Raw genomic sequence first — 57,671 nt, 5'->3', positions numbered from 1 at the left:
ACAACAAGCTATGATGGTGTTGAATAACTCAAGAATTAGCGTATTGTAGATTTAGAACATATAAAAAAAGCGATATAACAACTTATGTTATATCGCTTTTTTTATGTACGTTCTTATATCATAGATAAATAAATTTCTAACTTTCAATTAATAAATATCTATCTTCCCATCCATCCGCCATCTACTAGTAAAGTTGTACCATTTACATAGCTAGAGGCTTCAGAAGCTAAGAACACAGCCGGACCTTTAAAATCTTCAGGATCTCCCCAACGTCCTTGAGGAATACGACCTAAAATAGCAGCTGAACGTTCAGGATCATTTCGTAGCCCTTCTGTATTGTCAGTATTTATATACCCTGGAGCAATGCCATTAACATTCACACCTTTTCCAGCCCATTCATTTGAAAGTGCCATAACTAATTGTCCGATAGCACCTTTACTTGCTGCATATCCAGGAACGGTAATTCCACCTTGAAAGGTCAACAAAGACGCTGTAAAAATAATTTTACCTGCACCACGAGAAACCATTTCTTTACCAATTTCACGACTTAAAATAAATTGTGAGTTTAAGTTAACATCAATCACTTTATCCCATAGTTCATCAGTATGCTCGACCGCTGGTGCACGTAATATGGTGCCTGCGTTATTGACTAAAATATCAATTTGAGGAAAGTCGGCTTTAACTTCTGCGATAAATGAATATAATGCCGTTCGATCTGAAAAGTCGCATTGATAACCTTTAAAATTCTTGCCTAGAGCATTCACTTCTTTCTCTATATCAGAACCTTCTAGTTCTAAACTAGCTGAAACACCAATAATATCAGCTCCTGCAGAAGCAAGCCCTAACGCAATAGCTTTGCCAATACCACGTTTACAACCCGTTACTAAAGCAACTTTCCCTTCTAAGCTAAACTTTTCTAACATGCTAATTATTTCCCTAATTCTCTATGTGTCATCATGCGTACTCAAATGTCATGCTACGATTGTAGCTTCAACATACTATCATTTATGTTTAAAGCGCTACACCTTGCTTCGGGTTTATTCACCTAAATATCTTGTATATTAACCTGATGCTAGCCCGTATAAAAAAGAGGTTAGCCCATTTCATGATTTAACTTTATTTATCTATGCTATAGATATTATCACTAGTGAAATTCCTATAAAATAGTCCTTATATAATATTACATTTCTGAGATGATATTTATCTCTAATTTTGTTGCTTTGCTCTTTAAGTATGAATAAGAATTTGGCATTTTTGATAAAGGTTTTTTCTTGATTATTACCAATATGTATATCCGAAAGAATTTAGCTCTTTCTTGGCCTTTAGCCTTTAACGCTTTACTCGTTCAATCAATGTTAATGATTGATACTTTACTTATCGCACCCTTAGGTGAATTACCTGTTGCTGCTATGGGTATAGCAACAACGATAGTAGCTTTTGCTTTAGGGATTGAAGTAGCTATAGGTAATGGCGTTCAGCTTCTAGTAGGCAGAGCTTATGGTGCAAAAAGTCAGGCTGAACTTGCTGTTGCTTATTGGTCTGGGTTGTTGATTAATATATCTACTTCTTTAATTTTTCTCTTTATTCTTACCTTTTTTAGTCATGAATTGGTTGCCAGCATTACCGATAATATTGAAATAGCGCGTCTGGCTGAAACCTATATATCAATTATTAAATACATTGTTTTAATAACAGCATACACCCAAGTGTGTACCGCTTTTTGCAATGGTCGTGGTAATACGAAAGTCCCCTTAAAAGGCTTTATGATTGAGTTACCCGTTAACGCTTTACTCAGCTACTTCTTAATTAATGGGGTTGCAGGTTATGAAGGGCTAGGTTTAGAAGGAGCTGCATGGGGAAGCCTTATCGCTGTGACATTGAGAGGTGTATTTCTTTATATTGCTTTGAAAACTAATAATAAGGTTGATTTATCCTACCCTCAAAATAGAAAGTTTTGGTTTGAAATTAAACCTCAGTTTGCAGAGATATACCCCATTGCGGCTAATTTCTTTGTTCTGTCGATCGGAGCTACTGTCTATCAACTATTATTTGCACAACTCGACTTATTCTCGTTCGTTGCTATTACGTTAATATTTCCTTGGATCAGGGCAGCGACACAGTTTCCAAATGCATGGGCACAAGCGTCAGCTATCAGTATCAGTCAAGCGCTAGGTCAAAAGGATAAAGGTGAACTCAAGTTATTTATATCTAGTTGTACACAGGTTGGTATGCTGCTTTCAGCAATGGTTGCAGCTCTGCTGTTTATACTCAGTTTATGTATCCAATTTGTTTATCCAGATATTGAACCTGAGACTCAAATAGCCTTAATGATAATTACGCCACTTTATATCATTCTTCCTATTATTCGAGCTTACAACACAGTAGCAGGCAATATACTGCGAGCGCTTGGTAATAGTAACCTTGTGTTAAAGATTCACTTCATTACCCAATGGGCGATATCATTACCAGTTTGTGCTCTTTTGATATTACATTTTGATGTTTCAATTTTTTGGGCATTTGCCATGATCCCAATAGAAGAATTACTTAAAACAGTGCCATTTTATCGATATAAGAAGTTTCATATCAACCGTATGGATATGTGATAAAACATGGCGAGTATTGAAAGTATTTGAAAACATAATGGTTGAATAACAAAAGGCTTCTCAGCACAAATACTCTTTGTGTTCAGAAGCCTTTATTCCATACCCTCTAATCAGTCAGTAATCACTGACTAATTGAGTTTATGTTTATTAACTTTTAGGTTTTTGCGCAACGTCTGTCGTCAATCGCATAAACGTTACTTGCGTATAATCACCATTAGCTTTATCTACTTCCCAATCACCTGTACCTGGGCATGCTGGGTAGCGGAAGCTAGTAGCATCTGCTGTACTACATTGATTATATGCGCCAGCTTTAAAGTGATTACCCTCACCTGTATAGCCTTTAGGATTATCTAGCTCATCAACCTTGCCATAAGCGTCAACATTGTTGGTTAGATCAATTTCAAACTTAGTTGTTCCATGACGAGCACTCGTAAAGCTCAAGTACATAGTATTTTCATACACATTCACTTCATAACTAAAGGCTTCATCTAACGCGATACCATCTTCACCAGGTTCGTTCATATCTAACCAAGCTTTACCCCAAACTGGGTAACTGATATCAATTCTGTTTGGATCGTCCTTTTCTAGATTACGTTCGTAATTCCAAAATACTGAACCATATTTGTGATCAGGCAGCTTTTTATAATAAATCTTTAAAGGTTCGTTACCCCAGCCGTAACCTTCACTTTCTTCTCTACGCTTTTTATCTTGAACAGCATGCACTTGACCAATTACAACTGAAAAAGCTGTAGGTTTTTCTGCATATTTAGCACGAGTAGAAACATGGTCTACCTTTAGTGTCGCCTGTAAGTTACCACCAATTTGTGAAAATTGGTCAGCACGTCTATTAGCCTTAAGAGCAAAGTTGTTTTTAAAGTCTCTTTTCTTGCCTTTTACGCCACCTAACATGTGATGTAACTCACTACGCGTATTTGTAGAGTTAACAGAAGTCATGGCTTTATTAGGCGCAGCAAACACCATATTGCCATCAGCATCTAAATAGAAAAAATCTGGGTGCTGATAGGTTTGAAGATCTTTAATACCAATAACATCAACAATACCGTCTTTATCCGTATCGGTAGGTGCATCAATTTGCCATTGCGTCAGGTCAAACTTTTCAGCAGGGAACATAACACGCTGCTCACTTGTGGCAGAGCCTGCTTTATTACTTGTATTAGCACTCTCGCTATCTGTTGTTACACAGCCTTGCAGAGTTAAAGTACCTAATGCTATTGCACTGAAAGGAAATAGTAATTTTCTTATATTCATCATTTACACTCAGTTTATTATCGCAAGATATCGCGAATATTTATTGCAGGGAATAAAACAGCTGAAGCCTCCAAAAGAAAGCGTCGAACTGCTTATGTTATTTTTTGTAAAATCTCAGTAATCATGTCATCTAAAGAGCTAGAAATTGACACCGTTAACGCTTCTTGAGGAACTTCTAAAGTTGCTAGTTGGCTCTGCAATAAGGTTTCAGGCATATAGTGCGATTCTCGATTGCGTAAACGTGACGATAAGAGCTCTTGGCTACCTTCGAGATAAATAAATTGCACAACCTTGTTTGTCGTTGAGCTTAAAAGTTCTCGATAACTTTGCTTTAGAGCAGAACACGCTAAAACGGCACCGCCATCACTCTCCCATTGCACAATATTATTAGCCAGTAAGGTTAACCATGGCTTACGATCTTCATCAGTTAGCGGTGTACCTTGTGACATTTTTTCAATACTTTCAGGAAAATGGAAATCGTCAGCATCGTAAAAAGGTACTGACAATTTTTCAGATAAAAGGCTACCAACGGTCGATTTACCACAACCACTCACGCCCATTACTATATAAATCATAAAAACACTCTAATTAAGTTAAAACTGATACAAGGCTAATACAAGCCAAATAGTTTAGGCAGAAACTCACTAATCGCTGGAACATAAGTGACTAACATCAAAATACAAAACATTGCGATGTAAAGAGGCATTAATGGACGAATGATTTTACCTATCGTGGTTTTTGCTACCGCACAACTTACAAATAATACAGCGCCAACTGGAGGTGAACAAAGCCCTATAGATAAGTTAAGAACAATCATAATACCGAAGTGTAATGGCGACATCCCCAATTCAAGCGCTACAGGTAGGAAGATTGGCGTAAAAATAAGTACCGCTGGAGTCATATCCATAAAGGCACCAACAGCAAGTAAAGTCAGGTTGATGATCAATAGAATAAGTAATGGGTTATCGCTGAGCATCAACAAGAAATCAGTAATGGCTTGCGGGATATTTTCATAAGATAAAATCCACGACATTGCTGATGATGCGCCAATTAATAGCATAACAATCGCCGTAGTTTCACCCGACTTTAATAAAATAGCAGGCAGTTGCGACACTTTAACTTCTTTATAAAAAACAACCGATAACAATAATGAATAAATAACGGCGATAGCGCCTGCTTCTGTCGGTGTAAATATGCCACCGATAATGCCACCAATAATAATAAAAATAAGAAATAAGCTAGGCACTGCGGCAAGTACTTTTTTCGCCATTACTCTAACGGGTACGCGTGCTTCAGTAGGGTAACCATTTATTTTTGCATAACCAGAACAAACCAGCATTAATGCTAAAGACACTAAAATACCGGGTAAGTAACCCGCCACAAAAAGTGCAGCAATAGAAACACCGCCACTAGCAATAGCGTAAATAATTAAAATACTACTTGGAGGAATTAACATACCCGTTGTTGCTGCAGCGCCCGTTACCGCGGCACTAAATTCTCGGCTATAACCCTTTTTTTCCATTTCAGGGATCATAAAGCTACCAATAGCGCTGGTTGCTGCAACCGCTGAACCTGAGATAGCACCAAAAAGAGTACACGACAATACATTTACCAAGGCAAGTCCACCTGGCAACATACCAATAAGTGCCATAGCACATTCAATCAAACGCCGAGCAATACCGCCCTGTCCCATGATCAGTCCTGACAACACAAAGAATGGAATAGCTAATAGAGCAAAACTGTCTATACCACCCGCTAATCGTTGCGCGATAGTAGTCGCTGCAGGAATAAAATCTATGCTGTAAAGCATAGTAACAAAGGTCGCTATACCAATACTGAATGAAATAGGGATATTCATAATTAACAGTACGAGGAACACTGACAATAAAATAAGTCCTGAGAATTCCATGATTATGCTCCCTTCTTAATGTTTAATATTTGTGAAAGTAATCCTGAAATTTTCATTAAAGCGATGTATACGATGATCGCGCCAGAAATTGGCACTACGCTATAGATGTAACCCATTTTTATTTCTAATGCGGCTGAAATCTGAGGTGGATCAAAAGTTAATAAAACAAGAGAAACACCGCCAACCACCATAACCGCTATAGCAAAAGTCATAATGATTAAGTGAGATACAATACCCACCCAATAACGTGATAATTGATTCAACTTATTTGTGGCTATGTCTAAACCTAGATGTGCATTTGAATGGTAGCCATAAGCACCACCTAATAAGCCAATCCAAATTAATAAGAAACGCGATAACTCTTCTGTAATTGAGCTAGGCGACTGTAATACAAAACGTGAAAACACTTGAATAGTAACAACAATAACAATGGCGGATGATAGAAAAATCACTAAGAATTTTAATACGCTAATAATCCATAAATATAGCTTATTCATTTGACTCTCCTTGCACTGCCATATCATTTACTCTTTCTAAATAGTCAGAAATAATGGTTCCTTCAAGGCTTTTATATAATGGTGCTAATGCATCGATGAAAGGCTGCTTGTCTGGGTAAATTATTTCAACACCCGCTTTTTCAACTTCTGTTAATGATTTCTTTTCTAAAGCTAGCCATAACTCTCTTTGCACTTTAACTGAGTCTTTAACTGCCATATTCAGCCAAGTTCTTTGTTGTTCGCTTAATTTAGACATAATGTACTTACTGGCGATAATCACTTCTGGAATAGAGGTATGCTCATCAAGTACATAATATTTAGAAATTTCATAATGATGTGATAAATAAAACATTGGAGGATTGTTTTCAGCGCCATCTACAACGCCTTGCTGTAGTGCAGCATAAAGCTCTCCCATCGAAATAGGAGCTGCGGCACCACCTAAAGATTGCACCATTTTCACCGAACTCTGGCTTTGCATTACTCGTATTTTTCGACCCACTAAGTCTGCAGGTGACTCAACACGATCTTCTGTCATGTAAAAGCTGCGACTGCCCGAGTCGTAATAACCTAACCCAACAAAATGTGCCTTTTCGGTTAGATCTAATAATTCTTGCCCTATATCACTTTCGAGTACTTTCCATTTATGCTCTCGATTTCTAAACAGATAAGGTACTGCATATAACTTCATTTCGGGAACGAAGCCTTCAATCGTTGCAGCAGACACTTGGGTCATAGCTAAACTTCCCATTTGTAGCTGCTCAAGTACTTCACGTTCACCACCTAACTGACTATAAGGATAAATTTTTATCTCCATAGTGTTACCTGAATAAAACGCTAATCTTTCGGCCATATGCTGAATAGCTTTATGGGTGCTGTGCTCAACATCTACAGTATGAGCAATTCGCAATACGGTAACATCGTCATTCTTACTACAGCCCACTAAGGCTAAGCAAAGTATGATGCTCGCATATATTGATGGTAAATTTTTCACTGGTAACTCCCCATAAAACGTATTGCGCTAATTACATTATTTTAATTGTTCTTCATACGGTCCAATATCTATTCTTTGTATTGCTTGCGTATAAGGATTTTTTGTAATTTAACGTACTGTTTTTCTATATTCATGAATTATATTAATAATCATGAATATAATATTAAAAACGATCTTGTTCTAAAAACCGTTTTCTTCTGCCATTTTAACTACCCCAACAGTAAGGATAATATTGGCGAACCGACGTTGTTCACCCGTTTGAATAATTAAAGTTGTTTCGCGTGCTCTAATTTTGTCATAAAAAGCCCATCGTTCCATCGTATCCCAGCTTACATCACCTAATAACGTTTTGTAGCTGTCGTGGATTTCAGCATTAGCTTCTGCTGGTTTTTCCATCACAATGGCCCCTTGAATAGGACAAACTTCAAGTATGCCTTCAAGTACAGTTAACGCATCTAACATACCTGGACGAAAGTTAAGATGAACCGTTGTAGAGTTTGGACCTGTCATAGCGCCTACAGGTAAATTACCATCGGCTATCACCACTTGTGCAAAGTGACCCGATCTACCTAGAGCTTCCATAATCGTTGGATGTATTACCGCTGTTTTAAGCATAAATTTATCTTTATTGAAGTGACAAAATAAAGAAAGCCAGCGCTAAATCTATCTGACTTTCTGACCAAATTGAACAAACGATTACATATTGTAAACGCCGCCATTGATATCTAACGTAGCTCCAGTAATAAAACCATCATACTCAGACGCTAAATAAGCAACAGCACGTGCTACATCATCAGCATTACCTGCACGCTGAATAGGGATACCCGCAACAGTTTCATCTGCTGACTCTTTTGTTGTATGAGTATTATGGAACGATGTACCTAAGATAAGCCCTGGAGCAACAGCATTAACACGTGTACCTTGTGGACCTAACTCAGAAGCTAACGCTCTTGTTAATGTAAGGATAGCGCCTTTACTTGTAGAATAAACAAGTGAACCAGGATGACCGCCTTTACGACCCGCAAGAGAAGCCAAGTTAACAATACTACTATTCTCGTTTTTAGCTAAATGAGGTGCCGCAGCTCTTGTAACAAACATCATTGAAGTAAGGTTAATATCCATTACTTTATGCCAAAACTCTGCATCCATATCGTTCAATAATCTTCGAGCAACTAAAGAGCCCGCGTTATTGATCAAAATGCTCAAACCACCAAGAGACTCAACCGTTTTTTCAACCATCGCATTAGCATCTGCTTCGCTGGTTAAATCACCACTGATTGCGATAGCTTTTTGTCCTTTGCTCGTTGCATATTCAACTAAAGCATTAGCCGTATCTGCACTTGAGAAATAGTGAATAGCAACGTTTGCGCCGCTATCAATGAAATGCTTAGTAATCGCTTCACCAATGCCTTGAGCACCAGCAGTGATAAGGATGTTTTGTCCTGTTAATTTGTTATTCATGTTATTCCTAAATCAATAAAGTAGATAATCGTAATAGATTGTTAATGGTAAGAATCCTGATAATAGAAACCTTGATGTTGTGTCTGTACACGTAAACCAAATACTTCTAAATTAATGTTTCTCAGTAACTTACCTGCCCATGTGACCGAGAAACATTGGAAAATCAATTCAATACATTTTTAATAACAATCAATCAATTACTTATAAGTAACGTTTTTAGTTTTATATCCGTCATTGTTAGCGCGGATTTTTCCTGTATCTTTCATCACAACATCTTTGATCATTGTGACTGGCTCACCATTCGTTAAGTACAGTGAAACTGGAGCACTGTTATCCCAAGTCGTATCAGAAATATTTAATTTTTGAACACCATGGAAATACATAGAAGCACCTGAGCGATGTGTTGAACCTTTACCAACATTAGATAGTTTGTTGTCGGTAATCGTAACAATCGGTCCGAAAGTACTTTCATCAAAACCACCACGGTAAAGTGTTACCACTTCTTCTTTAACATCTTTAAAGGTATTACCTGAAATAGTTAAGTTTTCAACACTGTAAACACCCAGGTCATCCACTTCTCTATTCATTTGTAAAATAGCACCTGTGATATTGATAAATTCTGAATCAAGAATTTCAATTGAGTCAGCAAACGTACCTGCATTCGCTTTAAAGAAGTAGAAATAACCGTTCACATCAAGGTCTGTAACTTTAATGTTACGCACTGACAATGAATAATTGATGTTCATTGAAGTACTGCTCGTATTAATAATATTGTTACCTTTATAATCAGGTGATTCAGCACCATCAAACCAAAGGTTTTCAACTTCTAACGCACCACCATTCTCAATATTAATAAAGTTAGGTTTAAGTGAACGAATAACTGGCTTATCGCCTTTTTTCGCCATAATAGTAATTGGATGATGTACTTCTGCGAATTTAGTCAGTAAATACTTTCCGCCATTTTCAAGTACTAATACATCGCCAGCGCTACTATTATCTAGAGCTGTTAAAATAGTATCGGTACCTGATTTAACATTGATAGTTTTACCGCTCTGAAAGGCAACAATAGCTTCTTTTTTAGAGTAAAAACTTGCACCCGTTTCAGCTTTAGTCACAGGTAATTTAACTTCACCAAAACCTATTTTATCGAGCAATGCTTTTGATGGTGATTTTAAGCCATACTTGTTAACTGTTACGTCATAAGGCGTGCTAGCAAAACCAGATTTAATTGGCGTGCTTGCTTCTTCATTTAATAAGTTACCTTTGAAATCAATACCTGACATATCATCATATAAATTGAATACCGTGTTACCTAAAATGATGTTGTTTTTAAATTCAGAGGTTGTAGGCGGAGCAGAACGTTCTTCATCAGAACCCGCACCCAATTCAATAAAGCTACTATCGATAACAATATTATTGTTCATTGCAGAGTCAATTACTGGGTCATAACGATTTGGTGGTGAATTAGGTACACCATTCATAATAACTAACGCACCACGTAATCTTGTGCCCGTTAAACCATACATATAGTTGTTACTAACAGATTGGCTTTCATTGATGATACGAATACCACCCGTGTTTGGCTTGCCGTTACCTAAAAAGTAATTGCCTTCTACTTTAGTAAAGTGGCCATGGCGCATAGTTAATGTACCTTGAGTTTCGAAGAACACATTCTTGATCAGTGAATTACCACTTGATTTGTTTGAAATTATTTCATGCTCACCATTAGTACGATCAAAGTAGTTATATTGGGCAGTAGTATTTGAATATTCTCTTGAGAAGTGACTTGTACCTATACGTAATGTTTCACCACCATTAGAACCTAAGATTTGACGAGGACCAAAATAGTTGTATTCAATAAGGTGATTGTTTTTGCGACTAGCTTCAGTGTTCATACGAACCGCTAAAGTTACACCACGATTACGCTTATTAACTAAAGAGTTATGATCAAAATGGTTATTCTTACCATACATAGCAACCCATAAATCAGACATTGGGCGATCAACGGTACTAAAGTTATCAATAACAATATTAGTTACGCGAGTATGATTAGCCACATCATCTTTTGATGTTCTAAAAGAAACGACTTCACCTGTTGGTGTTGAACCATCTTTAAAGACTAAACCTGAAATTACAAGATACTCACCTGAAAAACTCAAGTTAGATTGTCCTGTAATAATCACTTTACCTGGTGTTTGCGCTTTTAATTCAATCAGTTTTTTTGGTGTACCTTTAGCTTTAAAAACTAACTCAACATCGCTCCAAGTACCGTCAGCTAAAACAATCTCGCCACCTGGCTTAACTTTAGCAACCGCTTTATTAAATTGTTCAAGGTTCTTTACCAGTTCAGCATTACTTGTTTGCGAATATGAGAAAAGCGCAAAAAACAATACGACTGGATAAAAATGTAATTTAGAATTTTTCAACATATTTTATTCCCCGATCTTTATTTTTTATGTACTAAAAAGAAATACTTCAAATGAACTAAAACGGTTTATATATTTATTAACACAATAAGCATTTTTACAAAAAACATAGCCCTGAGATCAATTTAAAAACTTGGTCTTACACTATACTTACAGACCTTGTTACTTTCAGTAGACTTAATACAACGTTAGATTTGCTGTTATAAATATTTCCATTCTTAACTTTAGCTTACAAGAAAACTTTCAACACTGCACGTACTAAAACGATTTAGTTTTGGTAAATCAAGGAGTATTTATAGCCTAAAATTAACAAATATCAAAGTGGATTAATAAAATAATAAATATATAACAGTAACTTAACTACCTAAGAACAATCAATGAACGTGTTTTTAAATTGATTTTTACTTTTTAAAATAAACTTCATTTATTTATGCTTTTATCTTTAAGTAATTCAAGGAATATTCTGTAACGCTTTCATCATTAAAATAAAGAAGTAGAGAACTTAGAATTAAAACGTTTGATAGATATTGATTTGATGATGCAGGTCATTAAGAAGCTAAATGAACCGACACTTATGGACGGCAATAAAAAAGGCCCTTATAAATAAGGGCCTGATTAAGTATTTTTATCTTTTAGTTTTTTTAAAAACTGTTTTCTCAGAATCTAAAACGGGATGTCATCATCAAAATCAATAGTAGGCTCTTGAGGATTTACCTTAGGAGCAGCAGGCTGTTGCTTTTGTTGTTGGAAGCCACCAGGATGAGCTGGAGCTTCTCGCTGCTGATAACCACCTGGTTGAGCTGGTGCTTCTCTTTGCTGATAACCACCTGGCTGCGCTGGAGCTTGGTGTGCTGGAGATCGCTGTTGCTGAAAACCACCTGACTGGGCGGGTGCTTCTCGTTGCTGATAACCACCTTGCTGAGCTGGAGCTTGATTATATTGAGATTGTGCAGGTGCTTGTTGTTGGAAACCACCTTGAGATGCTCCGCCGCCTTGGCCACGAGAATCTAACATTTGCATAATACCGTTATAACCTTGTACTACAACTTCAGTTTTGTACTGGTCTTGGCCTTGCTGGTTTTGCCATTTACGTGTTTGTAATTGGCCTTCAATATAAACTTTAGAACCTTTTTTCAGATATTCGCCAGCTACTTCAGCTAACTTTCCGAATAAAGAAACACTATGCCATTCAGTTTTTTCTTTTGGCTCACCTGTTTGCTTATCTTTCCAGCTTTCAGATGTTGCTACAGTAATGTTAGCAACTGCGCTTCCATTAGGTAAAAAACGAACTTCAGGATCTTGGCCTAAATTTCCAAGAATAATAACTTTGTTAACTCCGCGACTGGCCATGTGTAAATCCTATCTCTGCAGTAATAATGGTCACTGATAATTATTCCTTTAATTAAAATGTATTAAAGAATCACCAATGCTTAAAAATGGGAAATGATTTTACCACGAATATAAATTATTGCTGATATTTTACAAGATATTTTTTACAGCTCATGGTACGAATAATTAATTTAAAATGTAACCAACTGATTTTGTTATCAATAGGTGTTCATTATGTAATTACGAGTGAAAATAGTCTATGTATATCTACTCGTAAATAATGCTTATCTGGCTATCAAGGTATTCTAAAACATGATACCTGCCTATTAAGTATAAAAAATAATACTGATAGCACTTAAATTCTATTATTTATAAATCACGATATATTCCAATAAGAAACTTAGTTCTCAAATTCCGCTCACCAAGATCTGTTAACCGTGACCATTTTGAACTGAAAAGTTACCCTTCATCATTTTCAATAAAATGAGATTGCAGTAAGGCTTTAATATCTTCTGGGATAACTTTAGATTTTTGCTTTTCAAAAGAGAAGTGAACCAAAACCGAAGTGCCTGAAGCGCATTTTATATTGTTTTGCCAAAGCTCTTGGTGAACATCGAATGATGAACTTCCTATTCGACTCACGTAGGTTTTTACTTCCATTTCTTTGCCGTAATGCATTTGCGCATGAAAGGTGACGTCGATTTTGGCTAGAATTAAGCACCATTTTTTAGGATCTAGATTAGGAATGAAAAATCTAAAGATAGGATCACGTCCGCCTTCAAACCAAACAGGTACGTTGGTATTGTTAATATGCCCTAAAGCATCTGTATCGGTGAACTTTGGAGAAAAGATATCGCTAAACATAATCAGCCCTTAAATAAAAAATTAGGTTAACGCTAACGCCATAATTCTTTATTTACAAGGGCTTTGAATTACAAAAATCGTTTAAGTAATCGATCTATTTGAGTAAGACGAATTTTTTTGATGAGTTTTTTAGGTTTCACGGCATAGTCTGCAACAGTATCTAGCTGATCATAATGAGTCAGTACTTCAGTGTTAGCAAAAATAATGTCGGTTTCTTTTTTAAGATCAGGTAGTAATGTTTTATCTACATCATCTAATATCAGACCATTCTCTAAATCTAAAGACCAAGCTCTTGGATTTAAGTTACTGCCTGTTAATAAATGATAACGTTCGTCTGAAACTATACCTTTTAAATGAAAGCTGTTGCATTCATGCTTCCATAATCTAACGGTCAATAAGCCCGAATCTACAAACTTTTGCCAGCGCTTAACAAAACGTTGTAATAACATTTCATATAAATACGGCACAATACCTATAGTGGTAAAGTCTTTTTCTTCGGGAATATAAAAGTCATTCGCGGTTTTATCACCTATCACTATGGTTATTTTAACACCACGTTTTAACGCTTTGATGATGTCTTTTTTTAGTGGTTTAGGTAAATTGAAGTAAGGCGTAAAAATCAGTAAAGATGTTTCACTTTTTTGGATCAGTCGTCTAATGCTTCGATTCAAATCATTACGTAATGCACCACAAGCAACAACAGGTTTGATGATGACATTCTGTTGTGTTTTACATTGAGCCAAACGATAAGAAGAACGTTTGATCAACGCTTTAAGCTGAGCAACAGTAGCTTTACTATAATGAGTAATTTCACCACGGTTGAGTAATGGACATAATTCAGATTCAACAAAAGTAAAATCTAAATAATCACAAAAACTGTTTGAAAGTGGTCTTGAATTGATAAGGTAATAACGGTCAAGTCTGTATTTATCTTCTTGGTGTAGGTAAATATTATTTATACTTGCGCCTGTATAGAACACCGAATGATCAAACACCATGCCTTTTAAATGTAATACACCTAAAAGCTCTTTACTTTTAACGGGTACACCATAAATATCGATAACTTCAGCATACTCTTCTGCAAGCTTCAAATATAAACTACGGTTACCTAAATGCGCTTTTTCACCAATTAAACCACGTCGGGCACGATGAAAATCGACAAATACTTTTATCTCTAAATGAGGATTAGCAATTTTAGCTTTATATAAGGCATGAAGCACTTCTCTACCCGCTTCATCGTCTTGCAGATAAAGTGCGGTTATGTAGATACGACGCTTAGCTTGGGTAATTAAATCAAGTAGAGCTTGTTTATACTGCTTTGCGGAGAAAAATGCTTGAATATCTACATCTGACTTGCCAACTGATGACAACAATTCCATTAACTGCCTTATAATTATTATTTTGAATGTAATGTTTAGCACGACCATAATTCGCGCTTTCAAACAAATATTATAACGTAATTTAACGCCAAATAACCTAAAAGTCAGACTTTTAAGTTATTCGCGTTATTATTTCAGTTGAAATTGAAGGGGATGTTAGTTGAAATTAAATAGTTGAAGCCAGTTCAGCAGCTTGTCTAATCGCTCTTTTTGCATCCAGTTCAGCAGCTACACTAGCGCCACCAATTAAATGCACACTCGCTTGAGCATCAACTAGATCTTGATATAAAGCACGTTGAGGTTGTTGTCCTGCACAGATAATGACGTGGTCAACTTCAAGTAATTTATCTTCTCCGTCAACACTGATAAGTAAGCCATCATCGTTAACTTCTTTGTAAGTAACTCCAGGAACCATCTTAACGTTATGTTTATTTAAAGTCGCTCTATGTATCCAACCTGTTGTTTTACCTAAGCCTGCGCCAACTTTAGTTGTTTTACGCTGAAGTAAATATATCTCACGTTCATTCTTATGTGATTCTTCAAGCTCATCGTTATTAGCTTTAGCTGCAGCGCTTTCTTTTGTAAATAACGCGCCAGCACCTTGATAACTTTTATCTACACCCCAGTTTTTCATCCAAGCGTCAGCATCCATCGTTAACGACTTGTCTTCAGCTAAGTAACACGCAATATCAAAACCTATACCGCCAGCACCAATAATCGCAACTTTATTACCTATCTCTTCTTTGTCTCTTAATACATTTAAATAGCTTTTAACTTTAGGATGTTCAAAGCCTTTTATATCAAGTGTTCGGGGTACAATACCTGTCGCTAATACCACTTCATCAAAACCATCACTGATTAGCTTTTCCGTGTTTACTTCGGTAGATAAGTTAACCGTAACTTTATGATTTTTAAGCTGTTCATTAAAATAGCGTAAAGTTTCGTAAAACTCTTCTTTCCCAGGCACTTGTTTAGCAAAGTTGAATTGTCCACCGATTTCAGATGCTTTATCAAATAAGCTAACCTCATGTCCACGCTGTGCTGCATAAACACTAAAAGCAAGCCCTGCTGGCCCTGCTCCTACAACGGCAATCTTTTTAGACTTAGCTGCTTTTTCAAAGGTAAGCTCGGTTTCATAACAAGCGACTGGATTAACTAAACACGACGCTCTTTTTTGTTTAAATACATGGTCTAAACATGCTTGGTTACAGCCAATGCAGGTATTAATTTGATCACTTTGATCAGCAGCAGCTTTTTGTACAAAATCAGGATCGGCTAAGAATGGTCTCGCCATCGATACCATGTCTGCATGACCATTGGCTAATACACTTTCAGCTACTTCAGGAGTATTGATACGGTTAGTGGTAATAAGTGGAATAGAGACTTCTTTTTTCATACGCTCAGTAATCCAAGTAAAAGCCGCTCTTGGTACTGATGTTGATATGGTAGGAACTCTGGCTTCGTGCCAACCAATACCCGTATTAATTAATGTAGCGCCTGCGGCTTCAATGGCTTTTGCCATAGTAACAACATCTTCCCAGCTGTTACCGCCTTCAACTAAATCGAGCATAGATAAGCGGAAAATAATGATAAATTCTTTGCCGACTTTTTCACGTACTGCTTTCACTGTTTCTACAGCAAAGCGCATACGATTTTCGATACTTCCGCCCCACTCATCGATACGTTTATTGACTCGCACACATGAAAACTGATTTAACAAGTAGCCTTCAGAACCCATAACTTCAACGCCATCGTAACCTGCTTTTTTAGCTAACTTGGTTGAATAGGCAAAATCTTTAATTGTACTTTTAATTTGTCGAACCGACATTTCAGCAGGCGTAAATGGGTTAATAGCTGATTTAACTTTGCTCGATGAAACACTAAATGGATGATAAGCGTAACGACCTGCATGTAATAGCTGAACACATATTTTTGTATCATATTTATGAACGGCTGATGTGATTTTTTTATGTTTGTTAACATGCCAAAACTTACTGAGTTCACTTCCTAAAGGCGCTAAGCGACCTCTTAAATTAGGACTGATCCCTCCAGTAACAATCATACCGACTCCGCCTTTTGCTCTGGCTTCATAGAATGCGGCTAGTTTGTCGAAACCGTTTTTTTCTTCTTCTAAGCCAGTATGCATAGAGCCCATAAGTACTCTATTCGCTAATGTAGTAAAGCCTAGGTCTAAAGGAGCTAGTAAGTTGCTATAAGGAGACGTTTGATTCATGTTCACTCACTATTTTAATGTTTACAAAAGGGCTCAAAAGAATGAATAATAAAATTCATTAAACAGCCAATGGTCGTACCAGTTGATATAAATTAACTCTTGTTAGAGAAAAACTCAACATTATTCGAAAATCATGATCTTTTCATAAGTCTTAAATTCAACTAATCTACACTATCTTATTTACCTTCAGTTCACTATTTTAAATTAACTTAGCTTAGCTCTAACTATAATAAACTACGGCGACAAATCAACTGACGCTAAATAGATATAACAAACTCAATTCATGACTTAGTTATAAAGAGTGTGAAATAACAAAACATTGAATCAATAACACTGTGATAAAATAAAGATGAAAGACACCTCCCCTTTTATTTGATAACCAGAACTCGAGATAAAAAGCAGTAATGAATAAAAAAGATATTATCCAAAAAGTCCTACAACACTTATCTAATGAATTAGAAGCGACTAAATTAGCCGCACATAATGCGCATTTAGCTGCGACTGATGATCAATCGATTGCTGAAACACAATACGATACGGTAGCGATAGAAGCAGGTTATCTCGCTGAAGGACAATCAAAGCGTGTCGAAGAAATTAAACACTCAATTAAGCTATTCGAGCAATTTAATACTCAAGAGTTAGAGGCATCTTCTACCGTTGCTTTAGGTTCTTTAGTTCAGCTAGAAAAAGGTATTGAGAATAATGAATGGCTTTTTATCGCACCTTCTTCGGGTGGTTTTAAATGTGATATAACAAGTGAGAAAGACAATAATCTAACTAACAAGATTACTGTGATAACACCTCATTCCCCTATGGGGCAAGCGTTAATCAATAGAGAAGTGGATGATGAAGTAACGTTATTAATTCAAGGTATTAATAACGTTAAAGATCCAGATTATATCAATGCTATAAGTTAAGGTTTATAACATTGATTTAAGAGGCTAGTTGCTATGTTGTGGATTCAATAAAGCTTTAATACTCAAAATATCCGCTAGCTTTTCATCTATTTTTAAATAAGCCACTGATTCTTGATAAACCAAAGTCGCTTCTAAAACCCCAGGCATGCTAATCAAATGTTCGGCAACTTCATCCGCTTGTTCTTCACTTTGGAGTGAAATAGCAAAACTAAAGTTTTTCGACTTTTTAAGAGGTTTCATACCTAAGGTAAGTACAGCCCACACGATACATAAAATCGCCATAACTAAGAAGATTGATTGCTCACCAAATTTACTCGCAATAGCCCCGCCTACTACACCGCCAGTAAACGCACCTAAGAATTGGCTACTCGAATAAATCCCCATCGCACTACCTTTAACGCCAGCAGGCGCAATACGGGAAAGTATTGATGGCATAGTTGCTTCTAAATAGTTAAAAGCGGTAAAGAACATGATCACTAAAACGACTAAAGACCAAAAACCAAGAGGTAAATACCATAACAGTGATAAAGCTAAAGCCAATAGCAATACTGCGGCAGTAAACATTTGTTTTTCTTTCTGCTTTTTCATCGCAAAAATCATAAAAGGTACCATCAAGAAAAATGATCCTAATAAAGCAGGTAAATAGAGTTGCCAGTGTTGCTCTAAAGCTAAGCCACTCGCTACAAATTGTTTAGGTAAGGTAATAAAACAGGCAGTTAATGCCATGTGCAGAACAAATACACCCGAATTTAATCGGCTAAGTTGTGAGTCTTTTATTAACTTTCGTAATTGCTCAGGTAAGGCAACACTATCACCTTTGGGTGCTTTATTTACGGTGTGAGGCACCATAAATTGAATCATGATCATGGCAAATATACTTAATATAGCAGTGAGCCAAAATAAACCACTTAAACCAAATGACTGCGCCACGATAGGCCCAATCACCATTGCTGCAGCAAAAGATAAACCAATAAACATACCGATAGTTGCCATCACTTTAGGTCGTTGATCTTCACGAGTAATATCAGCAGCTAATGCTAATATGGCACTCGCAATGGCTCCCATACCTTGTAAGGCTCTACCAAAAACAACACCATAAATAGTGTCAGACATGGCAGCGACAACACTACCAAGAAGAAACACCACTAAACCACCTAAAATTATAGGCTTTCGACCATATTTATCAGACAACATGCCCATAGGTATTTGTAGCATTGCTTGCGTCAGACCATAAGCACCAATCGCTAATCCTAGCCATATAGGGCTATAACCCGTAAGTTGCTCACCATATATGGCGAACACAGGTAAGATCATAAACAAGCCAAGCATACGTAAGCCAAATACGGTGGCTAAAGAAAACGCTGCTTTTTTTTCAATTTTATTTAAACCTGTGGTGCTCATCGCTCTATTCTTATGTCTGTTTTGCTACATTAATTAAGAGCGTTATAGTATCACGACTCCACTATGAACAAAATGACATTTAATGTGAACTTAGGATAGTTTTTGTGCGATAATTGTTGGTTAGAAATCCACACGGAACCGTTATGAGAAATATAGAAGTTAGAGGGGCTCGCACCCATAATTTAAAAAATATTAGTTTAGATATTCCTCGCGAAAAACTCGTTGTTATTACCGGCCTCTCAGGCTCAGGAAAATCATCATTAGCTTTTGATACTTTATATGCTGAAGGTCAACGTCGTTATGTTGAATCTTTATCTGCTTATGCGCGTCAATTCTTATCATTAATGGAAAAACCCGATGTAGATCACATTGAAGGTTTATCGCCTGCAATTTCTATAGAACAAAAATCAACATCTCATAACCCACGTTCAACAGTGGGCACAATTACTGAAATATACGATTATTTACGTTTGTTATATGCTCGAGTGGGCGAACCTCGCTGTCCTACACATAACGAACCTCTTGCCGCACAAACCGTTTCTCAAATGGTAGACAATGTACTTGCTTTAGAAGAAGGTACAAAAGTCATGGTGCTAGCACCTGTGATGCAAAACCGTAAAGGTGAACATCTTAAGTTACTCGATAATTTAGCCGCTCAAGGCTACATTCGTGCTCGAATTGATGGTGAGGTGTACGATTTATCCGATCCTCCAACGTTAGAACTACATAAAAAGCACACCATTGAAGTAGTTGTTGATCGCTTAAAAGTAAGAGACGGCATTCAGCTACGTTTATCTGAATCTTTTGAAACCGCTTTGGCATTAACAGCAGGCACCGCAAAAGTTGCCTTTATGGATGAGCCAGACAGAGAAGAACTGCTGTTTTCAGCTAACTTTGCTTGTCCTCATTGTGGTTATAGCATGCAGGAACTTGAGCCTCGATTATTCTCATTCAATAATCCAGCGGGTGCTTGTCAAACCTGTGATGGTTTAGGTAATCAGCAATTTTTCGATCAAAAACGTGTTATTGCCAATCCTGAACTTAGTTTAGCGGGCGGAGCTATTAGAGGTTGGGATAAGCGTAACTTCTATTACTTCCAAATGTTACAAGCACTAGCCGACCATTTCGATTTTGCTTTAGATAAACCTTTTAATGAACTGTCTGATGAACATCAAGATCTGATTTTACGTGGCAGTGGTAAGCAAGAAGTAGAATTTAAATACATGAATGACCGTGGTGATATCGTTATTCGGAATCACCCATTCGAAGGTATTTTAAATAATATGGATCGCCGCTATCGTGAAACAGAATCGAATGCTGTACGCGATGAGCTATCAAAATATTTGAATAGCCAACATTGTCCAGATTGTAATGGTAGTCGACTACGTTTAGAAGCACGTAACGTATTTGTAAATGAAACACCGTTACCTGAAGTTGCTGAATACGCTATTGCCGACGCATTGAAATTTTTCCAAGAATTGAATTTACCTGGCCAAAAAGGTCAAATTGCTGAAAAAATTCTTAAAGAAATTATCGATCGCCTTGGTTTCTTAGTAAACGTTGGTCTGAATTATTTAAACCTTTCACGTGCAGCAGGCACATTGTCTGGTGGTGAAGCTCAACGTATACGTTTAGCGAGTCAAATTGGTGCTGGTTTAGTGGGCGTTATGTATGTACTTGATGAACCTTCCATTGGTTTGCATCAACGTGATAACGAACGGCTCCTTAAAACCTTAGTTCACCTACGTGATTTAGGTAATACCGTGATCGTAGTTGAGCATGATGAAGATGCTATTCGAGAAGCCGATCATGTGATTGATATTGGTCCTGGCGCAGGTGTTCATGGTGGTCAAATAATTGCTGAAGGTACCGTTGAAGATATCTTAGCGTGTGAAGACTCACTAACGGGTAAATACCTATCAGGTCGAGAGTGTATCGAAATACCGAAGAAGCGAGTACCTTTTGATAAAGACAATGTTGTTAAACTTATTGGCGCTACAGGTAATAACTTAAAGAATGTAGATTTAACTATTCCAAACGGCTTAATGACTTGTGTAACAGGTGTTTCTGGCTCAGGTAAATCAACACTCATTAATGATACGTTATACAAACTTGCTCACATAGAACTTAATGGCGCGACGACTCAGGAACCTTCTCCGTATAAAGAAATCATTGGATTAGACCTACTTGATAAAGTTATTGATATAGATCAAAGCCCAATAGGTAGAACACCTCGTTCAAACCCTGCTACTTATACGGGGATATTTACGGCGGTAAGAGATATTTTTGCAGCAACACAAGAATCACGTTCTCGTGGTTATAAGCCAGGGCGATTCAGCTTTAATGTTAAAGGCGGTCGTTGTGAAGCTTGTCAGGGTGACGGACTGATCAAAGTAGAAATGCACTTCTTACCTGATGTATATGTACCTTGTGATGATTGTAAAAGTCAGCGTTATAATCGCGAAACTTTAGAAGTTAAATACAAAGGTAAAAATATTCATGAAGTACTGGATATGACTATCGAAGATGCTTTTGAGTTTTTTAATGCAATACCTGCAGTTAAACGCAAATTAAAAACCTTGCTTGATGTGGGTTTAAGCTACATAAAACTTGGGCAATCAGCCACTACATTATCGGGTGGTGAAGCGCAGCGCGTTAAGCTTGCTAAAGAACTATCTAAACGTGATACAGGTAAAACCCTTTATATATTAGATGAACCAACAACAGGACTACATTTCCACGACATTAAACAATTATTACAGGTTATTCACCGTTTACGTGATCAAGGTAATACCATTGTCGTTATTGAACATAATTTAGATGTTGTGAAAACAGCTGATTGGGTAATAGACCTTGGTCCTGAGGGTGGTTCAGGCGGTGGTGAAATACTTGTGTGCGGTACACCTGAAGAAGTGGCTGAGCATAAAACATCTCATACGGCTGGGTTTCTTAAGACATTACTTCAACAATAATTAAACGCTAATCGCTAGCTATATAAACCTATAAAAACTGAATTTGGGATGAATAATAGTCCCAGGTTCAGGTTCAAAAAATATGGTTATCGAATCTTCATTTGCGTCATTCATACCATTTACACAAATGCTGAATACACGCGAAAAACAAAATTAAACCTCGTTTACATACCAAATAAGTTACTGGAAAAACAATATCAATAGAACAACAAACCCTAATCGTTTTCACCTTATTTACATCTAAAAACTAATCCGCCTTAAACTTCATTATTAATAAAATTTACCGGTTACTTTAGGTAAAAGTACGAATTAATACATCAGTTAAATTATAATTTCGTCTAAATATTCCGCTAAAATTAATTTTATATCCACAGGATAAACTCACTTATTTCATTCTGAAATAGTGTTTTTCTAATTTAAATAAAAAATATTTTAATTTTTATTTAAATATTTCACCTCTTTATTATTGGAAATAACAAAAAGCATATTTCATATATAAAAACATTTATCCCCAGTAAAAAACCCTATAGATTGGTCATATGTATATATTAAAAAACAATAAAAAAATGAAAATAAAATGAGCAGACAACCTCTTACTTTACAAAGCTTTTATTTATAAATATTAATTTACACTTTGTTTAACCTATTGTTTATAAAAGTGATAATTACTTAGTGTTTTTTTGTGTGAAATTTTTCAAGATAATTCACTCATTACCTTTTTGTATACAATAAACACAGTAAGAGGTATGACCAATAGAACGTAATATCCATCCAATTTGGTATAACCAAAAGTTGACATCTTGTTTAAACTCAACTTAACTCTTGAAGTCGCAGTACCATATAAAAAAACATTAAATGTAAATTTTGGCTGTATGACGTAATAAAAAAACAAATAAAAATTATAACTTACAAAGTAAAAAATTGGGGAACATCACATGGAAGCACAACTCAACCGAGTTAGTTCAATTCTAAGAAGTCGTAAAACACAATCCACCTTATTAAGTACCGCTTTAGTTGCTCTATTAGCTGCACCAGTTATGGCTGAAGAAGCATCTGAAAGTGAAGCTGATAAAACAGAAGTTATTACTGTTCGTGGTATTTTAGGGAGTATGAAAGCCGCAGCATTACTCAAACGTACTGATGGGCGTATCATCGATGCTATCGTTGCAGAAGACATAGGTAAATTACCAGATAATAACATTGCTGAAGCACTTCAACGTATTTCAGGCGTATCAATTAATACTGATTTTGGTGTTGGTAGCAGTGTTTCTATCCGTGGTTTATCGCAAAACCGTGTTGAATTAAATGGCCGTTCTACCGTTGGTGATTCACGTGACGGTGTAAGTATGGAAGATTTTCCTTCAAGCTTTTTGAAATCTGTATCTGTAGTTAAATCTCCTACAGCAGACATGATTGAAGGTGCGCTTGGTGGAACTGTAAGTATGGAAACCGTTAGCCCTTTAGAATTTGAAGAATTAAAAGGTGCTGTTTCTCTAGATTTTGAATATGCTGATAAAACTGAAAACTGGGCACCTATCTTTAACGCTTCAGTAGGTAATAGCTGGGAGTTAGGTGATGCTGGTAGCTTTGGCGCAATGTTCCTTGTTTCATACCAAGACCGTAAAATTCGTCAAGATGAATATTCAAACCGTTTAAGAGTCGTACAAGAAGCAGCAGGTCCGACAGATCCAGTTACAGGAGCTTATTTAGGAGGTGGTGCTGGCGACATTGGTGAAGGTAATACGGCTAGTGGCGGATATGTTTTTAGAGATCAAAACAGAGTTGAACAATACGTTGAAGATCGTGAGCGTACAGCCTATAACCTTCAATTAGAATGGGCTCCAGCCTCTGGTAACGGTAACATTTATTTAGACTTGGCTTTTACAGAACGTGATGGACAGCAAGCAGGTAACTCTATTCTTGAGGTTGGTGGTTCGAGAGATTATACCGCCGCGACTACACAAGATGCTAACGGTCAATTAAATAATACTATCCTAAGAGGGGCTTTTGTTATCCCTAAAACATGGAGTGACTTCCGTCAAACAGATACTTTCACTCATGCATTAGGTGGTGAATGGAATTTATCAGATAATGTTAAAATATCAGGTGAAATATCAGTTGCTTCATCTGAAAGCTATAATCCAGACTCTGAATTTAACTTACGTCCTGTAAATAAAACAAATTGGAACATCTGGGCTGATCAGTATGATCCTGCAACAAGTGGAACCTACGACGATGATTGCAGAATTAACTTTGATTGCCGCCATACTTCAGATGTTACTTTAAGTCAAAACGGCGAAGACGTTCCTTCTATTATTTATGCTGATCAAAATGTTTATACAAATCCAGAAAATTTAGCTGTTCGTGCTTTTTGGTTTGAAGGTAAAACAACTAAAAATGACGAAACTGCAGCACGTTTTGATATTGAGTTCATTGAACCAATGGGGCTAGAGTGGCTTTCATCGTTGGAGGCAGGAGTACGAGTTACAAAACGTGACTTTGAATTGAACGAAGAAACATTCCGATTCAATGATATATACAGTAATGCATTTACCGATCAAGGTACAGCTAGCGAAAAACCAGCAACTTTCTGGGCCGATGATTTTGAAGCAGCATTCCCAGGTTCTTTCGAAGTAGTTTCCCATCCTAACTCTTTTGACCAATCAGGTTTATCGGGTCAAAATGATTTACTAACTTACCTTACATACCGTGGTAATTTGTTAGCTAACCCTGAAGCAACCTTTGATAAAGTGAATCAATTACTTGCTGGTACTAATTTAGCTCTAACGGGTGGCTTACATGACAACACACAACGTATAGATAACTCTTTTAGTGATATTGAAGAAGAAACAGCGGCGATTTATGTATCTTCTCATTTAGATTTTGATGAACTAACAGGTATTATAGGCGCTCGTTACGTTACAACAGACATTGATTCTGGCTACATTGCAGATGGTAAGTTTGCTGTAGATTCTAACGACTATAGTGATTTCTTACCTAGCATAAACCTTAACTACTCACTTGATGATAATACTCAGTTACGTTTTGCTGCAGCTAAAGTTATGCGCAGAGCTGACTTTGGCGATCTAAGTCCTTCAATATCAGCTGATGGTTTTGCTGTAACGGCAACATCAGGATCAGCAACATTAAAACCACATCGTGCAACTCAGTATGATTTATCTGTAGAACATTACTATGGTGAAGCTAATATTGTATCGTTTGCCATATTTTATAAAGACGTTAAATCATTTTTGTCTCAAACAGCTACCTGTGTTGCTAGTGAAGGGACTACAGAGCAAAACGTTACCGAATGGCAAAACGTTTGTATACTTGATCAAGCAGGTGTCACTAACGACAACCTGGTATTAAGAACAACATCTGACTTTGCTGGTGCAGCTGACCCAGAAGAGGCTGGTTTCATAGCAGTTGGAAACCTACGAGATCAAGGTCTAACAGGTATCAATACCGCTAGAACCACTAATGGTGAAAATGGCTCAATCAGAGGTTTTGAAGCTTCGATTCAACATGGCTTAGATTTTCTACCCGGTTTAGGTGTGAGTGCTAACTGGACATACGCAGACAGTGAACAGCCTAATGGTAGTACCTTACTTGATGTATCTAAAAATACGTTCAATGGTCAAATTTACTGGGAAAACGACGAGTTTCAAGTTCGCCTAGCCTATAACTACCGTTCACGTTATTTAGCGACTGAAGATGAAAGACTAATAGAAACAATAGGTGCTTTAGCGCTGGATAGTTCAACAGATGAAGCAGATAACCCTCTTTTCGACCCTACTTCAGGAAATAACTACCGCGAAGACAGAGGACAGTTTGATTTCTCAGCAAGTTGGGATGTTAACGAAAATCTGACTTTAGTTACTAACGTCACTAACCTTACTGGTGAGCCATCATTATTCTCGACTGAACTTGGTAGTGTTTGGAAATGGACTGAAGCCGACCGTCGTTTCACTGTAGGTGTACGCGCTAAGTTTTAATGAATAAAAAGACCAATATGATTAATTCACTATTCTAATTGGTATTATAAATCCCCGCTCAAAGAGTCTACGTTGTTTGTAGACTCTTTTTTTGTTTCTTTTAATCAAGCAGGAACTCCTCACTTTTACTACTAGCTAACTATGAATCATCAAGTTAAGATAATAACCATCTGATAACTCCTTAAAATACTGACAATTACATGATTTCAAAAACGAATGCCTTGATCTATTTTTTAGCTTTTTCCAGTGGTTTTAGCATCATGGGAATTGAATTATTGGGCGGACGAATACTCGCGCCATTCTTTGGTAGCAGCGTTCATATTTGGGGCAGTATTATTACTGTATTCATGCTCAGCTTATCATTCGGCTATTTAATTGGCGGTAAGCTGTCTACAAAAAATGCATCCTTAACGCGCTATGGATTAATATTCATCTTCGCTAGTATTACCGTTTTGCCTATTGTTTTCTTTTCTCAAGAATTAATGGAGCTGATTTTTACTCATGTTGAAGATAGCCGATACGGTTCATTACTCGCCTCGATGGTATTATTTTTTATTCCAACCATTATTCTCGGTATGATATCCCCTTACTCTGTTCGCTTACTGGTAACAGACAGTGAGAAAAGCGGACAAGTAGCAGGCATACTTTATTTTGTAAGTACGTTAGGCAGCGCACTCGGTACAATAATTACTTCTTTCTACATGGTGCTCGCCTTTAACGTAAACGACATTATTTTAGGCTTTAGCCTGACATTAGGTTTATTAGGTTTACTGGCTATAGCTTTACATAAAACTGTATTTAAAATGCATATGAAAACCACAGCTAATACAGCAACATCTAATTAATACAACCTAAGCACAAAGTAAATAAGAGGTTCACATGTTCAAATATCTAAGTCTTATCGTTTTAATATTATTACCTACTATGAGTTTCTCAAAGGTAATACACAGTGAACGCTCTTTATATCGGAATATAATTGTTGATGAAAAAGGTAATCAGCGCTGCTTAAAGTTTAATACTAAAAGCAGTAAAACCAATCAAAGTTGTATATTTAAAGATAACCCAAACAAGCTTGTGTTTAATTATACTAAGCTAGTTTTTTCAAGTTTATTAATGATAGATAACCCGAAAAAAGTTCTCATTATTGGTTTAGGTGGTGGAACCTTATCAAACACCATTCATCAAATTTATCCTGATGCATATATCGACAATGTAGAAATAGATCCTGCAGTTACAAGTGTTGCCCGCGAATATTTTGGATTTTTTGAAAATGACAAAATAACATCTGCGACTCAAGATGGTCGTATCTTCATTAAACGTGCACAGCTGAAAAAACAAAAATACGACTGGATAATTTTAGATGCTTTTAATGGTGACTATATTCCTGAGCATTTATTAACGAAAGAGTTCTTTGAAGAAACTCAAAGCATTTTATCTGATAAAGGTGTAATTTCCGCGAATACCTTTTCTATCAGCAAATTGTACAATCATGAATCAGCAACATATTTTGATGTTTTTGGCGACTTCATTAACGTAAGTAATAAACGCAATAGCAATAGAATAATATTGGCCGGCTACGCTGAAGAACCTAGTAAAGAACTTATTCAAGCACGAGTTGAAAAGCTAACGCCATTATTAAAACCTTTTGGTGTTGATATAAAAGCATTAAGTCGAAATATGGTTTCTACAAAAGATAATATGGATTGGCCTAAAGATACTAAAGTACTTACCGATCAATACTCTCCTGCTAATTTACTCAATTTATAAAAGTAATTCCTCACTTAAAACACTTCCAATGAATAGACATAAGCCTATAAATTGGGAGTTCAAGTCATTAGCCAAAGGTCTAATGGTGTGTTCCGCTAGCAATCTCTAAACTGGTTATTATCTATCCACCAAGGTAAGAACCATGAGTTATCAAGAAGAATATAATCAATCAAGTAATGATCCTATAGCTTTCTGGAGAAAACAGGCTGACGATATACAGTGGATAAAAAAACCAAAAATTGTATTGTCTAAAAATAGCGAAAACAATTATCAATGGTTTGAAGATGGTCAGCTCAATACCTCATACCTTGCTTTGGATTATCATATAGAACAAGGTAATGGCGATACCATAGCGTTAATCTACGACTCCCCAGTGACTAACACTAAACAGCAATTTACTTATCACGAATTAAAGCATGAAGTTGCCAAGTTTGCCTGTGTACTAAAGAATAAAAATATTGAAAAAGGTGATCGCGTTCTTATTTATATGCCGATGATCCCCCAAGCTGCAATCGCTATGTTGGCATGTGCTCGCATAGGTGCAATTCACTCTGTCGTTTTTGGTGGATTTTCTGCTCACGAATTAGCAATCCGAATAGACGATGCTCAACCAAAAGTAATTGTTTCTGCAAGCTGCGGAGTAGAAATACAGAAAGTCATACCGTACAAACCTATGATTGATCAAGCCATTGAATTGGCTCAATACAAACCTTCTTCGTGTATTATTTACCAAAGAGACTTAATAGAAGCTAGCTTGGTAGATGGCAGAGATCATAGCTGGGCATCATTAATAGAAAACTCAGCTGAAGTTGAACCTGTTGCTGTGAATGCAACAGATCCCCTATATATACTCTACACATCAGGCACAACAGGTAAGCCTAAAGGTGTCGTTCGTGATAACGGTTCACATGCTGTAGCAATGAAATATAGTATGAAAGCTATTTACGATATTAATGAAGGTGAAGTATTTTGGGCAGCCTCAGATGTGGGTTGGGTGGTTGGTCATTCATATATCGTTTATGCACCACTTATTGCGGGTTGCACAACAGTGCTATTTGAAGGTAAGCCTGTTTTCACCCCTGATGCAGGAACCTTCTGGCGAGTTTGTGAAGAGTATAATGTAAAAGCATTATTCAGTGCGCCAACAGCCTTTAGAGCAATATGTAAAGAAGACCCTAATGCTGATCTAATTCAAAAATATGATTTATCAAATCTAAAACGTTTATACCTAGCAGGTGAACGATTAGATCCGGCAACATATCAATGGCTAAAAGATAAAACTCATCTACCTGTAATCGATCACTGGTGGCAAACAGAAACAGGTTGGGCAATCGCTTCAATTCCTTATGGTATTGAAACTAAAAAAACAAAAGCAGGCTCAGCAGGTCTGGCAACTCCTGGCTACGATATTAAAGTCCTTGATGGATTAGGTAATGAGTTGGCCAAAGGAGAAGAAGGAAATATAGCAATTAAGCTACCACTACCTCCAGGTTGTTTAAGTACTATTTGGCAGAATGCAGAACGATTTAAAGAGGGTTATCTAAATACCTTCCCTGGTTATTATGTAACGGGCGACGGCGGATACATTGATAAAGACGACTACCTTTTTATCATGGGAAGAACTGACGATATTATTAACGTTGCTGGACATCGAATGTCTACAGGGGAAATAGAAGAAGTTATATCTAATCATCCATCTATTGCCGAGTGTGCGGTAATTGGTGGTCACTGCCCTATTAAAGGACAAATACCTTCAGCACTCGTCGTAATGAAAAACAATGTAGACTTGTCTAATGATGAACTCACATCACAGTTAAAGAGTTCAATACGAGAAAAAATAGGACCGATTGCAAGCTTGAAAGATGTTCACGTAGTTCAGCGATTACCTAAAACAAGGTCAGGAAAGATATTAAGAAAAACCATAAGACAAATTGTCGATGGTGAAGAATATCAAATACCTTCAACCATCGATGATCCTAATGTACTAGAAGAATTACAGTTATCATTAGGCGCAGTGTAAACATCAACTTGTTGAGCTGCGTTTAAATATAATCATGACAATGGAAGTCAGATTATTTTTTTAAAGATAACTTATTACGACTTTCAGCTTTGTTTGAAGCTGTTACTTTTTTAGAAGTAAACTTCAATTCTTTTGTATCAACTTTAGTGATTGTTTCGACTTCATTTTCATCTTCAACGACCATTTTAGGCGTTGCTGTTTCTAAAGCAGTTTTAGATGATCCAGCAACGGCAGAATTTATTTCATCCATTTCAGATGTTGAAAGATAACGCCATTCACCACTTTTAAGATCACCGAGTTCCACGCTCATAATACGTGAGCGTTTCAACGTTAATACTTCGTAATCTAAATATTCACACATACGACGGATTTGACGGTTTAATCCCTGAGTAAGAATAATCTTAAAGGTATATTTACTTTGTACATTAACGAGACAAGGTTTAGTGATAGTTCCTAATATAGGAACACCTTTAGACATACGCTGAATAAAACGTTCACTTATCGGCTTATCCACACTAACAATATATTCTTTATCGTGAGCATTCTCAGCTCTTAAAATCTTATTAACAATATCTCCATCACTGGTTAAAAAGATTAAGCCTTCAGAAGGTTTATCTAAACGACCAATAGGGAATATTCTTTTTTTATGCCCAATAGCCTCAATAATATTGCCGCGAACATGAGATTCAGTAGTACAAGTAATACCAACAGGTTTGTTATAGGCAATGTATATACGATCTGATTTATTTTTAGCAACTTGTTCAACGATAAAACCATCAACACGTACTTCATCACTAGAAGCGACCTTAGTACCTAACTCGGGGATTTTACCATTAATAGTTACTCTAGCTTTCTCGATAAGCTTATCCGCCTCACGTCTTGAGCAGAAACCAGAATCACTAATGTATTTATTGAGGCGCTTTAGATCTTCAGACACAAACAAACCTTTAAAAAATTATCAAAAACATATTATACATCAGTTCCTACATAAGTAGAGAAAGTTATAAATCATCATTAAAAGAATATTAGGAATGAAATACATGAATGTAAAGAATGAGAAAAAAGCTGGAGCCGTTGTCGAGATGAGCAAGAGTGCCGGTCTGCTAGCACACACGAATATGCTTATGTATACATGAAGAACAATAATCACTTATGACCAACCAAGTCATTAGGTCCACTTTATTTTACCCACAAAAAAAGGCTATCCGTTAGGATAGCCTTTTCTTTGAAATAGAAGCCTAGCAATGTCCTACTCTCACATGGGAACTCCCACACTACCATCGGCGCTAACACGTTTCACTTCTGAGTTCGGAATGGGATCAGGTGGGGCCATGTCGCTATTGTCGCTAGACAAAAACTGTACTTGTTAAATTAATAACAAGATTTAAAATCTTAGAAAGCTGACGTACAGGATGTACTAATATCGCAATGCCATGGATGGCAGGAGCGATGGACGTCCTATACAATGTTCAATATAAATACATTTTAATCTCTTATTCGCACATTTTATATACGCGATGGTGTATTCCTACACCTACCTCTCGGTAATTTTGTCAAACTTCATACAATTCACTTCATAGCCAAAACTATTTAGGTGTTGTATGGTTAAGCCTCACGGGCAATTAGTATCAGTTAGCTCAAGACCTCGCAGTCCTTACACACCTGACCTATCAACGTTGTAGTCTCCAACGACCCTTTAGGGAGCTTAAAGCTCCAGTGAGAACTCATCTCAAAGCCTGTTTCCCGCTTAGATGCTTTCAGCGGTTATCAGTTCCGAACGTAGCTACCGGGCAATGCTATTGGCATAACAACCCGAACACCAGCGGTTCGTCCACTCCGGTCCTCTCGTACTAGGAGCAGCCCTCTTCAATTCTCAAACGCCCACGGCAGATAGGGACCGAACTGTCTCACGACGTTCTAAACCCAGCTCGCGTACCACTTTAAATGGCGAACAGCCATACCCTTGGGACCGACTTCAGCCCCAGGATGTGATGAGCCGACATCGAGGTGCCAAACACCGCCGTCGATATGAACTCTTGGGCGGTATCAGCCTGTTATCCCCGGAGTACCTTTTATCCGTTGAGCGATGGCCCTTCCATACAGAACCACCGGATCACTATGACCTACTTTCGTACCTGCTCGACGTGTCTGTCTCGCAGTTAAGCTGGCTTATGCCATTGCACTAACCGTATGATGTCCGACCATACTTAGCCAACCTTCGTGCTCCTCCGTTACTCTTTGGGAGGAGACCGCCCCAGTCAAACTACCCACCAGACAGTGTCCCCAAGCCCGATTAGGGCCCTAGGTTAGAACATCACGCATACAAGGGTGGTATTTCAAGGTTGGCTCCAATGTATCTGGCGACACATCTTCAAAGCCTCCCACCTATCCTACACATGTAGGAGCAATGTTCACTGTCAAGCTATAGTAAAGGTTCACGGGGTCTTTCCGTCTAGCCGCGGGTATACGGCATCTTAACCGCAATTTCAATTTCACTGAGTCTCGGGTGGAGACAGTGTGGCCATGATTACGCCATTCGTGCAGGTCGGAACTTACCCGACAAGGAATTTCGCTACCTTAGGACCGTTATAGTTACGGCCGCCGTTTACCGGGGCTTCGATCATCAGCTTCGTCCGAGGACTAACCGAATCAATTAACCTTCCGGCACCGGGCAGGCGTCACACCGTATACGTCATCTTTCGATTTTGCACAGTGCTGTGTTTTTAATAAACAGTTCCAGCCACCTGGTTACTTCGACTCTCCTGTGCTTACACCGCAAGGGTTTCACACGAGAGAGCGTACCTTCTCCCGAAGTTACGGTACTATTTTGCCTAGTTCCTTCACCCGAGTTCTCTCAAGCGCCTTAGTATTCTCTACCTAACCACCTGTGTCGGTTTGGGGTACGGTTCCTATATATCTGAAGCTTAGAAGCTTTTCCTGGAAGCATGGCATCAACAACTTCAACTCCGTAGAGTCTCGTCTCGTATCTCAGTGTTTAAATGAAGTCCCGGATTTACCTAAGACAACCACCTACTTACTTTCACACGGACTACCAACGCCGTGCTTGTTTAGCCTACTCCGTCCCTCCTTCGCAATATATAGAAGTACAGAAATATTAATCTGTTTCCCATCGACTACGCGTTTCCGCCTCGCCTTAGGGGCCGACTTACCCTGCCCTGATTAACATGGGACAGGAAACCTTGGTCTTTCGGCGGGGGAGTTTTTCACTCCCCTTATCGTTACTCATGTCAGCATTCGCACTTCTGATACCTCCAGCATGCTTTACAACACACCTTCAACGGCTTACAGAACGCTCCCCTACCACTTGAACCTAAGTTCAAATCCGCAGCTTCGGTGACTAGTTTAGCCCCGTTACATCTTCCGCGCAGACCGACTCGACTAGTGAGCTATTACGCTTTCTTTAAAGGATGGCTGCTTCTAAGCCAACCTCCTAGCTGTCTATGCCTTTCCACATCGTTTCCCACTTAACTAGTACTTTGGGACCTTAGCTGGCGGTCTGGGTTGTTTCCCTCTTCACAACGGACGTTAGCACCCGTAGTGTGTCTCCCGCATATCACTCATTGGTATTCGGAGTTTGCAAAGGGTTGGTAAGTCGGGATGACCCCCTAGCCTTAACAGTGCTCTACCCCCAATGGTGTTCGTGCGAGGCTCTACCTAAATAGATTTCGGGGAGAACCAGCTATCTCCCGGCTTGATTAGCCTTTCACTCCGACCCACAAGTCATCACCGCATTTTTCAACATACGTGTGTTCGGTCCTCCAGTTGATGTTACTCAACCTTCAACCTGCCCATGGGTAGATCGCCGGGTTTCGGGTCTATACCTTGCAACTAAACGCGCAGTTAACACTCGCTTTCGCTACGGCTCCCCTATTCGGTTAACCTTGCTACAAAATATAAGTCGCTGACCCATTATACAAAAGGTACGCAATCACTAGACTAAATCTAGCTCTCACTGCTTGTACGTATGCGGTTTCAGGTTCTATTTCACTCCCCTCACAGGGGTTCTTTTCGCCTTTCCCTCACGGTACTGGTTCACTATCGGTCAGTTAGGAGTATTTAGCCTTGGAGGATGGTCCCCCCATGTTCAGTCAACGTTTCACGTGTGCCGACCTACTCGATTTCATGGTAAGTTTATTTTCGTGTACGGGGCTATCACCCTGTATCGCTCTACTTTCCAGTAGATTCCACTAACTTACAAACCACTTAAGGGCTAATTCGCGTTCGCTCGCCGCTACTAACGAAATCTCGGTTGATTTCTTTTCCTCGGGGTACTTAGATGTTTCAGTTCTCCCGGTTCGCCTCGTTAAGCTATGTATTCACTTAACGATACCCGCCTTACGACGGGTGGGTTTCCCCATTCGGACATCTCAGACTATAACGGTTTTTATCACCTTATCTGAGCTTTTCGCAGATTAACACGTCCTTCATCGCCTCTAACTGCCAAGGCATCCACCACATACGCTTAGTCACTTAACCATACAACCCTAAATAGTCTCGAAAGATATTCAGTACAAGAAGGTGACAAAACCTTCCCAATTGTAAAGTCTGACATTTTCACGCACACAAAGTGTGTCTTGAATAAGAGTTGATAAAACCTTACGGTTTTATCGGGTTGATTACATTTCCGAGGAGGAAACATAATCACCATTATTACTTCCCGATAAAAGAAGTAACAACAGCTTGGTATTTATAACGTACAAACAACAGCGCGACACCGTTGAGTGCTATATAAATACCGGTATTTATATCAGCTTTCCAGATTGTTAAAGAATCAATTTCCAGTACGCATTCGACTGAAAAATTTGGTTTAAAAAACCAAATTTAAACCATCTCATTTTACACGTTGAGATACGTTAAATTTGGTCTCTTTCTTTAAAGAAGAAGTGGTGGAGCTAAGCAGGATCGAACTGCTGACCTCCTGCGTGCAAGGCAGGCGCTCTCCCAGCTGAGCTATAGCCCCTTATATTGCTATAAGAGCTGTGCACTTCTTCAATTTCGTTATCAGGCAATTTGTGTGAACACTCAGAAAGTACATTTGCATGTAAATTCCATTAAAACGTTTTACTTCAAGATAAGGAGGTGATCCAACCCCAGGTTCCCCTAGGGTTACCTTGTTACGACTTCACCCCAGTCATGAATCACAAAGTGGTGACCGTCCTCCCCGAAGGGTTAAACTAGCCACTTCTTTTGCAACCCACTCCCATGGTGTGACGGGCGGTGTGTACAAGGCCCGGGAACGTATTCACCGTAGCATTCTGATCTACGATTACTAGCGATTCCGACTTCATGGAGTCGAGTTGCAGACTCCAATCCGGACTACGACAAGCTTTGTGGGATTCGCTCCACCTCGCGGTATTGCTGCCCTCTGTACTTGCCATTGTAGCACGTGTGTAGCCCATCCCGTAAGGGCCATGATGACTTGACGTCGTCCCCACCTTCCTCCGGTTTATCACCGGCAGTCTCCTTAGAGTTCTCGCCATTACGCGCTAGCAAATAAGGATAGGGGTTGCGCTCGTTGCGGGACTTAACCCAACATTTCACAACACGAGCTGACGACAGCCATGCAGCACCTGTCACTACTTTCCCGAAGGCACGAAACTATCTCTAGTAACTTAGTAGGATGTCAAGGGATGGTAAGGTTCTTCGCGTTGCATCGAATTAAACCACATGCTCCACCGCTTGTGCGGGCCCCCGTCAATTCATTTGAGTTTTAACCTTGCGGCCGTACTCCCCAGGCGGTCAACTTAGCGCGTTAGCTACGCCACCCACAGATCAAGTCTACAGACGGCTAGTTGACATCGTTTACGGCGTGGACTACCAGGGTATCTAATCCTGTTTGCTCCCCACGCTTTCGTGCCTCAGTGTCAGTCTCTGTCCAGGTAGCCGCCTTCGCCACTGATGTTCCTTCCAATCTCTACGCATTTCACCGCTACACTGGAAATTCCACTACCCTCTACAAAACTCTAGTTTGCCAGTTCAAAATGCAGTTCCCAGGTTGAGCCCGGGGCTTTCACATCTTGCTTAACAAACCACCTACGCACGCTTTACGCCCAGTAATTCCGATTAACGCTTGCACCCCTCGTATTACCGCGGCTGCTGGCACGAAGTTAGCCGGTGCTTCTTCTGCGAGTAACGTCACAGATATAAGTTATTAGCTTATACCCTTTCCTCCTCGCTGAAAGTGCTTTACAACCCGAAGGCCTTCTTCACACACGCGGCATGGCTGCATCAGGCTTTCGCCCATTGTGCAATATTCCCCACTGCTGCCTCCCGTAGGAGTCTGGGCCGTGTCTCAGTCCCAGTGTGGCTGATCATCCTCTCAAACCAGCTAGAGATCGTCGCCTTGGTAAGCCTTTACCTTACCAACTAGCTAATCTCACTTGGGCTAATCAAATGGCGAAAGGTTCCGAAGAATCCCCTCCTTTGGTCCGTAGACGTTATGCGGTATTAGCAGTCGTTTCCAACTGTTGTCCCCCACCATAAGGCATATTCCCAAGCATTACTCACCCGTCCGCCGCTCGTCAGCAGAATAGCAAGCTATTCTCTGTTACCGCTCGACTTGCATGTGTTAAGCCTGCCGCCAGCGTTCAATCTGAGCCATGATCAAACTCTTCAATTATAAATCGTTTGTGTAACCTCATCGCAAGCGATGTGTTACTGCTCAATGAATTCTGTCGTGTTACCTACATAAGTAGATAACTACATAAAACGTATGATTTGATATAAATATCAAATCATACTTTTTTGTGTGACATTCAACATAAGCTGTTTTACGTCTTCCTAAACACTGATATAAATACCAAGTAAAAAGGCCGACTATGTAAAATCAATCTTAATGTGAGTGTTCACACAAATTGCATGATAACTAATTGTTAAAGAAATATTCTCATTGAGAATAAAGAGGTTAATCGCATTCGTTAAGCTCTTGTTGCTGCAGGCCTTGCCTGAAGCGAGATGCGCATTCTACGCAACTCAGTTTTGATGTCAACAACTTTTTGAATTCTTTTTGATTTAATTTCAAATCAAATTCTAAGTTATCTCATGTCTAATTAATCAGTTAAGCTTAACTAAACAGTTCAAAACTCTCACTTGGCTTTCCATATTAAGTGAACTAAGTATTTCCTATACTTACCTTCTCTTGGTTCCCCTTAAGAAGTGGAGCGCATTCTAACGATCTTTTGATTCCAAGCAAGCTTTATTTCGTATTTTCTTTGATTTATTTTCTATTTGATTTATATTTGAACTATATGCTTATTTTAGAGACTAAACTATAGTATCTAAGGCGATCTAAGAGTAATGTGTTGGAAGTGTCTAAAGAATTATGTAAGGATGCTGGTTACCTTCTTTATGGTATTTAACAGATAATCAACAATAATAAATAGGACAAATGATGAAGTATTTTTTTATTTTGTCGCTTTTAAGTGTTATCAGTATTAATAGTGTTGCATCGGAAGCAATAACAAAAAAACAAGAATCGTTTATTACTCAATTAATAACTCAACAAACTAAGCAACAAATTTCAGTTCGGAAAAGCATTAAGTCAATTTTATCTCGCTACCCTGAACAAATTGATAAAGTATTATCTATTGCTTTAACTTTGCATCCTGAAGATTATAAACAAATAATGTTGGGAGCTATAGATGCTCAACCCGTATTTGCATGTAATGTTATGGAGCATGTTCTAGAAAAAGACATTGCTTCTAGCGAAGAGTTAATTCAGATAGTTGTTGAAGCAGAACCTGCTTATGCTCAAGAAATATTAGCTACTGCTGCATTCCATGATCCAGATAACTTGGAGCAACTGGTTAGAGTAACTATTCAAACCGAGCCTCTGCATTCTAAAGATATTATTTCTAGTGCTATGGCTAGCTACCCAGATCGTATGATTGATATTTTATCTGGTTTAATTAAGGCGATTCCTGAAAAAGTATCTAAATGGGTTTCTTACACTTTTTTATTATTTCCAGATGATGGTGAGCAAATAGTTTCAACTGCGGTAAGCTCTACTAATGAGAGTCATAACCAAGCAATTGTTAATGCTGCTGTAAATGCTGGCTTAGATAAAGATTTAGCTTTCTCTGCAGCTGTTGATGGTGGAGCACCTATTGAGTCATTAGCACAACAGAAATAAACCTCTATATAGTACAACTCAATATGAAGACATAAAAAAGCCAAGAATTATTCTTGGCTTTTTGTTATTAAAATTCTAAAAGAGAAATTAATTACGCTTGTTGTTCTCTCTCTATCGCACGGTAAGCAATATCGGTTCTGAATTGAACATCTTTCCATGAGATCTGATTTAATAGCGTATAAGCTTTTTCTTGTGCTTCAGTTACTGTGTTACCTAAAGCTGTTGCACATAGTACACGCCCGCCATTAGTCACTACATTTCCATCAACTAAAGATGTTCCTGCATGGAAAGTTTTTGCATCGTCAGCTTTGTTAAGTTCTAAACCTGAGATCACATCACCTTTATTATAACTTTCTGGGTAACCACCTGCTGCAAGTACAACACCAACAGCTGCTCGTTTATCAAATGAGATTGTTGCGGTATCGAGTTTACCGTCACAAGCTAATAAACACAGTTCTGCAAGATCTGATTGTAAGCGCATCATAATAGGCTGAGTTTCTGGATCACCAAAACGACAGTTATATTCAATCACTTTAGGTGTACCATCTGCATCAATCATTAGTCCTGCATATAAGAAGCCAGTATAAGGAGCGCCTTCTTTAGCCATACCTTCCACTGTTGGGTATATCACTTCGTTCATAATACGGTTATGTATTTCAGGCGTGACTACTGGAGCTGGAGAATATGCCCCCATGCCACCTGTGTTTGGACCTTTGTCTTCATTATATGCGCGTTTATGATCTTGGCTTGTAGCAAAGGGTAATACATTCTTGCCATCTACCATTACGATGAAACTTGCTTCTTCACCTTCTAGAAACTCTTCTATAACAACTCTATGTCCTGCATCACCAAAAGCATTACCCGCTAACATATCTTGAATAGCGTCTTCAGCTTCTTTTAATGTTAAGGCTACAATCACACCTTTACCTGCTGCTAAACCATCGGCTTTAACAACAATTGGTGCACCCATCTTTCTTACATAAGCTAAAGCGGGCTCAATTTCAGTAAAGTTTTGGTAGTAACCTGTTGGAATATCATTACGAGCAAGAAAATCTTTAGTAAATGCTTTTGAACCTTCTAACTGTGCAGCTTTTGCACTAGGTCCAAAAATAGCTAAACCTTCAGCTTGAAAAGCATCAACCACACCATCTACAAGGGGTTGTTCTGGACCAACAATAGTCAATTCGATTTTATTCGTTTTAGCAAAAGCAACTAAGCCAGCAATATCGTCAGAAGATATATCGATATTTTCTACTTTATCTTCTGTTGTTGTACCTGTATTACCTGGAGCAACGAATACTTTTTCAATATTTTCTGATTGTGCTGTTTTCCACGCAAGCGCATGTTCACGACCACCACTACCTATAACTAAAACGTTCATTTACTATTGTTCCTGTGTTTTAAATAATTAACGTCTATGACGCTGCTTTGTACAACGTCATAGAAAAGCGTTAGCTTATTTTATAAATTTTAAAGTCATACGATCGCTTTCGCCAATCGCTAAATATTTTTCTTTATTTTCATCACCCAATCTTAATACTGGTGGTAAAGTCCAAACACCTTTAGGGTGATCTGCTGAATCTTTTGAATTCGCATTAATATCACTTGTTTCAACAAGAGTAAAACCTGATTCTAACGCTAATTTTACCGTTAATGCTTCTGGGAAGTAACCACTATTCATGTTTTCTTTAAAGTTTTGGCTTTCAGGCATGCGATGTTCAACAACACCTAATACACCACCTTTTTTCAAAGCAGCGTAAGCATCTTTAAATACTTGTAATGTCCCATCTTCTTTCCAGTTATGTAAATTACGGAAAGTTAGCACTAAATCTGCTGTACCCTTTGGTGCTAAGGCGCTTTCTTTTCTAGGAATGAAATCTGTTAATTCTACTTCGCTATACATCTCATTGCTTGCTAACATTTTAACTAACTTCTTACGAGAGTTACTAAAATAGTTATCTTCACCCGTATCTGGGTAATGAGCCCCATAAAGCTTACCTTTCCCTTTAACCGCAGGTGCTAAGATTTCTGTGTACCATCCGCCACCTGGTGTAATTTCAACAACAGTCATTGATGAATCAAAGCCAAAAAACTCTAACGTTTCTTTAGGATGACGATATACATCACGCGCTTTATTTTTCTCTGAGCGTTGATCACTAGCAATGGCTTGATCTAATTGAGAAGGTTCTTGAACAGGTGCCGCACAAGCAGTTAATAAGCTTGCTGATACGATTGAAGCAGTAAGTAGTTTTATAAGTGTAGTCATTGTTATCTCCGTTAACTAACGAGAATTAATTTTAAAAAATCAGTTATAGCAGACTTAATGTATATGAGTAATATAACAAACGCTAACCTATTGATTTAAATTAGCATTTAAACTTTGTGAAATTGTAATGAAATATATCAGATAAATGCTTACCAAGTTAATCTTTATATGAAAATTAACTTGGTAAGCAAAGCAGTATGAATGATTAAATTAATACTGCTTTAATAATGATTATCAGAGCTTAATGTCTGAAGTGACGCATGCCTGTAAATACCATCGCGATACCGTGTTCGTCAGCTGCAGCGATAACTTCGTCATCACGCATTGAACCACCTGGTTGGATCACAGCAGTAATTCCAGCTTCAGCGGCAGCATCTAAACCGTCGCGGAATGGGAAGAAAGCATCAGATGCCATAACAGAACCTTTAACTTCTAAGTTCTCATCAGCCGCTTTAATGCCTGCAACTTTAGCAGAATAAACACGACTCATTTGGCCAGCACCAACACCGATAGTTGAGCTATTTTTAACGTAAACAATTGCATTAGATTTAACAAACTTTGCTACTTTCCAGCAAAATTGTAAATCGCGCATTTCGTCTTCAGTTGGTTGACGCTTAGTAACAACTTTTAAGTCGCTCGCAGCAACATGCCCTTGGTCTCTGTCTTGAACTAACAAGCCACCGTTAACTCGTTTGTAATCAACACCTGTAGTTTTAGTATCCCACTTACCACATTCTAATAAACGAACGTTAGGTTTAGCAGCAACAATTTGAGCTGCAGCGTCTGAAATACTTGGAGCGATAATCACTTCAACGAATTGGCGAGAAACAATAGCTTCTGCCGTATCTGCATCTAACTCACGGTTAAATGCGATAATGCCACCAAAGGCTGATGTTGGATCAGTAAGGTAAGCACCTTCATAAGCAGCTAAAAGGTTATCACCAATAGCAACACCACATGGATTTGCATGTTTAACAATTACACACGCCGGCTCTTCAAATTCTTTAACACATTCTAATGCTGCATCAGTATCTGCAATATTGTTATATGAAAGAGCTTTACCTTGAATTTGGTTAGCTGTTGAAACTGACGCTTCTTCAGGATGCGCTTCTACGTAAAAAGCCGCATCTTGATGTGAGTTTTCACCGTAACGTAAATCTTGTTTTTTAATAAACTGGCTATTTACAGTACGTGGGAATTTGTTGCGGTTTGAAGATGAAACATCTTTATCTTCAGAGTTATATGCTGGTAACATTTTACCGAAGTAATTTGCGATCATTCCATCGTAAGCTGCAGTATGTTCATAAGCAGCAATCGCTAAATCAAAACGTGTTTGGTAAGTTAATGAATCATTGTTTGCATCCATCTCAGCTAAAACGCGTGAGTAGTCTTGTGCGTTAACAACAATCGTTACGTCTTTATGGTTTTTAGCTGCAGCACGTACCATAGTAGGTCCGCCAATATCGATATTTTCGATAGCGTTTTCTAAACTACAGTTCTCATCACTTACTGCATCAGCAAAAGGATAAAGGTTTACTACAACAATATCGATAGCACTGATATCGTTCTCAGCCATAACTGCTTCATCTATTCCACGACGAGCTAAAATGCCGCCATGAACTTTTGGATGAAGTGTTTTAACACGTCCGTCCATTATTTCTGGATGACCCGTGTAATTTGAAACTTCAGTTACTTGGATACCATTATCTGCTAATAATTTTGCTGTGCCGCCTGTTGATAAGATATCAACACCTTTACCAGCTAAACTTCTAGCGAAATCTACAATACCTGTTTTGTCAGATACACTTAATAGTGCGCGCTTAATTGGGCGTGGAGTTTCCATTGCTGTTTTGTTTACCTTTAATAGGGTAACTAGATTAACGAATGTCGGTTTAGTTACATGTTACTTAAAATATAAAAATCGATTAAAGTAAAATAAAAAAGCACCCGAGGGTGCTTTTTAGTGACAGGCTAAACCTGCCATAATTCTTAGTTCATACCGTATTTTTTTAACTTCTTACGTAAAGTACCACGGTTGATACCTAATAAGTTCGCAGCGCGTGTTTGGTTGCCACGAGTATACTGCATTACTTCTTCAAGCATTGGCGCTTCAATTTCCGATAGTACAAGGTCATACATATCATCTACATCATTACCATTTAACTGAGACAAATAGTTTTTGATCGCTATTTTAGCTTGGATACGTAAAGGCGATGCCTTTGTCTGAGTTTGTAAATCACCAGTAATAAATGGAGAGGAAATATTTTGTTCAAACATAAAGTTGAGACTCTTTCTAAGTTAAATTATCAAAATACAGATCTAATGAGGTGAGCTGTTCATTTACAGACTCTAAACCATTAAAAATAGAACGAAACTGTTTATCTGGATCTCGCGTCTGCATATACCAAGATACGTGCTTACGAGCAAATCTTACGCCCATAAAATCACCATAAAAATTGTGTAAGTCCTTTACATGTCCAGTAATCACCGAACGTACCTCATCCATTGAGGGAGCCGACAAATGTTGACCCGTTGCCAAGAAATGATTAATTTCTCGAAAAATCCAAGGATTACCTTGGGCACCACGACCAACCATAATTGCGTCAGCATTAGTGTATTCTAGTACTTGCTTAGCTCTTTCAACTGTAGTGATATCACCGTTAGCAACTACAGGAATAGAAATTGAAGCTTTAATTGCTTTAATGGTGTCGTATTCTGCTTCGCCTTTATAAAAGTCGTTGCGAGTACGGCCATGAACAGCTAATGATTGAATACCATTGTGTTCAGCAATTTGGGCTATCTCTATTCCATTGCGAGTATTTTCACACCAACCGGTGCGAATTTTAAGTGTTACTGGGATATCAACCGCTTGTACAACCGATTTAATAATCTGCTCTACTAGGCTTGGTTCTTTCAGTAACGCTGAACCCGCTAATTTTTTATTTACCTTTTTAGCTGGGCATCCCATATTAATATCTATAATTTGGGCGCCGTTATCAGCATTAACTTTTGCTGCAAATGCTAATTCGTCTGGATCGGAGCCTGCAATTTGCACAGACCGTATACCTGACTCATTATTACTTACCAGTCGGCGTTTAGACTTTTCTGTATCCCACACTTTAGGGTTTGCGGATACCATTTCTGATACTGCAAGCCCGGCACCCAGTTGACAACAAAGCTGTCTAAAAGGTTGATCTGTAATTCCCGCCATTGGCGCTAAAATCACATTGTTTGGTAATTGGTATGGACCTATCTTCACACTGCTGTTTTTTTGAGCTACTAGTCAAAAGGGCGCTAAGTTTACGTGTTTTTTTTGCGATTGAAAAGGATATAAATTGAACAAAATTGCTTTTTTTTTGCCTTTTTATCATTGACATTTTCTAAAGCACTGATGTGAGTAGTTTTCGTACAATATACAAACAAAAACTACTCACTAATTTATTTCATTCACGCTTATTTTTTAGTACCAGATAAACGAACCCATTCTTCTTTCACTTGAATCGGGTCCATTTTGCACCATTGACCATAAATTTCTTGAAGTGTTTGTGCTTGATCTTCTAAAACACCAGACAATGCAAGTACACCTTGGTTGGCAACAAATTCAATAATAGTAGGTGCTAATTCTCGTAATGGACCAGCTAAAATATTAGCCACTACAACATCAGCTTTAAAGGTAGGTTGATCTACTGGTAAATATAATTCGAGTCTGTCTTCAACATTATTACGTTTTGCATTAGCTAAACTTGCTTGTAATGCTTGTGGATCAATATCAATCCCTATCACTTTAGTTGCGCCTAGCTTTAATGCCGCAAGTGATAATATTCCTGAACCACAACCAAAATCGACAACGGTTTTACCTACAAGGTCTAAACCATCGAGCCATGTTAAACATAAAGCTGTCGTTGGATGTGTGCCTGTACCAAAAGCTAAACCAGGATCTAACATAACATTTACTGCATCAGGTTCTGGTACATCTCTCCAGCTTGGACAAATCCATAAACGCTCGCCAAACTTCATTGGGTGAAAGTTATCCATCCACTCTCTTTCCCAATCTTTATCTTCAAGTTGCTCAAGTTTGTATTTCATCTCATTTTTGTCGGGATGAATACTTTTTAAATAAGAGACTACTTTATCCATGTCATGATTTGCTTCAAACAAGCCCATAACAACCGTCTGATTCCAATAGATCACTTCATCGCCCGGTAAAGGCTCATAAATAGGCGTGTCTTTTTCATCAATAAAGGTAACAGCTTGTGCGCCACTAGCACTTAACCAGTCACTGTATTTTTCAGCGGTTTCTTCATTCGCATTTAATCTAAGCTGTACCCAAGGCATCTTAACTCTCAACTTTTATGTAATTTGATATTTAACTATTGCGCATAGTTTAACACTCTAAGGTTAATACCAATACCACCAAAAGTAATAAATAATAATAAAGCAATCGTTGTAATAAATAAGCTATCAAGCCATCATTAGTTAACATCAAATGCTTAAACCGCTATTACTTAAAAATAACCTAAAGTAGATACATGAAATATTTCCCGATTTTTTTAGATGCTAAATACATCAACGCTATAGTTATTGGGGGTGGCGATGTTGCCGCTCGTAAAATTGAGTTACTGTTAAAAACCACAACAAATATTACCGTTATGTCTGAGCAGTTATCTATTAGTGTGAAGCGCTTGATTGATACTCATAGCCTGCATTGGCTTGAACATAACTATCAAGCAGGACATATTGAAAACGCTAACCTAGTGATTGCCGCCACAGACAATACAGAAGTGAATCAAGCCGTCGCTGCAGAAGCCGCACAATTTAAGTTACTTACCAATGTTGTAGACCAACCTGACCTTTGTACTTATATAACGCCAGCCATTATTGATCGCGATCCAATGTTAATTGCGATGTCGAGTTCAGGTAGTGCACCTATATTGTTAAGAATGTTACGCGAACAAATAGAGAAAACCTTACCTGACGGCTACGGAAAGCTTGCAGACTTTTCGCTTAAGTTTCGAGAACACGTCAAAGCGCGTATTAAAGGTATAAGAAACAGAAGAAGCTTCTGGGAGAAAATATTACGTGGTTCCGTTGGGCAATTAATTCTTGATGGAAAAGATACCGACGCTGAACAACAACTTATTTCAAGTTTGAAAGAAACCATCACGCCTCCTCAAGGTGAAATTGTTTTTATACACACGTTAGATGGTGAACCCGATAATTTAACTTTAAAAGCTCACCGAGAATTACAATTTGCCGATGCGGTGTTCTATGATGAAACCGTTAACATAACACTAATTGAATATGTAAGACGCGACGCGGACAAATACCCTCAGGATATTGCCGCCGCTGTTTTAATTAACTTTCAACATGCATTAGAGTTAGCAGAGCAAGGCCAAAAGGTGATTTATTTATTGTCTGGAAATAATGTCCTTCCTAAAAATGAAGCTTTATTACGTAGTAATATCTCTTATAAAGAGTTAACCAGTGGAGCTTAACTAACTGATAAAATAGTTAATTTACATTTTTGCAACAAAATAATATCAATATATAACAATTAATCATTTTAAGTGTTAAAATTACTCAGTCGTTTTAAATAAATATTAATAAGGGAATACCTATGTTTGATCTTAAAAAAATTATTTCTGCTGCTATCTGTGCAGCTTCTGTTGTAACTCTTTCTGCTTGTAGCGATAACAGCTCTGAAACTAAGCCTACTAAAGCTGAAATGGAAGCTACTGTAACTGAATCAAACGCTTCATTACTTGACGATGCTAAATCTGCTGGTTCTGATGCAATGAACTCAGCTAAAGAAATGGGTTCTGAAGCTATGGATACAGCTAAAGAAAAAGGCGCTGAAGTTATGGATTCAGCTAAAGAAGCTGGTGCTGATGCATTAGAAGCGGGTTCTGACGCAATGGAATCTGCTAAAGAAGCTGGTTCTGAAGCTATGGATTCAGCTAAAGAAAAAGGTGCTGACTTAATGGATGGCGCTAAAGATAAAGCTGCTGAAGCAAAAGCTAAAGCGAAAGCTATGATGTCTGACGAAGGTTAATCTTCGCTCAAGACATTACAGCTAATACATAGCTGTACATTATAATAGAAACGGACTTAGGTCCGTTTTTTTATGCCCTATTTTTGCCTAATGCTGACTTAATATTTAAATAACCTGAGCTCGGCTTAATATATTCTTCTCTAACAGCTAATTTATACCAAACGGATTAATTTATTGAGCAACTTAGAGCTACATTAGCAAGCTGAGAACAAGAAAAATTGATTAAACATAGTTATTCTATATTTTTTTAATTTTGTGATGTTATCAGTTTGCTAATGAGCTCCCGAAGGGCGAGGATTTAAAGGCTCATATGCCGCGTTATTGATTTTGACAAGGTTCCTACATGGATGTAGGACATTAGGGTAACGCAGGAGCAGTTACCGAGAATAACCATTCTCTTCAATCAATGCCTCGCCTACATGGATGTAGGTGCTTAGGTTCAGTCTGGAACTATGAACCTGTGCCTCTAAGCCTTTAAATTCTCGCTAAGTGAGCAATAAATTAATCCGTTTGGTATTACTTGCTTCATCGTTAAATTTACTTGCAATAGGCTAGCTATTGACGCGAAATTTGTCTTGAAGAAAGAAAAACTATCAAGCTAGAGTATAAGTTAAATTTTATGAGTAATAATTTCAATGGATTAAAAACATCTTAAACCGAGTGCAGGTTAAATAGCCTCTTGCTCTAGTGATCTTCAATTCAAGTAACAAATCTCCCTCAGTTAATCATATAAAACATCTACCTCTGCACAAACCTATTCAAACCCGTATAATGTTGCTATTCAGTCTTCTTATATAGTCGACATAAAGACAAATATTTATCACTCCAATTCATCATGGTTAATAGAATGCTTAAAACTGAAAATTGCTTTATCCCTTTCAAAAGTTCGACCGAAAGCTATTCTTTACCTACACGTTTTACCTTCCCGTTTTATTATCAGCCGCACCCTTTATGTGTATTAGCGGCAAAAGAGTTACAAGATTATTTGCTTAGCCAAAATACATGGCAGCATAACTTTGGTTTAGGTCATAACAAAGATGATGCATCAGGCAAAATGTTTGGCGTGTTGTTAGTTGAAAATGATCAAAAAGAAATAGGTTACCTAACTGGCTTTTCAGGAAAGCTTTGTGGCGAATATACCCTGGGACGATTCGTACCTTCTGTACCTGAAACTGAGCAACTCAATAGTTATACTACCGAAGAATGTAATAAAGAACCTAGTGAGAAGACCTCTGAGGTGTTATTTTCACAACAGTTTGATGAAGAACAAGTGGCTATAAACGGTTTAACCGCACACCTCACTAAACTAGAAAGTAATCCACAACTACAAATTTTACAGCATGAACTCACTGGTTTGACTCAAGATTTTCAAGTTGAAGTCACAAAGCATCAAGCCTTAATGACAGTGAATCGAAAAAGTCGAAAGTTACTAAGAGCCGACGCAGAGTTAGCATCAGCTAACAATGCTTTGTCACAAGAAGTGAATGATGAAATTTTAGCACCACTATTTGATAGGCTAGCGAAAGAAAGTGTTAATGATAAAAACCAATTAAAAGCCCTTAAACACCTTTGGCAAGCAAAAATAGAATACGTGCAAAAAGAATTAAACATTCTTGAAAACGAAATAACAGCCCTTAAAGATGAAAGACAAAGGCGTTCTTCGTTTCTGCAAAATCAATTATTTCAACAATATCAAATGGTGAATAAAGCAGCCTGTACTCAATCGCTACAAGATATCTTCAAGCCAACACCTCAACAAATTCCGCCATCAGGTTCAGGTGACTGTGCCGCACCTAAATTAATCCAATATGCTTTTAGAAATAACTTCAAAATATTAGCCATGGCAGAATTCTGGTGGGGAATGTCGCCTAAATCAGAGATCCGACAGCATAAAAATTACTATCCAGCTTGTTCTGGTAAATGTGAGCCTATTCTTAATTGGATGCTTGATGGTATAGAGCAAGACGATAACCCTTTATTAATAAATACCGCACACGCCAAAACCCTTGAAATATTGTATCAAGATGAGGTGATGGCTATTGTGAACAAACCGAATGAATTGCTTTCAGTTCCAGGTAAAAATATTCAAGATTCAGTGCAAACCCGCATTAAACAATTAATTCCTAGTGCTAGCGGTCCTATCATTGTGCATCGATTGGATATGTCTACTTCTGGCTTAATGGTTATTGCATTAACCAAAAGAGCTCATAAGCAATTACAAAAGCAATTTATAGAAAGAAGTGTGAAAAAAAGATATGTCGCTCTGTTAGAAGAAAAGTTAGCTGGTATTTCAGATAATGTTAAATATGAAGCTATTCAATCAGAAAGTACTGAACGTAATAATAATGACCTTGAATATAAAACTACCAAAGGCGAAATCACTTTACCTCTAATAGGCGACTTTTATAATCGCCCTCGACAGCTAGTTTGTGAAGAAAGCGGTAAGCCTGCTCACACTACTTGGGAATTCATTGAGCATATAGATAACAAAACCAAGTTATATTTATCTCCTAAAACGGGTCGCACTCATCAATTAAGAGTCCACTGCGCACATCCTCTAGGTTTAAACATACCTATTTTAGGTGATGATTTATATGGTAATAAATCGACGCGTTTACATCTTCATGCTGAAAGTATTAGCTTGCGTCACCCTATAACTAAAGAAGAAATATCATTCCACTGCCCTGCTGAGTTTTAATATAAATTCACTCTTTAGTTTATAATGGATAATAAAAAACCAGCTAACTACTAGCTGGTTTTTTAATGAGTTATTCTTTATTTAATCAGAAACCTTTATCAAAATCTTAAAAGACTCTTGATACACCTCTATGTCGGCTTTTAGCTTCTGAAGCAGCTGTCACTTTATTATCGTGTTGAATGATTATTTGCACATCACCAAACGATTGCTCTTTCGTTGTGTAACCCATGTCATGTAATTGTTTAATCACTTTGTCATCAATTCCAGGATAATGAGCGATAACATTTTTAGGCCATAGTTGATGATGAAATCTAGGTCCGTTAGCCGCTTCTGTCGCGGTCATATTAAATTCAACGGCATTTAAGATTGACTGATACACAGATGAAATTATCGTAGTTCCACCTGGTGAGCCTGTCACTAATTCAACTACACCATCTTTTAATAAAATGGTTGGCGACATTGAAGATAGCATGCGTTTGTCTGGCTGAATTTCATTTGCTACACCACCTAACGCACCAAATATATTAGCAACGCCTGGCTTAACACTAAAATCATCCATTTCGTCATTTAAAATAAAACCTGCACCTTCAACAATTACTCCACTACCAAAGGTATAGTTGATGGTAGTTGTGTTAGAAACAGCGTTACCCCATTTATCAAGAATTGAGAAATGCGTAGTATCCATGCTTTCTTTTAAGCCTGGTTTAATAGCTTCTGTAACCGATATTTTATCGATTGAAATATCTGCTGCACGTTTTTCAAGATACGTTTGATCCAATAATTTTGCTTGTGGTACTGCATAGAAATCGGGATCACCTAAATATTCAGCTCTATCGGCAAAAACACGCTTCCCAACTTCCGATAATAAATGAATATATTCTGTAGAGTTATAAGCAAGCGCCTGATCTTGCTTAACTCCTTCATTCTTAACAAGGTTAGCCTTCACCACATCATACATAGTTAACCACTGCAGTACGGCAATACCACCTGAACTTGGAGGTGGAGCCGTTACTACATCGTAGCCGCGCCATTTTTTTTGAATCGGTTTACGCCACTTAATACGGTAATTATCTAAATCTTTTTCAGTAATAATGCCACCGTGCTCTGCCATAAAGTTACTAATAGTTTTAGCTGTTTTACCTTTATAGAAACCATCACGACCTTGTTTGGCAATAAGTTTTAAGGTTGCTGCTAACTCAGGTTGTTTAAATGTTTTTCCCATTTCTGCCGATGAAAAATATTGTGCAAAATTGACATGAATATCTTCTTCCTTAAAGCTCTCGATACGCCAATCTATCGCTTCTTTTAACGTACGATGAACAATAAAACCATCTTCAGCCAGCATAACAGCTGGAGCAAGCAGCTCTTGCCATGATTTAGTGCCATACTTTTTATGCGCTTGCCACATACCTTCTACAGTACCTGGAATACCTGCCGATAAAATACCGTACAAAGACAAATTAGGTATTACATCCTTATTTTCGTCAAGGTACATATCTTTATGAGCTGCCGCTGGTGCTACTTCACGATAATCAAGAAAGTCAGTTGCTCCATCTTTATAAATCGTCATAAAGCCACCACCACCAATATTGCCAGCTTCAGGTAAAGTTACCGCTAAAACAAATTGTGCAGCAATAGCCGCATCAATCGCATTACCACCACTTTGTAATATTTGTTGGGCTGTATCTGCACTATAGCTATCTGGCATAGCAACTGCCGACTTCATATTCCCAGCTATTGAAGCGTGCGTAAAAGCTAAGGTAACAATAAATATTATGAATTTTTTCAAGAACTTTCCTTACTATAATTTATGATGACCTTGTTTTTAGATTACTGTTTATTATTACAAACAAATTAATCGCTTAGAAAAGTCATCATTAGCGTTTGAGGGATAGTGTTAATCATTTTATAGTTAAATACCTATACTCAACTATAAAAGCATAAGTCACTTTATACCGATAAATACGTCGAGTAAACAATTCCCATATAACGTCATTTTACGCACCAAAAAGTAGCAAATGATAAAGAAGCGTTAATACTATGCACCTATAAATAGTTCGCCATTTATAACTGCACTATTTTAAACCCATATATTTCATGACTTTATATTTACATGCAATAATTCCAATCAATTGGCATAAGAGTTGTAGGTATAAATATTGAGAAGACAGATGAGTAAAAATAAATATGCTTTCAACTTTCATGGAAAAAAACAGATTACCTGAATCATTTAAACTTTTGATCAATAAAAGTTACTTGCCTCTGGCTGAACGAATATTTACTCAATACCAAAATCAAGGTGCGCCTTATTTTGTTGGTATTAACGGTTGCCAAGGAAGCGGTAAATCAACCCTGTCTGATTACATTTGTTATCACTTATCAGAAACTTATAACCTCAATATTGTTGTAATGTCGCTAGACGACTTTTATTTGTCGCGCGATGCTCGAAGTAAACTCGCTGAAAACGTTCATCCTCTACTTAAAACCCGTGGTGTTCCAGGCACACACAACACAACATTACTTAAAGCGGTTTTAGATAAAGTAAAAAACCGTGAGAGTGACTTTTCTATCCCTAGGTTCAACAAAGCAACCGACGATCCTTACAGCGAAGATCAGTGGCAACACATAGAAAAACCTATCGACATTCTAATATTAGAGGGTTGGTGCTGGGGCGTTATTGCACAAACAGATGAACAATTAGTAGAACCGATTAACGCGCTTGAACAAAAAAAAGATGAAAACGCTGTTTGGCGTAGCTATGTTAACAGCGAGCTATTAAATCATTATCAGCCTCTGTATCAATATTTCGATTTTTGGGCTGCCTTGCAAGTACCGTCATTTAATAGTGTTTATCGATGGCGCTTAGAGCAAGAGCAAAAATTAATTAAAACACTGTCTCCTACCGATCTGCAGTCTAATGTAATGAATGAAGAGCAAATTTTAAATTTCATTCAATATTTTCAGCGATTAACAACTCACGGCATGCAAACGCTACCTGTGCTCGCTCAAGCCATTTATTACTTAGATGATAACCGCAGTATTACCAAGTGTGTTGAAAAGGATTAATCACGTATGACCAAACAGATACTTATTTTTAGTGATTTAGATGGAACATTAATGGATCACTATACTTACAAAAGCACAGAAGCCTTACCTGTAATAAAACAGCTCAACTCAGCTAACGTGCCGATTGTATTAACTACAAGTAAAACCATTGATGAAGTAAAAGCGATACAAAGCGATTTACACATTAATGATGCGTTAATTGTTGAAAATGGTGCTGCTATTTTTCTTCCAAAAGCACTTTTTAAAACACAGCCGAAAGACACAAATAGTGAAGGTGATTATTGGGTGAAGTCTTTTTGCCCACCTCGCCAGCACTGGTTAGATATTATTAAAAAAGCACCAACAAACTTTGCCAGCTTATATAAAGGATTTTCTACGTTAACGATTAAAGAACTTGCCGAGATTACAGGATTAACAGTAGAAGCCGCTGAACTTGCGAAAAATAGACACTTTGGTGAACCTATTCATTGGATGGGTGATGAAAGTAGCAAACTCGCTTTTATTGAATACCTTGAAACGGCAGGTGCAACTATATTACATGGCGGACGTTTTTTTCATGTAAGTGGTGAAAGCGACAAAGGTCGTGCCCTTAATTGGTTAACTCAATATTACAAAGAAACCTTTCAGTTCAATAACATTTCATCTATTGCCTTAGGCGACGGTAAAAATGATATTGCCATGCTAGAAGCGGCAGATTATGCCGTACAAATTCGTTCTCCTGTGCACGATTTTCCTGAGCTTAAAAAGCACATAAACGTTATACAAACAGAATCTTATGGTCCTGCAGGCTGGGCTGAAGCATTACATCAAATATTACCTGAACCACTACCTATGCAAGTGTGTCCTGCCAATATTTTATAAAAATAAACTTATTCTAAAATTTAATTATCATCCTAACCAAGAGGTATATCATGGCTGACTTTTATCAAAATGGCGTTGTAACTACATTACACAACTTAGCGCAGAGAACTCCTGAGGATATGGAAGCGGAATTAGAAGAGTTTTCTAAAACTCGTCCGCTAGGACTAATTTTACCGTCTCTTTTTTCAGAATTAGAAGGCAAAGCCTTACCAGACATCATCAATAAAATAAAAGATGTTAAATACTTATCTGAAATTGTAATTGGCTTAGATAGAGCTGATTTAGCACAATATAAGCATGCATTATCTTTCTTCGGACAATTACCTCAACATCATCGCGTGTTATGGAATGACGGTCCAAGATTACAAGCACTTGATGCTAAATTACAAAAACTAGGTCTAGCACCAAAAGAACTAGGTAAAGGTAGAAATGTTTGGTACTGCATGGGCTACATCCTTGCTTCAGGTAAAGCTGAATCAGTTGCACTACATGATTGTGACATTCTTACCTACGAAAAAGACTTACTAACTCGCTTACTTTATCCTGTGGCTAACCCGACGTTTAACTACTCTTTCTCGAAAGGTTTTTATGCACGTGTTGCTGACGGAAAAATTAATGGTCGTGTATCAAGACTACTTGTTACGCCATTAATCAAAGCATTAAAGAAAACCGTTGGTCATTGTGATTATCTAGAATACATGGACAGCTTTTTGTATCCGTTAGCAGGTGAGTTCTCATTCAAAAAAGACGTACTAAGAGATATCCGCATTCCAAGTGATTGGGGATTAGAGATTGGTGTACTTTCAGAAATGTACCGTAACTATTCGTCTAACCATGTTTGTCAGGTAGACATCGCGACAACTTATGATCATAAACATCAAGACTTATCATTAGATAACACCAGCGGTGGTTTATCTAAAATGTCTATCGACATCAGTAAAGCCTTTATACGTAAACTTGCTACAGAAGGTGAAACCTTTACCACTGAGAAGTTTAGAACACTTAAAGCAACTTACTACAGAATCGCATTAGATTACGTTGAAACTTACCGTCATGACGCATTAATGAATGGTTTAAAATTAGATCTACATAGCGAAGAAAAAGCTGTAGAAATGTTTGCTGAAAACATACTTGAAGCGGGTCACACATTCTTAGAGCAACCAATGGAAACACCTTTCATACCGTCTTGGAACCGTGTGATCAGTGCAATGCCTGATGTGCTAGCCCAAATCAAAGAAGCAGTAGAAGCCGATCATCAAGAATTCAGCGAAATGTTAAAATAGGAACAGTATTTATGGCAACACCATACGAACAATTATTAGGTAAATTAACACAGCAGCTAGACGTTATTTATAAAGATATAAATCTTCAGCAAACCACAGAAAAGTTAGCGCAACAGTTGGCACTTCTGATGAACTTGCATGATGATTGTTCTGCGGTGACGCCTTTTACCAACCAATGGTCTGAAGAAGATGTAATTTTAATTACCTACGGCGACAGCATAGTTAAAGACGACGAAGTACCATTAAAAACCTTACGTCGTTTTATTAACGCTAATATGAACGAAACAGTAAACAGCGTTCATATTCTGCCATTTTTTCCATACAGCTCAGACGATGGCTTTTCGATCATTGACTATTCAACCGTTAACCAATCACTTGGCGATTGGGAAGACGTTAAAGCAATAGCTAAAGAACGCCATCTCATGTCTGACTTAGTAATAAACCATTGCTCAAGCAGAAGCTTTTGGTTTGAAAACTTTATTAAAGGTGAAGGTGAAGGTCACGACTTTTTCTTCACAGCCCCAGCAGACACCGATACCTCTGATGTAGTACGTCCGCGTACTTCGCCATTGTTTAGAGAAGTGAATACTCCTTCAGGTGAGCAATCAGTGTGGTGCACCTTTAGTCACGATCAAGTAGATTTTGACTTCAGAAATCCAGAAGTGCTTAAAGCTTTTGTTATCATTATTCGACAATATTTAGACATGGGCGTTAAAATATTTAGATTTGATGCTATCGCTTTCTTATGGAAAATAGCAGGAACATCATGTATCAACTTGCCAGAAACTCATGAGGTTGTTCGTTTACTTAGAACCTTAATTGAGCACGCCAAGCATGATGCAATTATTATTACTGAAACTAATATTCCTAATCCACAAAACCTGACTTACTTTGGTAATGCTAACGAAGCACACGCTATTTATAACTTTTCGTTACCGCCATTACTGATCAACACCTTATTAACAGGTAATTGTTTATACCTAAAACGTTGGTTAATGAGTATGCCACCAGCACAAGATGGCACGACTTACTTTAACTTTATCGCCTCTCATGACGGCGTAGGGTTAAGACCTGTTGAAGGTTTATTAAGTGACGAAGAAACTAACGCATTAGTTAAAACTATTGAAGGCTTTGGTGGAAAAATATCTTGTAGGACCACTGAAGATGGTACGCAAAAACCTTATGAAATGAATATTTCTTTGTTTGATGCGATGCAAGGTACAACAGAAGGTAAAGACGAATTCAACATGGTTCGTTTTGTATGTGCACATGCCATTATGTTCGCGTTAGAAGGTATTCCAGGTATATATATCCATAGTATGTTGGGTACACAAAACGACTATAAAAAGATTGAAGATACAGGAAGTAACCGTTCAATCAACCGTCATCGCTGGAAAGATGATTTGCTTGTAGACGCATTACAAGATGACACTAAACATCACGCTAATGTACTAGCTACACTTAATAAGTTATTAGCGATAAGAATAAAACAACCTGCTTTTCACCCAAATGCTACCCAATTTACATTGCATTTAGGTTTACAATTTTTTGGTTTTTGGCGTCAAAGCCAAGACAGAAAACAAAGCATATTCTGTATTAGTAATGTTACAGACAAGCCATTATCACTACCATTAAGTGAACTTAACTTGATTGTGAATAATAGCTGGTATGAATTAATTAGCGGCGAAGAAATAACTGACTTAACACAAGAAATAGAGTTAGCACCGTATCAAAGTGTTTGGATTGCGAATACACGCGGTAAGTAAACACTACTTATATAAACTCTAGGTTATCGATATTAGTTATATCTGTACTGCGGTTGTTCATTCGACTGTAGTGCAGGTTACCTCATCCTTTATAAGCACGCTCTATAAACACTCCTCTATAAGTAAAGTCTCTTTACACATACACTTTAGAATCAACTATCGATAACACACTCCAATATAGCTCGTTTCTTATAAGTACGTTATCTACTAAGTAAACTTTCTATAAAAAAACAGCCTAAACACGCATATCTTTCATTATATATCCATTATTTTAATTCTTTATTTATCAATAACTAACCTAGTTTTTTAAGCTCAGAAAGTAATAAACCTTCCACTTTTTAGATCCTTTAAGCAACTTATCTCGTATTGGACAGTATAAGAAGTTAATAGGGGTAAGGTATTTCACTTAAACAATATAATGCTGATGATTTGAAATCGATGCCACAGAAGTATCGAGCAAAATTCATCAATAGTTTATCGGGGTTTAAAAGCGCTAACCTTATTGGTTCGCAAAACCTGAGTGGTCAAAGCAACTTAGCTATTTTCAGCTCTGTTGTTCATTTAGGTGCATCGCCAGCATTAGTGGGTTTTATCATGCGACCAGATAATGGCGATAGACATACTCTTAATAACATTATAAATACAAAGCAATACACGATTAACCAAGTATCAACCGACTTCTATCGCAAAGCGCATCAAAGTTCAGCTCGCTATACACAAGAAGAAAGTGAGTTTACACAGTCAGGTTTAACTGAACAGTATATTAACGATGTAAGCGCACCTTTCGTTAAAGAAAGTCGCTTAAAATACGCCTTAACTTTACAAGAAATTGTGCCTATCGCACTCAATAATACTCAGCTTATTATTGGGGAAATCTCTCATATTCTTTGTGAAGACAAGGTTATTCAAGAAGATGGTCACATTGATATAGAAGCCTTAAAAACTGCCTGTATCTCTGGGCTTGATAGTTACCATAACACCACACGCCTTTCACGTTTAAGTTATGCCAAGCCAGATAAAATCATTACCGACTTACCTGTAAACGGCTCTCCTACAAACTCAATAAGAGAGGAGCAATCACAATGAAAACATATAAAATATTAGGTTATGCAGGGGTCATCCCTTTCATCATTTTCTTATCGTTATTTCAATACCCTGTAAATGATATATTCATCGATCCACTACAGGGATTTACTTTTTATAGCGCCATAATTTTTAGCTTTATTGCGGGTTCATTATGGCGTTCAGATAACTCAGCAAGTAATCTAAATGCTCAAATTATCAGTAATATTCTCTGTTTATATGCATTTGTCTGTTTATTTTTATCAACATTTTACGCCTTATTATTTTTATCTTTTGGTTACTTCATTCTATTTGTTGCGGAATATTTGATCACCAACGTACAAGAAGATACTCCAGCTGAAACCCAAAGCTATTTACGAATGAGGTTAGTACTCACTCTTGTCGTTAACCTTCTGCACTCAATTGCTATCG

Annotated in this window: 40 protein-coding genes, 1 tRNA gene and 3 rRNA genes (2 of these 44 only partly in view); 18 read left to right on the top strand and 26 right to left on the bottom strand. The window is 37.7% G+C overall.

What is annotated here, in order from left to right; all coding sequences use genetic code 11:
* Positions 1 to 27, top strand: partial view of a DUF4962 domain-containing protein gene (locus tag ACPUVN_RS18275; protein WP_426369600.1) — the final stretch only. It extends 2,040 nt beyond the left edge of the window; 27 of the gene's 2,067 nt are visible here — the last part of the coding sequence; the start codon falls outside the window, past its left edge; the stop codon is at positions 25 to 27.
* A 131-nt stretch (positions 28 to 158) separates the two neighbouring features.
* Here the strand turns inward: ACPUVN_RS18275 and ACPUVN_RS18270 are convergent, their stop codons facing one another.
* The gene (locus ACPUVN_RS18270) at positions 159 to 923 is read right to left on the bottom strand and encodes a 2,5-didehydro-3-deoxy-L-galactonate 5-reductase (RefSeq protein ID WP_426369599.1); all 765 of its coding nucleotides are present in this window, start codon (positions 921 to 923) and stop codon (positions 159 to 161) included.
* Positions 924 to 1,271: 348 nt separating this feature from the next.
* Between ACPUVN_RS18270 and ACPUVN_RS18265 the strand changes: the two genes are divergently transcribed.
* Positions 1,272 to 2,603, top strand: a complete 1,332-nt coding sequence (locus ACPUVN_RS18265) for an MATE family efflux transporter (protein WP_426358891.1) — start codon at positions 1,272 to 1,274, stop codon at positions 2,601 to 2,603.
* A gap of 147 nt (positions 2,604 to 2,750) precedes the next feature.
* Here ACPUVN_RS18265 and ACPUVN_RS18260 read toward each other — a convergent pair whose 3' ends face one another.
* From ACPUVN_RS18260 to ACPUVN_RS18205, 12 genes are all read right to left on the bottom strand, one after another.
* The gene (locus ACPUVN_RS18260) at positions 2,751 to 3,872 is read right to left on the bottom strand and encodes a polysaccharide lyase family 7 protein (RefSeq protein ID WP_426369598.1); all 1,122 of its coding nucleotides are present in this window, start codon (positions 3,870 to 3,872) and stop codon (positions 2,751 to 2,753) included.
* A 92-nt stretch (positions 3,873 to 3,964) separates the two neighbouring features.
* Positions 3,965 to 4,447 carry a gluconokinase gene (locus tag ACPUVN_RS18255; protein WP_426369597.1) on the bottom strand — a complete coding sequence of 161 codons (483 nt, stop codon included), beginning with the start codon at positions 4,445 to 4,447 and terminating at the stop codon, positions 3,965 to 3,967.
* A gap of 35 nt (positions 4,448 to 4,482) precedes the next feature.
* Positions 4,483 to 5,781 carry a TRAP transporter large permease gene (locus ACPUVN_RS18250; protein WP_426369596.1) on the bottom strand — a complete coding sequence of 433 codons (1,299 nt, stop codon included), beginning with the start codon at positions 5,779 to 5,781 and terminating at the stop codon, positions 4,483 to 4,485.
* 2 nt (positions 5,782 to 5,783) lie between these two features.
* Positions 5,784 to 6,278 carry a TRAP transporter small permease gene (locus tag ACPUVN_RS18245; protein ID WP_426369595.1) on the bottom strand — a complete coding sequence of 165 codons (495 nt, stop codon included), beginning with the start codon at positions 6,276 to 6,278 and terminating at the stop codon, positions 5,784 to 5,786.
* Complete coding sequence (locus tag ACPUVN_RS18240; RefSeq protein ID WP_426358896.1) at positions 6,271 to 7,269, bottom strand: TRAP transporter substrate-binding protein; 999 nt, start codon at positions 7,267 to 7,269, stop codon at positions 6,271 to 6,273. Before ACPUVN_RS18240 ends, ACPUVN_RS18245 begins: the two co-directional genes overlap by 8 nt.
* A 180-nt stretch (positions 7,270 to 7,449) precedes the next feature.
* Positions 7,450 to 7,884 carry an RbsD/FucU domain-containing protein gene (locus ACPUVN_RS18235; protein WP_426358897.1) on the bottom strand — a complete coding sequence of 145 codons (435 nt, stop codon included), beginning with the start codon at positions 7,882 to 7,884 and terminating at the stop codon, positions 7,450 to 7,452.
* Between the two features lie 81 nt (positions 7,885 to 7,965).
* A complete protein-coding gene (locus ACPUVN_RS18230) occupies positions 7,966 to 8,730 on the bottom strand; it encodes an SDR family NAD(P)-dependent oxidoreductase (protein WP_426358898.1) in 765 nt (254 codons plus the stop codon).
* 197 nt (positions 8,731 to 8,927) lie between these two features.
* Entirely contained in the window at positions 8,928 to 11,159 is a 2,232-nt protein-coding gene (locus tag ACPUVN_RS18225) for a polysaccharide lyase 6 family protein (protein WP_426358899.1), read from the bottom strand.
* A 660-nt stretch (positions 11,160 to 11,819) separates the two neighbouring features.
* Complete coding sequence (gene ssb, locus ACPUVN_RS18220; protein WP_426369594.1) at positions 11,820 to 12,506, bottom strand: single-stranded DNA-binding protein; 687 nt, start codon at positions 12,504 to 12,506, stop codon at positions 11,820 to 11,822.
* Between the two features lie 438 nt (positions 12,507 to 12,944).
* Positions 12,945 to 13,349, bottom strand: a complete 405-nt coding sequence (locus tag ACPUVN_RS18215) for an acyl-CoA thioesterase (RefSeq protein WP_426358900.1) — start codon at positions 13,347 to 13,349, stop codon at positions 12,945 to 12,947.
* Positions 13,350 to 13,417: 68 nt separating this feature from the next.
* Positions 13,418 to 14,776 (bottom strand): CDP-diacylglycerol--serine O-phosphatidyltransferase, encoded by a 1,359-nt coding sequence (pssA, locus tag ACPUVN_RS18210; protein WP_426369593.1) that lies wholly within the window; start codon positions 14,774 to 14,776, stop codon positions 13,418 to 13,420.
* Positions 14,777 to 14,894: 118 nt separating this feature from the next.
* On the bottom strand, positions 14,895 to 16,961 hold the full coding sequence (locus tag ACPUVN_RS18205; protein ID WP_426358902.1) for an FAD-dependent oxidoreductase: 2,067 nt from the start codon (positions 16,959 to 16,961) through the stop codon (positions 14,895 to 14,897).
* Between the two features lie 404 nt (positions 16,962 to 17,365).
* Between ACPUVN_RS18205 and ACPUVN_RS18200 the strand changes: the two genes are divergently transcribed.
* Positions 17,366 to 17,878: a hypothetical protein gene (locus ACPUVN_RS18200; protein WP_426369592.1), complete on the top strand. Its 513-nt coding sequence runs from the start codon at positions 17,366 to 17,368 to the stop codon at positions 17,876 to 17,878.
* A 24-nt stretch (positions 17,879 to 17,902) separates the two neighbouring features.
* Here the strand turns inward: ACPUVN_RS18200 and ACPUVN_RS18195 are convergent, their stop codons facing one another.
* Entirely contained in the window at positions 17,903 to 19,279 is a 1,377-nt protein-coding gene (locus ACPUVN_RS18195) for an MFS transporter (protein ID WP_426358904.1), read from the bottom strand.
* Between the two features lie 143 nt (positions 19,280 to 19,422).
* Here ACPUVN_RS18195 and uvrA point away from each other — a divergent pair, with 143 nt between their 5' ends.
* The 5 genes from uvrA (at position 19,423) to ACPUVN_RS18170 (ending at position 30,033) form a co-directional block, all read left to right on the top strand.
* Positions 19,423 to 22,251 (top strand): excinuclease ABC subunit UvrA, encoded by a 2,829-nt coding sequence (gene uvrA, locus ACPUVN_RS18190; protein WP_426358905.1) that lies wholly within the window; start codon positions 19,423 to 19,425, stop codon positions 22,249 to 22,251.
* 935 nt (positions 22,252 to 23,186) lie between these two features.
* Entirely contained in the window at positions 23,187 to 26,246 is a 3,060-nt protein-coding gene (locus ACPUVN_RS18185; protein WP_426358906.1) for a TonB-dependent receptor, read from the top strand.
* A gap of 200 nt (positions 26,247 to 26,446) precedes the next feature.
* Positions 26,447 to 27,091 carry a fused MFS/spermidine synthase gene (locus ACPUVN_RS18180; protein WP_426369591.1) on the top strand — a complete coding sequence of 215 codons (645 nt, stop codon included), beginning with the start codon at positions 26,447 to 26,449 and terminating at the stop codon, positions 27,089 to 27,091.
* Between the two features lie 34 nt (positions 27,092 to 27,125).
* Positions 27,126 to 28,013, top strand: coding sequence for a spermidine synthase (locus ACPUVN_RS18175; protein WP_426358908.1), 888 nt, complete (start codon positions 27,126 to 27,128; stop codon positions 28,011 to 28,013).
* Between the two features lie 142 nt (positions 28,014 to 28,155).
* Positions 28,156 to 30,033, top strand: coding sequence for a propionyl-CoA synthetase (locus tag ACPUVN_RS18170; RefSeq protein ID WP_426369590.1), 1,878 nt, complete (start codon positions 28,156 to 28,158; stop codon positions 30,031 to 30,033).
* A 52-nt stretch (positions 30,034 to 30,085) separates the two neighbouring features.
* On the opposite strand, the gene rluF is transcribed toward ACPUVN_RS18170, so the two are convergent.
* From rluF to ACPUVN_RS18145, 5 genes are all read right to left on the bottom strand, one after another.
* The gene (rluF, locus tag ACPUVN_RS18165; protein ID WP_426358910.1) at positions 30,086 to 30,970 is read right to left on the bottom strand and encodes a 23S rRNA pseudouridine(2604) synthase RluF; all 885 of its coding nucleotides are present in this window, start codon (positions 30,968 to 30,970) and stop codon (positions 30,086 to 30,088) included.
* A 299-nt stretch (positions 30,971 to 31,269) separates the two neighbouring features.
* A 5S ribosomal RNA gene (gene rrf / locus ACPUVN_RS18160) occupies positions 31,270 to 31,384 on the bottom strand.
* A 250-nt stretch (positions 31,385 to 31,634) separates the two neighbouring features.
* A 23S ribosomal RNA gene (locus ACPUVN_RS18155) occupies positions 31,635 to 34,530 on the bottom strand.
* Positions 34,531 to 34,938: 408 nt separating this feature from the next.
* A tRNA-Ala gene (locus ACPUVN_RS18150) sits at positions 34,939 to 35,014 on the bottom strand.
* Between the two features lie 112 nt (positions 35,015 to 35,126).
* Positions 35,127 to 36,673: ribosomal RNA gene (locus tag ACPUVN_RS18145) — 16S ribosomal RNA — on the bottom strand.
* The 16S, 23S and 5S rRNA genes sit together here with 1 tRNA gene alongside, the layout of an rRNA operon.
* A gap of 771 nt (positions 36,674 to 37,444) precedes the next feature.
* Here ACPUVN_RS18145 and ACPUVN_RS18140 point away from each other — a divergent pair.
* Positions 37,445 to 38,185 (top strand): hypothetical protein, encoded by a 741-nt coding sequence (locus tag ACPUVN_RS18140; protein WP_426358911.1) that lies wholly within the window; start codon positions 37,445 to 37,447, stop codon positions 38,183 to 38,185.
* Positions 38,186 to 38,276: 91 nt separating this feature from the next.
* Here the strand turns inward: ACPUVN_RS18140 and purD are convergent, their stop codons facing one another.
* The 6 genes from purD to prmA all read right to left on the bottom strand — a co-directional run bounded on the left by purD (position 38,277) and on the right by prmA (position 44,786).
* Positions 38,277 to 39,566 carry a phosphoribosylamine--glycine ligase gene (gene purD / locus ACPUVN_RS18135; RefSeq protein WP_426369589.1) on the bottom strand — a complete coding sequence of 430 codons (1,290 nt, stop codon included), beginning with the start codon at positions 39,564 to 39,566 and terminating at the stop codon, positions 38,277 to 38,279.
* A 75-nt stretch (positions 39,567 to 39,641) separates the two neighbouring features.
* On the bottom strand, positions 39,642 to 40,451 hold the full coding sequence (locus ACPUVN_RS18130) for a class I SAM-dependent methyltransferase (RefSeq protein ID WP_426369588.1): 810 nt from the start codon (positions 40,449 to 40,451) through the stop codon (positions 39,642 to 39,644).
* A gap of 241 nt (positions 40,452 to 40,692) precedes the next feature.
* Complete coding sequence (gene purH, locus ACPUVN_RS18125) at positions 40,693 to 42,294, bottom strand: bifunctional phosphoribosylaminoimidazolecarboxamide formyltransferase/IMP cyclohydrolase (RefSeq protein ID WP_426358914.1); 1,602 nt, start codon at positions 42,292 to 42,294, stop codon at positions 40,693 to 40,695.
* Positions 42,295 to 42,440: 146 nt separating this feature from the next.
* Complete coding sequence (gene fis / locus ACPUVN_RS18120; RefSeq protein ID WP_304370349.1) at positions 42,441 to 42,728, bottom strand: DNA-binding transcriptional regulator Fis; 288 nt, start codon at positions 42,726 to 42,728, stop codon at positions 42,441 to 42,443.
* 16 nt (positions 42,729 to 42,744) lie between these two features.
* On the bottom strand, positions 42,745 to 43,710 hold the full coding sequence (gene dusB / locus ACPUVN_RS18115; protein WP_426358915.1) for a tRNA dihydrouridine synthase DusB: 966 nt from the start codon (positions 43,708 to 43,710) through the stop codon (positions 42,745 to 42,747).
* Between the two features lie 194 nt (positions 43,711 to 43,904).
* Positions 43,905 to 44,786, bottom strand: coding sequence for a 50S ribosomal protein L11 methyltransferase (gene prmA, locus ACPUVN_RS18110; RefSeq protein WP_426358916.1), 882 nt, complete (start codon positions 44,784 to 44,786; stop codon positions 43,905 to 43,907).
* A 194-nt stretch (positions 44,787 to 44,980) separates the two neighbouring features.
* Here prmA and ACPUVN_RS18105 point away from each other — a divergent pair, with 194 nt between their 5' ends.
* The 3 genes from ACPUVN_RS18105 (at position 44,981) to ACPUVN_RS18095 (ending at position 49,201) form a co-directional block, all read left to right on the top strand.
* Entirely contained in the window at positions 44,981 to 45,946 is a 966-nt protein-coding gene (locus ACPUVN_RS18105; protein WP_426358917.1) for a siroheme synthase, read from the top strand.
* Between the two features lie 122 nt (positions 45,947 to 46,068).
* Complete coding sequence (locus ACPUVN_RS18100; RefSeq protein WP_426358918.1) at positions 46,069 to 46,503, top strand: hypothetical protein; 435 nt, start codon at positions 46,069 to 46,071, stop codon at positions 46,501 to 46,503.
* A gap of 847 nt (positions 46,504 to 47,350) precedes the next feature.
* Positions 47,351 to 49,201 carry an RluA family pseudouridine synthase gene (locus tag ACPUVN_RS18095; protein WP_426358919.1) on the top strand — a complete coding sequence of 617 codons (1,851 nt, stop codon included), beginning with the start codon at positions 47,351 to 47,353 and terminating at the stop codon, positions 49,199 to 49,201.
* 106 nt (positions 49,202 to 49,307) lie between these two features.
* On the opposite strand, the gene ggt is transcribed toward ACPUVN_RS18095, so the two are convergent.
* On the bottom strand, positions 49,308 to 50,990 hold the full coding sequence (ggt, locus tag ACPUVN_RS18090; RefSeq protein WP_426358920.1) for a gamma-glutamyltransferase: 1,683 nt from the start codon (positions 50,988 to 50,990) through the stop codon (positions 49,308 to 49,310).
* Between the two features lie 413 nt (positions 50,991 to 51,403).
* Here ggt and ACPUVN_RS18085 point away from each other — a divergent pair, with 413 nt between their 5' ends.
* From ACPUVN_RS18085 to ACPUVN_RS18060, 6 genes are all read left to right on the top strand, one after another.
* The gene (locus tag ACPUVN_RS18085) at positions 51,404 to 52,267 is read left to right on the top strand and encodes a kinase (protein ID WP_426369587.1); all 864 of its coding nucleotides are present in this window, start codon (positions 51,404 to 51,406) and stop codon (positions 52,265 to 52,267) included.
* Between the two features lie 6 nt (positions 52,268 to 52,273).
* Complete coding sequence (locus ACPUVN_RS18080) at positions 52,274 to 53,128, top strand: HAD-IIB family hydrolase (protein WP_426369586.1); 855 nt, start codon at positions 52,274 to 52,276, stop codon at positions 53,126 to 53,128.
* Positions 53,129 to 53,178: 50 nt separating this feature from the next.
* Positions 53,179 to 54,411 (top strand): glycosyl transferase, encoded by a 1,233-nt coding sequence (locus tag ACPUVN_RS18075; RefSeq protein WP_426358923.1) that lies wholly within the window; start codon positions 53,179 to 53,181, stop codon positions 54,409 to 54,411.
* 11 nt (positions 54,412 to 54,422) lie between these two features.
* Positions 54,423 to 56,177, top strand: a complete 1,755-nt coding sequence (locus ACPUVN_RS18070; RefSeq protein WP_426369585.1) for a sugar phosphorylase — start codon at positions 54,423 to 54,425, stop codon at positions 56,175 to 56,177.
* A 438-nt stretch (positions 56,178 to 56,615) separates the two neighbouring features.
* Positions 56,616 to 57,263 (top strand): flavin reductase family protein, encoded by a 648-nt coding sequence (locus ACPUVN_RS18065; protein WP_426358925.1) that lies wholly within the window; start codon positions 56,616 to 56,618, stop codon positions 57,261 to 57,263.
* Positions 57,260 to 57,671, top strand: partial view of a DUF3429 domain-containing protein gene (locus ACPUVN_RS18060; protein WP_426358926.1) — the 5' portion only. It continues 14 nt past the right edge of the window; only the first 412 of its 426 coding nucleotides appear in the window; it begins with the start codon at positions 57,260 to 57,262; its stop codon lies beyond the right edge, outside the window. Before ACPUVN_RS18065 ends, ACPUVN_RS18060 begins: the two co-directional genes overlap by 4 nt.

The sequence above is a fragment of the Pseudocolwellia antarctica genome, from assembly GCF_049933045.1.
In the GTDB taxonomy this organism is placed as follows: Bacteria; Pseudomonadota; Gammaproteobacteria; order Enterobacterales; family Alteromonadaceae; genus Pseudocolwellia.
Note: the sequence above shows the minus strand (reverse complement) of the source record. Positions and strands in the feature narration are given on the sequence as shown.

What these genes read in the sequence shown, in the direction of transcription:
- ACPUVN_RS18270 (WP_426369599.1), bottom strand. Translation starts at nt 923, where the DNA reads ATGTTAGAAAAGTTTAGCTTAGAAGGGAAAGTTGCTTTAGTAACGGGT.
- ACPUVN_RS18260 (WP_426369598.1), bottom strand. Translation starts at nt 3,872, where the DNA reads ATGAATATAAGAAAATTACTATTTCCTTTCAGTGCAATAGCATTAGGT.
- ACPUVN_RS18255 (WP_426369597.1), bottom strand. Translation starts at nt 4,447, where the DNA reads ATGATTTATATAGTAATGGGCGTGAGTGGTTGTGGTAAATCGACCGTT.
- ACPUVN_RS18250 (WP_426369596.1), bottom strand. Translation starts at nt 5,781, where the DNA reads ATGGAATTCTCAGGACTTATTTTATTGTCAGTGTTCCTCGTACTGTTA.
- ACPUVN_RS18245 (WP_426369595.1), bottom strand. Translation starts at nt 6,278, where the DNA reads ATGAATAAGCTATATTTATGGATTATTAGCGTATTAAAATTCTTAGTG.
- ACPUVN_RS18235 (WP_426358897.1), bottom strand. Translation starts at nt 7,884, where the DNA reads ATGCTTAAAACAGCGGTAATACATCCAACGATTATGGAAGCTCTAGGT.
- ACPUVN_RS18230 (WP_426358898.1), bottom strand. Translation starts at nt 8,730, where the DNA reads ATGAATAACAAATTAACAGGACAAAACATCCTTATCACTGCTGGTGCT.
- ACPUVN_RS18225 (WP_426358899.1), bottom strand. Translation starts at nt 11,159, where the DNA reads ATGTTGAAAAATTCTAAATTACATTTTTATCCAGTCGTATTGTTTTTT.
- ssb (WP_426369594.1), bottom strand. Translation starts at nt 12,506, where the DNA reads ATGGCCAGTCGCGGAGTTAACAAAGTTATTATTCTTGGAAATTTAGGC.
- ACPUVN_RS18215 (WP_426358900.1), bottom strand. Translation starts at nt 13,349, where the DNA reads ATGTTTAGCGATATCTTTTCTCCAAAGTTCACCGATACAGATGCTTTA.
- pssA (WP_426369593.1), bottom strand. Translation starts at nt 14,776, where the DNA reads ATGGTCGTGCTAAACATTACATTCAAAATAATAATTATAAGGCAGTTA.
- ACPUVN_RS18205 (WP_426358902.1), bottom strand. Translation starts at nt 16,961, where the DNA reads ATGAATCAAACGTCTCCTTATAGCAACTTACTAGCTCCTTTAGACCTA.
- ACPUVN_RS18200 (WP_426369592.1), top strand. Translation starts at nt 17,366, where the DNA reads ATGAATAAAAAAGATATTATCCAAAAAGTCCTACAACACTTATCTAAT.
- ACPUVN_RS18195 (WP_426358904.1), bottom strand. Translation starts at nt 19,279, where the DNA reads ATGAGCACCACAGGTTTAAATAAAATTGAAAAAAAAGCAGCGTTTTCT.
- uvrA (WP_426358905.1), top strand. Translation starts at nt 19,423, where the DNA reads ATGAGAAATATAGAAGTTAGAGGGGCTCGCACCCATAATTTAAAAAAT.
- ACPUVN_RS18185 (WP_426358906.1), top strand. Translation starts at nt 23,187, where the DNA reads ATGGAAGCACAACTCAACCGAGTTAGTTCAATTCTAAGAAGTCGTAAA.
- ACPUVN_RS18180 (WP_426369591.1), top strand. Translation starts at nt 26,447, where the DNA reads ATGATTTCAAAAACGAATGCCTTGATCTATTTTTTAGCTTTTTCCAGT.
- ACPUVN_RS18175 (WP_426358908.1), top strand. Translation starts at nt 27,126, where the DNA reads ATGTTCAAATATCTAAGTCTTATCGTTTTAATATTATTACCTACTATG.
- ACPUVN_RS18170 (WP_426369590.1), top strand. Translation starts at nt 28,156, where the DNA reads ATGAGTTATCAAGAAGAATATAATCAATCAAGTAATGATCCTATAGCT.
- ACPUVN_RS18140 (WP_426358911.1), top strand. Translation starts at nt 37,445, where the DNA reads ATGAAGTATTTTTTTATTTTGTCGCTTTTAAGTGTTATCAGTATTAAT.
- purD (WP_426369589.1), bottom strand. Translation starts at nt 39,566, where the DNA reads ATGAACGTTTTAGTTATAGGTAGTGGTGGTCGTGAACATGCGCTTGCG.
- ACPUVN_RS18130 (WP_426369588.1), bottom strand. Translation starts at nt 40,451, where the DNA reads ATGACTACACTTATAAAACTACTTACTGCTTCAATCGTATCAGCAAGC.
- purH (WP_426358914.1), bottom strand. Translation starts at nt 42,294, where the DNA reads ATGGAAACTCCACGCCCAATTAAGCGCGCACTATTAAGTGTATCTGAC.
- fis (WP_304370349.1), bottom strand. Translation starts at nt 42,728, where the DNA reads ATGTTTGAACAAAATATTTCCTCTCCATTTATTACTGGTGATTTACAA.
- prmA (WP_426358916.1), bottom strand. Translation starts at nt 44,786, where the DNA reads ATGCCTTGGGTACAGCTTAGATTAAATGCGAATGAAGAAACCGCTGAA.
- ACPUVN_RS18105 (WP_426358917.1), top strand. Translation starts at nt 44,981, where the DNA reads ATGAAATATTTCCCGATTTTTTTAGATGCTAAATACATCAACGCTATA.
- ACPUVN_RS18100 (WP_426358918.1), top strand. Translation starts at nt 46,069, where the DNA reads ATGTTTGATCTTAAAAAAATTATTTCTGCTGCTATCTGTGCAGCTTCT.
- ACPUVN_RS18095 (WP_426358919.1), top strand. Translation starts at nt 47,351, where the DNA reads ATGCTTAAAACTGAAAATTGCTTTATCCCTTTCAAAAGTTCGACCGAA.
- ACPUVN_RS18085 (WP_426369587.1), top strand. Translation starts at nt 51,404, where the DNA reads ATGGAAAAAAACAGATTACCTGAATCATTTAAACTTTTGATCAATAAA.
- ACPUVN_RS18080 (WP_426369586.1), top strand. Translation starts at nt 52,274, where the DNA reads ATGACCAAACAGATACTTATTTTTAGTGATTTAGATGGAACATTAATG.
- ACPUVN_RS18075 (WP_426358923.1), top strand. Translation starts at nt 53,179, where the DNA reads ATGGCTGACTTTTATCAAAATGGCGTTGTAACTACATTACACAACTTA.
- ACPUVN_RS18070 (WP_426369585.1), top strand. Translation starts at nt 54,423, where the DNA reads ATGGCAACACCATACGAACAATTATTAGGTAAATTAACACAGCAGCTA.
- ACPUVN_RS18065 (WP_426358925.1), top strand. Translation starts at nt 56,616, where the DNA reads ATGCCACAGAAGTATCGAGCAAAATTCATCAATAGTTTATCGGGGTTT.